41 protein-coding genes and 2 pseudogenes are annotated in these 45,586 nt (G+C 62.7%); 23 read left to right on the top strand and 20 right to left on the bottom strand.

Features of this window, described 5'->3' with window-relative positions:
* Positions 1 to 2,269 precede the first annotated feature (2,269 nt).
* Both XF30_RS14345 and XF30_RS14360 read right to left on the bottom strand, forming a co-directional pair.
* Positions 2,270 to 2,461 (bottom strand): hypothetical protein, encoded by a 192-nt coding sequence (locus tag XF30_RS14345; RefSeq protein WP_109143106.1) that lies wholly within the window; start codon positions 2,459 to 2,461, stop codon positions 2,270 to 2,272.
* A gap of 2,119 nt (positions 2,462 to 4,580) precedes the next feature.
* A complete protein-coding gene (locus tag XF30_RS14360) occupies positions 4,581 to 5,357 on the bottom strand; it encodes an outer membrane protein (RefSeq protein ID WP_109143108.1) in 777 nt (258 codons plus the stop codon).
* 1,198 nt (positions 5,358 to 6,555) lie between these two features.
* On the opposite strand from XF30_RS14360, the gene XF30_RS39825 reads away from it, so the two are divergent.
* The gene (locus tag XF30_RS39825; protein ID WP_275945413.1) at positions 6,556 to 6,687 is read left to right on the top strand and encodes a hypothetical protein; all 132 of its coding nucleotides are present in this window, start codon (positions 6,556 to 6,558) and stop codon (positions 6,685 to 6,687) included.
* A 319-nt stretch (positions 6,688 to 7,006) separates the two neighbouring features.
* On the top strand, positions 7,007 to 7,168 hold the full coding sequence (locus XF30_RS38130) for a hypothetical protein (RefSeq protein WP_158284381.1): 162 nt from the start codon (positions 7,007 to 7,009) through the stop codon (positions 7,166 to 7,168).
* Here XF30_RS38130 and XF30_RS39360 read toward each other — a convergent pair.
* The 6 genes and pseudogenes from XF30_RS39360 to XF30_RS14385 form a co-directional block, all read right to left on the bottom strand.
* Positions 7,164 to 7,343, bottom strand: a pseudogene (locus tag XF30_RS39360) (heme-binding protein); the annotation flags it as partial. The gene XF30_RS38130 and the pseudogene XF30_RS39360 overlap by 5 nt on opposite strands.
* Positions 7,333 to 7,565, bottom strand: a pseudogene (locus XF30_RS40145) (hypothetical protein); the annotation flags it as partial. The pseudogenes XF30_RS39360 and XF30_RS40145, both read right to left, overlap by 11 nt.
* Before the next feature lie 595 nt (positions 7,566 to 8,160).
* Positions 8,161 to 9,630, bottom strand: coding sequence for a phage terminase large subunit (terL, locus tag XF30_RS14370; RefSeq protein WP_109143110.1), 1,470 nt, complete (start codon positions 9,628 to 9,630; stop codon positions 8,161 to 8,163).
* Positions 9,631 to 9,633: 3 nt separating this feature from the next.
* Positions 9,634 to 10,008 carry a DUF5681 domain-containing protein gene (locus XF30_RS14375; RefSeq protein ID WP_146207709.1) on the bottom strand — a complete coding sequence of 125 codons (375 nt, stop codon included), beginning with the start codon at positions 10,006 to 10,008 and terminating at the stop codon, positions 9,634 to 9,636.
* A complete protein-coding gene (locus XF30_RS14380; RefSeq protein WP_109143112.1) occupies positions 10,001 to 11,368 on the bottom strand; it encodes a site-specific DNA-methyltransferase in 1,368 nt (455 codons plus the stop codon). The genes XF30_RS14375 and XF30_RS14380 overlap by 8 nt, the downstream gene beginning before the upstream one ends.
* 621 nt (positions 11,369 to 11,989) lie before the next feature.
* Positions 11,990 to 13,213, bottom strand: a complete 1,224-nt coding sequence (locus tag XF30_RS14385; protein WP_109143113.1) for a phenylacetate--CoA ligase family protein — start codon at positions 13,211 to 13,213, stop codon at positions 11,990 to 11,992.
* A gap of 86 nt (positions 13,214 to 13,299) precedes the next feature.
* Between XF30_RS14385 and XF30_RS14390 the strand changes: the two genes are divergently transcribed.
* Positions 13,300 to 14,451: an AGE family epimerase/isomerase gene (locus XF30_RS14390; RefSeq protein WP_109143114.1), complete on the top strand. Its 1,152-nt coding sequence runs from the start codon at positions 13,300 to 13,302 to the stop codon at positions 14,449 to 14,451.
* A gap of 12 nt (positions 14,452 to 14,463) precedes the next feature.
* Here the strand turns inward: XF30_RS14390 and XF30_RS14395 are convergent, their stop codons facing one another.
* From XF30_RS14395 to XF30_RS14425, 6 genes are all read right to left on the bottom strand, one after another.
* Positions 14,464 to 15,303, bottom strand: a complete 840-nt coding sequence (locus XF30_RS14395) for an ABC transporter ATP-binding protein (RefSeq protein ID WP_109143115.1) — start codon at positions 15,301 to 15,303, stop codon at positions 14,464 to 14,466.
* Between the two features lie 160 nt (positions 15,304 to 15,463).
* Positions 15,464 to 16,747, bottom strand: coding sequence for an ABC transporter substrate-binding protein (locus XF30_RS14400; protein ID WP_036015698.1), 1,284 nt, complete (start codon positions 16,745 to 16,747; stop codon positions 15,464 to 15,466).
* A gap of 42 nt (positions 16,748 to 16,789) precedes the next feature.
* Entirely contained in the window at positions 16,790 to 17,863 is a 1,074-nt protein-coding gene (locus tag XF30_RS14405) for a branched-chain amino acid ABC transporter permease (RefSeq protein ID WP_057028716.1), read from the bottom strand.
* A gap of 3 nt (positions 17,864 to 17,866) precedes the next feature.
* A complete protein-coding gene (locus tag XF30_RS14410) occupies positions 17,867 to 18,760 on the bottom strand; it encodes a branched-chain amino acid ABC transporter permease (RefSeq protein ID WP_036029874.1) in 894 nt (297 codons plus the stop codon).
* 118 nt (positions 18,761 to 18,878) lie between these two features.
* Positions 18,879 to 20,810 carry a long-chain fatty acid--CoA ligase gene (locus tag XF30_RS14420; RefSeq protein WP_109143116.1) on the bottom strand — a complete coding sequence of 644 codons (1,932 nt, stop codon included), beginning with the start codon at positions 20,808 to 20,810 and terminating at the stop codon, positions 18,879 to 18,881.
* Positions 20,807 to 21,628: an ABC transporter ATP-binding protein gene (locus tag XF30_RS14425; RefSeq protein WP_109145712.1), complete on the bottom strand. Its 822-nt coding sequence runs from the start codon at positions 21,626 to 21,628 to the stop codon at positions 20,807 to 20,809. Before XF30_RS14425 ends, XF30_RS14420 begins: the two co-directional genes overlap by 4 nt.
* Before the next feature lie 333 nt (positions 21,629 to 21,961).
* Between XF30_RS14425 and XF30_RS14430 the strand changes: the two genes are divergently transcribed.
* The 4 genes from XF30_RS14430 (at position 21,962) to XF30_RS14445 (ending at position 24,063) form a co-directional block, all read left to right on the top strand.
* Positions 21,962 to 22,642 (top strand): Crp/Fnr family transcriptional regulator, encoded by a 681-nt coding sequence (locus tag XF30_RS14430; RefSeq protein ID WP_036015705.1) that lies wholly within the window; start codon positions 21,962 to 21,964, stop codon positions 22,640 to 22,642.
* Between the two features lie 22 nt (positions 22,643 to 22,664).
* Complete coding sequence (locus XF30_RS14435) at positions 22,665 to 23,372, top strand: helix-turn-helix domain-containing protein (protein WP_158284382.1); 708 nt, start codon at positions 22,665 to 22,667, stop codon at positions 23,370 to 23,372.
* 61 nt (positions 23,373 to 23,433) lie between these two features.
* Complete coding sequence (locus tag XF30_RS14440) at positions 23,434 to 23,652, top strand: DUF4287 domain-containing protein (protein ID WP_036015710.1); 219 nt, start codon at positions 23,434 to 23,436, stop codon at positions 23,650 to 23,652.
* A gap of 9 nt (positions 23,653 to 23,661) precedes the next feature.
* Entirely contained in the window at positions 23,662 to 24,063 is a 402-nt protein-coding gene (locus XF30_RS14445; RefSeq protein WP_370058344.1) for a DoxX family protein, read from the top strand.
* A 19-nt stretch (positions 24,064 to 24,082) separates the two neighbouring features.
* On the opposite strand, the gene XF30_RS14450 is transcribed toward XF30_RS14445, so the two are convergent.
* Both XF30_RS14450 and XF30_RS14455 read right to left on the bottom strand, forming a co-directional pair.
* On the bottom strand, positions 24,083 to 25,345 hold the full coding sequence (locus tag XF30_RS14450; protein ID WP_109143118.1) for an MFS transporter: 1,263 nt from the start codon (positions 25,343 to 25,345) through the stop codon (positions 24,083 to 24,085).
* Between the two features lie 124 nt (positions 25,346 to 25,469).
* On the bottom strand, positions 25,470 to 26,312 hold the full coding sequence (locus XF30_RS14455) for a uroporphyrinogen-III synthase (protein WP_109143119.1): 843 nt from the start codon (positions 26,310 to 26,312) through the stop codon (positions 25,470 to 25,472).
* Between the two features lie 141 nt (positions 26,313 to 26,453).
* Here XF30_RS14455 and purU point away from each other — a divergent pair, with 141 nt between their 5' ends.
* Complete coding sequence (gene purU, locus XF30_RS14460; protein WP_109143120.1) at positions 26,454 to 27,317, top strand: formyltetrahydrofolate deformylase; 864 nt, start codon at positions 26,454 to 26,456, stop codon at positions 27,315 to 27,317.
* A gap of 72 nt (positions 27,318 to 27,389) precedes the next feature.
* On the opposite strand, the gene XF30_RS14465 is transcribed toward purU, so the two are convergent.
* Positions 27,390 to 27,671 carry a hypothetical protein gene (locus XF30_RS14465; RefSeq protein ID WP_036015722.1) on the bottom strand — a complete coding sequence of 94 codons (282 nt, stop codon included), beginning with the start codon at positions 27,669 to 27,671 and terminating at the stop codon, positions 27,390 to 27,392.
* Positions 27,672 to 28,247: 576 nt separating this feature from the next.
* On the opposite strand from XF30_RS14465, the gene XF30_RS14470 reads away from it, so the two are divergent.
* The 6 genes from XF30_RS14470 to XF30_RS14495 all read left to right on the top strand — a co-directional run bounded on the left by XF30_RS14470 (position 28,248) and on the right by XF30_RS14495 (position 34,135).
* On the top strand, positions 28,248 to 29,426 hold the full coding sequence (locus XF30_RS14470) for an ABC transporter substrate-binding protein (protein WP_036015725.1): 1,179 nt from the start codon (positions 28,248 to 28,250) through the stop codon (positions 29,424 to 29,426).
* Positions 29,427 to 29,629: 203 nt separating this feature from the next.
* The gene (locus tag XF30_RS14475) at positions 29,630 to 30,499 is read left to right on the top strand and encodes a branched-chain amino acid ABC transporter permease (RefSeq protein WP_036015727.1); all 870 of its coding nucleotides are present in this window, start codon (positions 29,630 to 29,632) and stop codon (positions 30,497 to 30,499) included.
* 8 nt (positions 30,500 to 30,507) lie between these two features.
* Positions 30,508 to 31,536 carry a branched-chain amino acid ABC transporter permease gene (locus tag XF30_RS14480; protein ID WP_057028721.1) on the top strand — a complete coding sequence of 343 codons (1,029 nt, stop codon included), beginning with the start codon at positions 30,508 to 30,510 and terminating at the stop codon, positions 31,534 to 31,536.
* Positions 31,533 to 32,288: an ABC transporter ATP-binding protein gene (locus tag XF30_RS14485; RefSeq protein ID WP_109143121.1), complete on the top strand. Its 756-nt coding sequence runs from the start codon at positions 31,533 to 31,535 to the stop codon at positions 32,286 to 32,288. Before XF30_RS14480 ends, XF30_RS14485 begins: the two co-directional genes overlap by 4 nt.
* Complete coding sequence (locus XF30_RS14490) at positions 32,281 to 32,997, top strand: ABC transporter ATP-binding protein (RefSeq protein ID WP_036029900.1); 717 nt, start codon at positions 32,281 to 32,283, stop codon at positions 32,995 to 32,997. Before XF30_RS14485 ends, XF30_RS14490 begins: the two co-directional genes overlap by 8 nt.
* A gap of 19 nt (positions 32,998 to 33,016) precedes the next feature.
* Complete coding sequence (locus XF30_RS14495) at positions 33,017 to 34,135, top strand: cobalamin-independent methionine synthase II family protein (RefSeq protein ID WP_036015736.1); 1,119 nt, start codon at positions 33,017 to 33,019, stop codon at positions 34,133 to 34,135.
* 160 nt (positions 34,136 to 34,295) lie between these two features.
* On the opposite strand, the gene XF30_RS38135 is transcribed toward XF30_RS14495, so the two are convergent.
* On the bottom strand, positions 34,296 to 34,442 hold the full coding sequence (locus XF30_RS38135; protein WP_157784118.1) for a hypothetical protein: 147 nt from the start codon (positions 34,440 to 34,442) through the stop codon (positions 34,296 to 34,298).
* 318 nt (positions 34,443 to 34,760) lie between these two features.
* On the opposite strand from XF30_RS38135, the gene XF30_RS14500 reads away from it, so the two are divergent.
* The 6 genes from XF30_RS14500 (at position 34,761) to XF30_RS14525 (ending at position 41,930) form a co-directional block, all read left to right on the top strand.
* Positions 34,761 to 36,116, top strand: a complete 1,356-nt coding sequence (locus tag XF30_RS14500) for a hypothetical protein (RefSeq protein WP_109143122.1) — start codon at positions 34,761 to 34,763, stop codon at positions 36,114 to 36,116.
* Between the two features lie 60 nt (positions 36,117 to 36,176).
* Positions 36,177 to 37,373, top strand: a complete 1,197-nt coding sequence (gene metK / locus XF30_RS14505) for a methionine adenosyltransferase (protein WP_036015759.1) — start codon at positions 36,177 to 36,179, stop codon at positions 37,371 to 37,373.
* 119 nt (positions 37,374 to 37,492) lie between these two features.
* Positions 37,493 to 38,914, top strand: a complete 1,422-nt coding sequence (gene ahcY / locus XF30_RS14510) for an adenosylhomocysteinase (protein ID WP_036015760.1) — start codon at positions 37,493 to 37,495, stop codon at positions 38,912 to 38,914.
* Positions 38,915 to 39,073: 159 nt separating this feature from the next.
* Positions 39,074 to 40,534 (top strand): flavin-containing monooxygenase, encoded by a 1,461-nt coding sequence (locus XF30_RS14515; RefSeq protein WP_109143123.1) that lies wholly within the window; start codon positions 39,074 to 39,076, stop codon positions 40,532 to 40,534.
* Between the two features lie 141 nt (positions 40,535 to 40,675).
* Entirely contained in the window at positions 40,676 to 41,338 is a 663-nt protein-coding gene (locus XF30_RS14520) for a nucleotide-binding protein (RefSeq protein WP_109143124.1), read from the top strand.
* A complete protein-coding gene (locus tag XF30_RS14525; RefSeq protein WP_192893138.1) occupies positions 41,307 to 41,930 on the top strand; it encodes a phasin family protein in 624 nt (207 codons plus the stop codon). The genes XF30_RS14520 and XF30_RS14525 overlap by 32 nt, the downstream gene beginning before the upstream one ends.
* A gap of 121 nt (positions 41,931 to 42,051) precedes the next feature.
* Here XF30_RS14525 and XF30_RS14530 read toward each other — a convergent pair whose 3' ends face one another.
* Together XF30_RS14530 and XF30_RS14535 are read right to left on the bottom strand one after the other, a co-directional pair.
* Positions 42,052 to 42,288 carry a tautomerase family protein gene (locus XF30_RS14530; RefSeq protein WP_192893139.1) on the bottom strand — a complete coding sequence of 79 codons (237 nt, stop codon included), beginning with the start codon at positions 42,286 to 42,288 and terminating at the stop codon, positions 42,052 to 42,054.
* Positions 42,289 to 42,304: 16 nt separating this feature from the next.
* Positions 42,305 to 43,015, bottom strand: coding sequence for an SDR family NAD(P)-dependent oxidoreductase (locus tag XF30_RS14535; RefSeq protein ID WP_036015767.1), 711 nt, complete (start codon positions 43,013 to 43,015; stop codon positions 42,305 to 42,307).
* 212 nt (positions 43,016 to 43,227) lie between these two features.
* Between XF30_RS14535 and XF30_RS14540 the strand changes: the two genes are divergently transcribed.
* From XF30_RS14540 to XF30_RS14545, 3 genes are all read left to right on the top strand, one after another.
* Positions 43,228 to 44,151, top strand: coding sequence for a LysR family transcriptional regulator (locus XF30_RS14540; protein ID WP_109143126.1), 924 nt, complete (start codon positions 43,228 to 43,230; stop codon positions 44,149 to 44,151).
* Between the two features lie 146 nt (positions 44,152 to 44,297).
* Positions 44,298 to 44,453, top strand: coding sequence for a hypothetical protein (locus XF30_RS38500; RefSeq protein WP_007612486.1), 156 nt, complete (start codon positions 44,298 to 44,300; stop codon positions 44,451 to 44,453).
* Positions 44,454 to 44,596: 143 nt separating this feature from the next.
* The gene (locus tag XF30_RS14545; protein WP_109143127.1) at positions 44,597 to 45,526 is read left to right on the top strand and encodes an aspartyl/asparaginyl beta-hydroxylase domain-containing protein; all 930 of its coding nucleotides are present in this window, start codon (positions 44,597 to 44,599) and stop codon (positions 45,524 to 45,526) included.
* Positions 45,527 to 45,586: the final 60 nt, after the last annotated feature.

A 45,586-nucleotide genomic window follows, 5' to 3' on the forward strand; every position in this document is an offset into this window, starting at 1 on the left:
TCCAGGATCAGAACCTGCCGGTGGCGCAGCTCGCGACGCCACTGCGGGGGCCTATCGTGACTGTTGTGGGCTGGCCATGCAATGGTCAGCACGACACCAGCTGATCCGAAGGCTCTCTCGTGGACCCTCTGCTCTACTGAAGAACTTCACCAGTCTTCCGCAGGAGGTGGTCGGCCGATCACTGGCGCTAGACCTGCTTCACACCGTGAGGATGTCCCTGACGAAGATCACCAAGTACGGGAAGGATAAATGAAGCGCCGGCGCAGGACACACAGAAGCGCGACTGGCAGGGGCCTATGACGCACCGCCGAAGGCTGAAATCCGCAACCAGGTATCAACCGGCACCGCTTTACGATCGGTCATCGCGGATTGGTGACGAGTACCGCGGTATGCATGGGAAAAGAGACCCGCCGGCTCCCAGGTCGGCGTTTTTTTTATTGGGTTAGCCGTCCTGGCAGCTAATGCCGAGTCTGTCGCAAGTGAGGGCGAATGAATCTTTCGACTTGGAATCTTCAAAGCAAAACCTAGTGCCGATCTCAGCTCGATCGGTCCACCAACTGACGTTAGCAGCTTTCGCGATGCGGGAAGCTTCGCCTCGTAGCAAGTCGAGCTGTTTCCCGGCTGCACGAACAATCAGGCAATTCTCTTCGGGCATAAAAGGGCCTCCAATAGCAATTTGGACACGGCAAAACTGTCGAGACAAAACCAAAACTTGCGGCGGGATACAAAGCTAGCTGGGGACGGAGCCCCGTCAGCAAAGGCCGCAGCAGGCCGCTTCCTCGATCCAGGGATAGTGCTTGGTTGTCGGTCAGATCCGACGTTTGAAAAGCTCGTTGCTCAAGTGTTGCTTAATATTTTTCCGGCCGACGCTCGCCCCGGGAAGCGAGCTTGAGAATGCGCTCAGCGACCTCTACTGCCGACCGCTTCTGCTGGAGCGCGAATGGCGGGCTCGAAAGAACCTCATCAAGAAACGTCGCAAAGCATTTGCAAGGTGGCGGCATCGTAGCCGAGCCTCCAAATTAAGAGAAACCAGAAAAACAGCGGTGCCGAGCTCGAATACGCGTCTCGGCAGCGCCTGTTTTCAAACTGAGCACTGAAATCCCGTTGGCGTTTATCAAGCAACGGCCATGCCACAATCATATGACAGGCTGGGCCGACCCCAACATCCGCTCTTCGACCCGCTGCAGTTGTCCAGCGAACTCAATTCAGGCGAGGCAGGCAACGATCGCAAGCACCACATCGGTGCCGAGCTCGGGTGAATAAATCCAGCAGAACAATCCGGCACCAAGGACGGCCGCAATTCCTTGAAGTGCAATCATCTGAAGTCTCCCCATGAAAAGGTCCAAATGGAAGACTGGCCCCCGTCTGTTTCCGGGATGCTTCGATCGGAGGGGCAAGGTGTTTCGTTCACCAACGTGTTATCGAGCACGGCGGTACCGCTCTGGTCCGCGCCCCCCAGCTCACGTTGGCGGGCTTCTCTCTTGCGGCTCTCCCCGTTTAAATGGGTTCGATAACTGGGAGGATCGCAATGCACAAAATGATCACCGTGGGAGTTATGACTGCCGCGCTCATCCTTGCGGCCTGTGGCAGAGAGCCTGGACCTAAAGGTGATCCAGGGCCGCAGGGGCCGGCCGGCCGGCAGGGTGCCCAAGGGATTCAGGGGGTACCGGGACCACAGGGCCCAGCGGGTGCGCAAGGACCACAAGGGCCGCAGGGGCCGAAAGGTGAGAAGGGAGACAAGGGCGATCCGGGGACGGTCAATATCCGCTCAGTGCAAGCTGATGGCGCCGTCAATTGCGACAACAGCGAAACGCTAGTGTCGGTGTTCTGTCCAAGCGGGGGCTCAGTCGACGGAGCGAAATGCGGGACGTCGCCGACAGTCGGGCTTTGTTTGAAGAAGTGAGTGCTCGGGCCCGCCGGTTCACGCTGGCGGGCCTGCTCCATTAAGCAAACATTAACCATAAGCGCTCACCTTGCCGGGCAACGGCTAAGGAGCGCTGACATGAAAGTACTCTTTGCCTGCTTTCAAACCGTGCTCGCAATCGTCGTCCTGGTAGACGCAGGAGTGTTGCACCTGCTTTGACTGCGGGGTGCCTTCGCAGGTTCATGCAGCCTCTGGCTGGGCGGAGCTTGCTTCTTCATGCTGGAAGCCATTCTCATCCTGCTGGTGATCGGAGCCGTGGCCCTTCTCCTTACGGCCTTTTGGGGCCTGCATAGGCACGTATGAGCGGCACGGCCCCGCCAGGGTGAAACCGGCGGGGCTCGAAGCTTAGGGAGGCCAGATTTGATAGCCCTGCTTATTGAAGGTCTCGGGATCGAAGCCGATCAAGCCTGGCACCGTGACATCCTTCACCTCCTTGATCCGCTCCCAAGAGCCGACCTTGGGCGGCGGCAGGTTGCTTCCGTCAGGTTCTTTTGTAATGGCCGTTTGAGCGCCAGCCTTAAACACATAACCCTTCACGCTTTACTCCTTAAGAAAATGCCCCCGAGGACCTCATATAGGGGCAAATTTCTGCGGACAAAGCTGATGGCGCCGCTGCCCGGTCAGAGCTCTCACGGCGCCGCGCTGATAGAGCGACGAATGCTCAGAGGCGCTTCGGACTCATAAATTGCGGTGGCTGCCGCTCTCGAGATCCCGCCTAACGTCAGATCCCCGACTGCCGCATTCGCCGCAGACGAAGCGCGGCTCGATATCAGACAGGCGAACATCGTCGCGCCAGCGATCTGCGCTCAGAGCGATGTGGTGGCCGCAATGGCAGTAGACCAGGACGCCGTGAAGGCCCATCTGCGCATCTGGCCGAAGGTGATCTTGAGCGGCCGGCCGGCGTGGTAGGCGTGTGGTGGCGTGCAGGGCGAGGAATGCCCCCCTCAAAGCGGCAATGTAAGTACCTCGCAAATTATCGATCCCTTGGAGCTCATCCGTCGCGCGATCTACCGCGCGTCGTGGGCGTGGAAAACGACCTGCCGTGGTCCGGCCGGTTTAGGCTGGCGGCTCTCTATTGCGGTACTTTCCCGCGACTGCGTGGTCCGCAGGTTTCGAGACGATTGTCGTACCAATGGCCAGCAGACATCACATGCCAAGCGACAGGACTGAGTAGCCTTTGAAGCAACCGGCGCCCAGAACGGTTCAGGAGGCTCGCGCGAACGCGCGGGCAGCCGAGCTAGCCCCTCTTATCGAAGCTCTCCAGAAGTCCGGTGCCACGTCCTTGGGGGCGCTTGCAAAGAAACTCAATGAGACCTGCGTTCCTACGCCAGCCGGGCAAGGCAGATGGTCCGCCACGCAAGTCTGGCGAATCCTCAAGCGCTTGCGTCAGATCTCACATGGCCCTTGAGGAATTGTTGAAATCCGGGCGGCGACGGGACATCAGCCGTGCCGGCCACAAATGCAATCCCCCTCAGGCATGCCTGTTAACGCTATGGCTGCATCGGTAATCGGCGCAATAGACCGCGACGCTTCGCACGGCCATCACGCGCATCTGGCCGAAAGTGATCTTGAGAGGTCGGCCGTCAGCATTTGTGGGTGTGTGGCGTCTGGCGGGGCACACAGAAATCAAAGCAGCACCGCTGCCACTGGCAAGTTACCGAGTCGTATTTCAAAGGGGCCAGGCCGCGCTACGTCTGAACGGCCACCTACCAACCAACGGAGGATTTTCCCGGCCCCCAACTCCACTTTCTAGGCAAGTAGAGATCAAGAGGACCATCCGCAGACGCCGCGGACACCGAGAGGTCAACACTAACTTCTGCACTTATCGTTTGAGCGTGGACTGGAGCAACCTTCGTGCGTTGTTCGCCCCCGTCAGTGCTCTGAGCGACTTCCGTTGACATGGCTAGGGCCTCCACTGAGCGTAGAAGCCTAGCAACGACGGTTGGCGAATGCTGTAGCGGAAATGCGACAACTTCTGCGGAAGCGCGCCGCCCGGTCCTTTGTTTCACACCCGTAGTATATCGTGAATTGCTGTCTTGATGCCCGCAGGAATTAATGGTCGGGCTATGGTGGCAGGCTTTTTGATTGCTGGCGGCGTTGCCGTGTTGGCTCTGGGCGTCACATTCGCCGCCGTGAAGTATATGGACGGTCGGACGGAGCGAAAGCGCCACTAGAAGCATCGGTACCTATGCGGCGCTACGGGGCTTGAACCACTTCGTTGGCAATCCAATGTGGTAACCGCGCAGGCGAAGCTCTTGCTCGGTTCGGTTCAGCGTTTCGGAAATGAACTCGACGGGCGCGCCGAGATGAACAAGCACTCACGCAGCATCTCGTCTTCTTGTCTGGTCCAGGAGGAGCGGGCCTGCTTCATATTGGAGATTGGATGTATGTTGGAAGTAAACGGCTATCGTACCTCTCGTTGCCGAACGCTCGATAAATGCTTTGTGCGCGGCAGCCCGGTCTTTTCGAGATCTCTGAAACGTTGAAATTTTGAGGGTCTGCCCGATCGCCCAGCAGATTGCATGAGGTTCTGGGAACACGAAAGCTTAGCTCATCTGCGAGCTTCGACGTGGGGACTTGTCGGTAAGGCTTCGCCTAAGCCTCAAAGCAGAAGGCCGGCTCAAAAAGCCGGCCTTTGTTTCTTTAGTGGAGATAATCAGTACCTGGCAGCGACCGGAGCGCCAAAACCACCAAAACGGTAGTTCACCCGAACCAGAGCCAGATCTACATCCTGTCCGATACGAGCGGTGCCGAAAGTAGCCCCAGCTGGCGTGGTGAAAACCGTGTCATGGTCGTCCAGGAAGATATGGTTATACTCGAAACCGACCGACCAGTTCGGAGCGAAGCCAAATTCGACGCCAGCGCCCACGGTGGCACCCCAGCGCGTGTCGCGTGCTGACGCCAGGAGCGTACCGGCACCAATGAAGCCAGGCGGAATATAGGTGTCGTAGCGATTGCCAACCACCGCTGCACCGCCCTTGACGTAGAGCAGGACGTTGTTCCAGGCGTAGCCCACTTGGCCGGTAATCAACCCAAACGCATCGATCCGGGTGTGATTGTCGAAACCCGTGGCAAGGCCAATGTTGCTGCCGCTGAAGTCCGCCCAGTTGCCCTGGCCTTCAACGCCGAAGACCCAGTTGGCTGATTGCCAGCGGTATCCGATCTGGCCACCAACCGTTCCGCCGCTGGCGTCATGGCAACCATCGGCCACAGCCGGCACGACCGGAACAACGCCAACCGCCACGATATCGGCGCAAGTACGCGAAGAGCCCCAACCGCCGTTGACGCCGATGTAGAAGCCGCTCCAGTCGTAGATAGTGGCCACCATTGGCGGAGCCTTGGTCATCGGACGAGCGGCCAAGTCCGCCGCACTGGCAGGAGCCGCTAGACCAAGTGCCAGAGCACCGGCCGCAGCCGCGAAAAGTTTTCTCATTCGAGTGTCTCCCCAATAATAACGAGTTCAATGAATCAGTGCATTCGCCCACCTGCCAAACTGAGCGTACTCACCTCAGGCAGAATTGCTGTAGCTCCGGCGCAACACCCGTGCTCTTAAAGAAGCCTAATTCTACAAGTACTTAGGGAACTAAATGCACTCTATCGTGCACACAACGGCAGGTTTGATACCGCAGCTCTTAAGGGCGGAACGAGAAAAACGTATCTCGGGCTGGAGTTCACCAGCGGCGCCGGCTTGGACAACGGGTGTTGCTTTCCCATCACATCGCGGCTCGTGATTTAGAAGTTGGAACCGCTGCAGGATCGCGGGAAGGGCGTCGGGTGAGTGCTACCTGCGCGAGGCTTTCTGGCGAGTATGACGTCGGCTGTCGAAGCCGCTGACCAAAGTGTACCGCTTTTCACCAAGGCGCCCACGGCTGCTAGGCATCAAACCTGGACAGGATTGCATGTAGGCGGGAACGTCGGCGGCGCTTGAGCAAATCGCACTGTGAATCTCGCAGGTGATCCGCTTCCGCTTTCCTCTTCAATCTGGAGTTCCGGTCTTAGCTCCCTTGCAGGGCAGGTTGCTTTCACAGCCTAAGACCTCTCAATGAGTAGTGTTAGCGGAGGCTGGCAAGCTAGCTGGCGTTGAAGGTGACTTGAGCGCGGCGAGCTTGCGCGGAAGAGCCGCTAAACGCTCGATCATTTGTTCGGGAGAGGCCGCGGCGAGCATCGTCTTCTTGATCTCAGGAGTGGTTCGTGAGGTACATCCGGTCGCGCCGGCGGATGCTAAGGCTGGTGGTCGGCGGCGGCCGACGGATGCGGCGGGAGTTGATGGTCGTCGGCGAACAGAGTTGCGGTGTCCAGGCCTTCCGTTTCGTCGCACATGGCTTGCTCTCCGTGAGCCCCAGCAAGCGCTTGGGACCCACCGAAAACTGAGCTCGGTCAACCGCGAGAGTTTGTTGGCTTTTTCGACAGTGCACGAAGTGTCTGAGATTTAGCGGTCCGTCGGCGTTCTCGATGGCATTGTCGAGCAACGAATCGATCCCGAGTGAATCAAGGCAAACTCCAGACAAAACCAACATCACGAGGACATCATTGCGATCGCTTCATTTTTCAAGTCGCGAGGACTCACAACTCCCACAATTTGACAGACAAACCTCGGACGTGGCCGGCTTCCCCTCTCGGAGGGAGCCACCATGGTCGAACCGCCGCTCTATTACGAACATCAGGTACTGAAACGCTTGAAGCTCAGGGCCTCCGAGCTCGAGGAGCTTCTGAATATCGGCATCGTCTCGCCGGTCGGGCGCAGGGGGAGCGACCCGCTTTAGTGCGTGGAAGCGATCGTCTCGCGACAGAATACCACAACACGAGGATGAGCGGCAAACACATAAATCATGTCCAGGGGCCGCGCGCGTATGTCCAAGGCGCACGCCCAAAGGTGCGCGGGGCCGTCTAACGTCGATCATTTCGCCCCTGGGCTTTAGCTCTTGCTCGAAAGGCAAAACGTTATGTGCTCATCTCTCGCCCCCCGTACAAACGTCATTCTTCTGAAAGTGAAATCGGCCGCGCTCTCGCGCGCACGAAAACCAACGTCATCCTGATCATTGAAGAGGGGGCGCCCTCGTTCAGTGCCAAGTGAGCTCGGGAGTGGCCGCCGCGATGTTGGCGCCGCTCAAGGGGAAAGCTGCCGGCCAGTTCCGCGCGCTCGCTGGCAACCTAGTTGAGATTGACGCCCTGGTGACGCTGCCGATGGCAATGCGGATGCTCAAGGCGAAAGACGGCGCGCAGGCTCGGTTGCAGCTCAACTGACGCCGACCGCGCCGAGCAAGGTCGCGCCGTCCATGATCAGCACGCCGCCGGGGACAGGCACCAGCGCGCCCTTGGCAATCGTGTTAACGGCATGCATTAAATGGGCCTGCTCCTGCGCGCGCTGGAACAAAGCGCGCGAGCCCATGCCCATGGCGAGCGCGCCGGGGGAGCGCCCGGCGTGCGCTGATGAAGGCAAAGTACTCGAACAGCTTCCGCAACAGCGGGCTGCCGTTGCGCAAATTGCCAGCGGCGCGAAACGCGACGCAAGGCCGGCATAGCGCGGCAGATATCCGACCAGCCGGTCGCAGCGTCAGGCTGTGCGAGGCGGCGCGCGCGGCCAGCACCTCGATCTCATCTTGGCCACGTCGACATCAACAGCACATTCATGCCGGTAGGCCAGGCGATGTTGGCCGATTTGTTGGAGCGTTTTGCGCCGGCAAAAGTGCGGCGGCTCAACGGGCTTGAGCGCTATGAGCGGGCCGCTCTGGTGAGCAGAGGCGGGCGCATCGCGTTCCCAAAGCAGAGGATAGTTGAGCAACGGCCACTCAGCTTCGTTCTGGAAATCTGCGTTTTGCCGCACGATGGTCTGCAAAGCTCAAGACCGCCCGGAAGCTCGGATTGTGCGGGCTCGACAATTTCAACTGGGATACGCCAGTGTGCTGATCTGCGTGCTGGACCTCGGGTTTCTTCAATTTAGGCCAGAGCGTCGAGGTTGCTCATTCAATAGTGCCACAGCATCGGCGTAGATGGTCCGAGACGGCAGCGTTCTTGGGGGCGATCTGCGAGAATCATCAGCTTGCGTTGGCTCGGCGGCTGGCCAGCGATCGAAAACGATCCATCTGATGCACGAAAAAGAGCCGATGAGTTCAGACAAGATTTGTTGATGCCGAGTAGGAAAGTTGGCCCAGGTCCTGGGCCGCATCTTGACAACCTCTAGGACAGCGCTGGCGAGTATGCCTGGCGCGCCGGTGATTTCGACGAGAGGATGTGCGTTATCTCAAAAGATGGAGCATTTCGCTTGCCGAAGGAGCCCCAAGCCTTGCCACCGATCCACTCAATCCATTCGACGCGCCCCAGTCTGCCTTGAAGGTGACCCGTCGCTCGGCTTCGGTGCGCCAGGTTAGAAACTGGGACAACGCATCCATCATGTCATCGGTCTTGCCGAACGGAAACGAGACGTACTCCAACATAAAATCGTCGAGCCAGGGTGCCGTTCGCGGCAAGATGAGCGAGCCGGCCTGCAGCTTTGCGGTCTCGCCGCTCATACGCGTCCGCTTGTCTTTGGTCGGTTTGATCGCAACAATGCCTTGCAGCCCAACCCGCATGAGCTCACCAGCCAGCGGAGAGCCCATAGCTGTATCTTCGATGAGCACGGCATTAGGCGCGTGTTTGGCTACTTGCGCCTGCATGAGTTGGCAAAGCTCGTGGAAGGCAACCTTTCCTCGCCAAACGTCAATAAGATGATACTGGTTCCGATTGCGGACAAGAAAGGCCAAACAAGTCGAGTAGTTGCTGTTCTCGCTAGCTTTCGCGGCCATATCGCAGGAGAGTACGACTTCGTCCCCCGACTGACGGGTCGGAACGACATCATACGACTGGAGCCATTCCCGCTTGAGGTCATTCCCCTGATCCGGAGCGGGATCTTGAAGATATTGTGTTTGAAATACCAGCGATCCCACTTGGCTCTTGAGGTCGTCCAATACTTGGAGGGGTTCTCTCGCTTGTAGAGGGTGTCCTTGTTTCCAAACAAAGGATCGATTCTGCAGCCGGATCTTCGTGTCCTGCGCCGCAATAGCCGGAAGCACCAGATGATCCCAGCCTCCTCTTTCGATGAGGTGGCCGGTTAGGTCTTGCTGGTGCAGGCGCTGCATCAGGACGATGATGCTGCCTTTGGACTTGTCATTGAGGCGCGACATGAGCGAACGATCAAACCACTCGTTGCAGTGCTTGCGCGTCACATCGGAAGCCGCCCCGGCTGCGTTGAGCGGGTCATCAACGATGATGGTGTCGGCGCCAAAGCCGGTTAAAGTGCCGCCGACGGACATTGCTAACCGACAGCCCCCATTCGTTGTCGCGAGCTGATTCTCAGTGCTCTTGTCCAGACGTGTTGAAAATAGCGCGCGGTACCAGGGCGATTCCATAATTCGTCGGCAATCGGCCGAATGCTTGTTTGCTAAGTCTTGGGAATAGCTGACGCATATGAACTTGTGAGTGGGATCTTGGCCCAGTCTGAATGCGGTCCACGCCACCGAAACGAGATAGGATTTGAGCGCGCGGGGCGGCGCGTTGATGATCTGTTTTGTTGCGCGTCCAATGCTGCCATTTAGTCTTTGGGCGACCGATTCATGAAACCATTCGTGCGAATACGTGTCGCTGGAAAAGACGTAGAAGGCCTTCATGGCGAAGGCAAGAAAGTCGCTGCGATAGATCGCATCGCGTTGGGCTGGGGTGGAGATCGGCACTGATCACTCCTCATGTTTGGAATGGCGGCGTAGAAAATCTGCAATAATCTCTTGATCATGCTCGGTGACGATTGTGGTCTCGCTGTGGGATTGCTCCCCGGGCTCGAACTTCATGATCATGTTGAACAGTTGCGTGCAGGCCTTGGTATCGCCCTTTGCGGCCCGCTCGAACAGTCTGAGGAGCACGAGCTCCTGCCGGCTCACCAAGCGTGGTTCGCCATCCTCGCGAATCTGGACGCGCCTTTTCATCATGCTGCTCAGGTCCGTCCTGAGATTGCGCGATCCCTTTGGCCGACCCTTGGGATTACCTGACTGCCCCTTCGTAAAGCGCCCTGAAATGGGCGGGCGGCCGTAGCCCGCCCCTTGATCGTCAGTCACGAGCGTCTCCCTTGCGAGAGGGGCCAGGCAGCAGAAGCGGCCGCGCGTAAGTCAGGGCGGCGGCCGCCGCTTCTCGGTCGGCAAAGCTACGGCCAGTCCTGACGCAGATTGCGGTCTGACCGGTGTGATTTTGCCAACGGCGTACGATGACGTCGCAATATAGCGGGTCGATTTCTAACAGAGCGGCGCGCCGGCCGGTCTTCTCTGCGGCGATCACGGTGGTTCCGGATCCTGCGAAAGGATCCAAAACAAGGTCGCCGCGCCGTGTGCAGTCCTTGATCACGTCGCTAATCAAGGCAACAGGCTTCACGGTGGGATGCAAAGCCAGCAGCTCGTCGCGCTGCCGGCCAAAGCTGTTGATGCCCTGGTAGGTCCACAGATTGGTTCGAGTGCGGCCGTGGACGCCGAGCTCAATGTTGTTGATGTGCGGCGCGGTGCCGTTCTTGAACACATGAACGAGTTCGTGCTGGGAGCGGTAGAACGAACCCATGCCGGCATTGGTCTTGGCCCAGACGCAGGTGTTCTTATGCTCGGCGTAAACACGTCGTGCCGCGGTCAACAGCTCGAACGAATGCCGCCAGTCCATAGATATGTAGTGCAGCGAGCCATCGACGCTGTATCTGGCGGAGAGCACGCAGGCCGTGGTCAAAAATTCGGTGAACTGTTGCGGCGTCATTTCGCCGGAGGCCATGGCGAACTCGCGGTGCTTGATGCTGCCGCGGCCGCTGACATGGCCGTCGACGGCAACGTTGTAGGGCGGATCGGCGATCACCGCGCGTGCCCGCTGATCGTGCAGGAGGGTCTTGTAGGCTTGCTCGTCCAAGGCATCGCCGCAGATCAGCCGGCTGCTGCCAAGCCGCCAGACGTCGTCTCGCCTGGTGACCGCCGGCACGGCAGGTCCAAGCTCGGGCAGGCGGTCATCGTCCCCGGAGGGCTGATCCAGGATCAAATCGATCTCTGGCGTGTCAAATCCGATCGCGTCGAAATCGAAGTTCAGATCGACAAGGACCTGCAGTTCCTCTCTGAGAAGTTGCAGATCCCAGGTGCCGTTGGCGGCGATTTTGTTGTCGGCGAGGGCGAAAGCCCGTTTCTCGGCCGGCGACAAGTGTCGAATAATGACGACCGGTAATTCCGATATCCCGAGTTGCTCGGCAGCGGTGACGACCGCGTTGCCGTAGATGATCTTGAGATTTTCGTCGGCGCCGATTGGTCTGTTCACTCCAAACGTATTGATGCTCTTGGCAATTTGATCGATCTGCTGCTGCGGATGGCGGCGCGGATTGCGGGCATTTTTCGTCAGAATCTGTACAGGAAGATAGTCGAGCCACAGTCTAGGGGAGTTCGACTTTTCGATGGGCATGACTGCTCCGGCGCAAATAAAGGCCCTCTAAGCACCGGAATATCGGCTCTGTAACAGAAGGACGGGCGCTCTCATCGATGAAATGAGCCGGAGGACGGCTCAAATCCGAAAGGCACGCGTGGTCGTGGCCCGTGATAGGCCAATCCAGCGGCAACGAGATCACCTCAAGGTTGGGGTGGGCGAGCCGGTTGGTTTTCCAACCGACCCAGCGCCGTCCCCTTGGCCCGCCTAAAGCGGAATTGGGTTGGGCCGGCTCGGGAATTTCAGGCTTGCACGCCATGCTCGCCGCTGAAGTTCCGGTCGCCCCACACCCGCGAAGACCAACCGGAACCAGCCGGGGGAAATGACTGACGATCGACCTAGATCGCTTCGCCGCTCCGATTTTGAAATCGGCGAAGTGATGAACTTGTCAGCCTGCCTTGAGCGCCTTGGCGGGTCCCTGTTTCGGACGGGTGCATTGCCTGTTCTACACCGGACATTTCCCTGTTCCAGTTTTGTCGCTCCGCGGCCGAGATGCCCAAGATTTCAAGGCACTTCCCACGTGTTCATGCGTCGCGGTCCGGCACGCTGGAATGATTTTCCCTGCAGAATTCCCTGTTCGCAGGGAATGAGTTTGGGGCGTCAACGCTCGTCCACGATGACCTTGCCGTCATTCGGCAGCGTGCCGGGACCGACCAGCTCGACGGCTCCGCCGAGCTTCGTGACGGCGCGCAAGCTCGCCGCGATCTCGTCGCGGAGCGAGTCGCCAGCAGTCGTGGCTTCCGCTCTCAACGTCATGGCGTCGGTCTCGCCTTGGCGCGTGACGATGAGGCGAAGTCTTCCGAGCCCCGCGTGGCGCTTGCCGATCTCGGCGATCTGCTCGGGACGGACGAACATGCCCTTGATCTTGGTGGTCTGGTCGGCGCGGCCCATCCAGCCCTTGATGCGCATGTTGGTGCGCCCGCACGGGCTCGTGCCGGGCAGGGCCGCGGTGAGGTCGCCGAGCGCGAGCCGGATCCAGGGATGGTGCGGGTCGAGCGAAGTCACGACAATCTCGCCGACGTCACCTGGTGCGACCGGATCGCCAGTGCCGGGCTTGACGATCTCCAGGATCAGGTCCTCGTTCACGACCATGCCTTCGCGGGCCTCGGTCTCGAAGGCGATGAGGCCGAGATCGGCGGTGCCGAAGGCCTGGTAGGCATCGATGCCGCGCCCCTTGATCTCGGCCTGGAGCGAGGGCGGAAACGCAGCGCCCGAGACCAGCGCGCGCTTGATCGAGGAAACGTCACGCCCCGAGCTTGCGGCGGCATCGAGCAGGATCTTCAAGAAGTCCGGCGTGCCGCTGTAGCCGACCGGCCGGTAGGCCTCGATCAGCTCGAACTGCTGCTCTGTGTTGCCGGGGCCGGCGGGGATCACCGCGCACCCTAGCGCCCGCGCCGACGCATCGAAGATGAATCCCCCGGGGGTGAGATGGTAGCTGAAGGTATTGAGGACGATGTCGTCGGGGCGGAACCCGGCTGCGAACAGCGCCCTTGCGCCGCGCCAGGGATCGGCTTGTCGCCCTTCCGGCTCGAAGATTGGACCGGGGGAGGTGAACAGGCGGGCGAACGAGCCAGGCGCCGCCGCCACGAAGCCTCCGAAGGGCGCGGAGGCCTTGTGCAGGGCGGGCAGTTCCGACTTACGCAACACCGGCAAATCCGCCAGAGCCGCCCTGGAGGTCACGGCGGCGGGATCGAAGCCTTTCAGCCGCTCGGCATAGGCCGGGGCGGCCATCGCGGCTCGCAGCACCTCCGGGAGGCGGGCGAACAGGTCGGCCTCGCGCGCGGCTTGCTCACGCGTCTCGCGGGCGTCGTAATGGGCGGTCATGGCTGTTCTTTCCGTGTTGGCATCCGTTGCGCGCCGCCACCGGCATGGCTATCAGACCGCCAGTGGCGAGGCTTGAAAGGGACCCGATGGCGGACGAAGGAATCATTGCGGCGGACGAGGCGTCGAACGTCGTTGCGCGCCTGAAGCGCCGTATGATCGACGAGGCGCTGCCGCTGTGGTCGACGGTCGGCTGGGATCACGCCGCAGGCGGCTTCATCGACCGGCTGCACCGCGACGGTGCGGCGGATGCCGCCGCGCCCCGGCGCGTGTTCGTGCAGGCCCGCCAGATCTGGTGCTACGCCAAGGCGGCACAGATGGGCTGGTATCCCGAGGGGCGCGCGATTGCGCTGAAGGGGCTGGAGCACCTGCTGGCCAAAGCGAAGGCGCCCGATGGCCGGCCCGGCTATGTGCACCGGCTGACGCCGGACGGATCGGTGCTGGATGACCGGCGTGATGCTTATGACCACGCCTTCATCCTGTTTGCGCTCGCCAGCGTCTATGCGCTCGACCAGGATGCGCAGGTCCGCGCCGAGATCGATGCGCTGCTCGCCTTCCTCGACGGCCACCTGCGCTCGCCGCATGGCGGCGTTCACGAAGGCCTTCCGGTCTCGCTGCCGCGCCGGCAGAACCCGCATATGCATCTGTTCGAGGCGATGATCGCGTGCTTCGAGGCGACCCACGATCTGTCGTTCCAGAACCGTGCCGGAGAATTCTTCGCATTGTTCCTCGCCAACCTCTACGACAAGCAGAGGCACGTATTGTCGGAATATTTCGAGGAGGACTGGTCGAAGATCGAGCCGGTCAGCGTCGAGCCGGGTCACCAGGCGGAATGGGTCTGGCTGCTGAAGAGTTTTGAACGCATCACGGGATGCCCGACCAGCCAGCGGCGTGCGGAATTGCTGGAGACCTCGCTGCGCTATCGTGACGAGGCGACGGGCTGCCTCGTCGACGAGGGCGATGCAAGCGGCAGCATCCGCCGCAGCACGCGCCGGCTGTGGCCGCAAACCGAGATCGCGAAGGCGTGGATCGCGCAGGCCGAATCCGGCGAGGCGGGTGCGGCGGACGAGGCGCGCGCGGCGCTGGTGCGGCTCGAACGGCATTATCTCAGCCATCCCGTCAAGGGCGGCTGGTACGACCAGTTCGATCGCGACGGCAAATCGCTGATCGACACCATTCCTGCGTCGTCGTTCTATCATGTTCTCTGCGCGGTCACGGAAGCCGAGCAGGTGCTCGGCTAGGCTCCTTGTGGATCACAGCCAGCGCTTGCGCCGCTTGAAGCTCTTGAGGTTCTTGAAGCTCTTGCGCTGGTCGCCGGCGCCGCCGAGGTAGAATTCCTTGACGTCCTCGTTGTCGCGCAATGCGTCGGCGCTGCCGTCGAGCACGACCTTGCCCTGCTCCATGATGTAGCCGTGGCTCGCCACGGAGAGCGCCGCGCGCGCATTCTGCTCGACCAGGAGGATGGTGACGCCGAGATCGCGGTTGATCTTCTGGATGATCGAGAACACCTCTTTCACCAGCAGCGGCGAGAGGCCCATCGAAGGCTCGTCCATCAGGATCATTTTCGGGCGCGCCATCAGCGCGCGGCCGATTGCGAGCATCTGCTGCTCTCCGCCGGAGAGATAACCGGCAAGGCCGGTGCGTTCCTTCAAGCGCGGGAAATAGCTGAAGACCATGTCGAGGTCGGCGTCGACCTCGCGGTCCCGGCGCGTGAAGGCGCCGAGCTTGAGATTCTCGAGCGAGGTCATGTCGGCGACGATGCGCCGGCCCTCCATCACCTGGAAGATGCCGCGGCGGACGATCTTGTCGGGATCGATGCCGTTGATCCGCTCGCCCCCGAACAGGATCTCGCCGCGCGTCACCTCGCCGTCCTCGGTCTTGAGCAGCCCCGAGATCGCCTTGAGCGTCGTGGACTTGCCGGCGCCGTTGGCCCCGAGCAGCGCCACGATCGCGCCCTTGGGCACGTCGAGGCTGAGGCCGCGCAGCACCAGGATCACATCGTCATAGACGACCTCGATGTTGCGCACGGCGAGGAGGGGAGCGGACTCCACGGCGGTTGGCTTGGCGCGGGATGCTTCGAGGGTGTCGGTCATGCTTCAAAACTCCGCCGTCGTCGCCCGGCTTGACCGGGCGACCAGTAGTCCAGAGGCGCCTGAGTTTCACCGAGAAGCCGCAGCGTACTGGATCCCCCGCTCGGGTGCGCAATTGCGCACAACGCGAGGGATGACAGTGTTCGCGTGGTGAAAGCCGGGCTCACCACCCCAGCCATTCCGGCTTGCGCGGCAGCTCGACGGTCTTGACCTTCTCGAGCTTGATCGTGCCGTTGGCCATCAGGTCGTTCAGGTCGGCATTGGTCGAACCGGAGACCTTGGTGCGATAGAGATCGACCTTGAGGGTGCCGCGATGGTCCTTGTTGGTCCAGGTCGAGGGATTGCAGACGCCGTCCATGCCGGCCGGCACCCAGTCCTTCTTCTGGTAGAAGCCCTTGGCGACGTTCTCACCGGTGGCACCTCCGTTCTTGGCGGCCCAGTCGAGCGCTTCCCTGGCGTAGAGAGCGCTACAGACGCCTGCGATATAGTGCACCGGTCGATAGGCCTTGCCGCTTGCATCCGATATTTTCGAGATTTCCATCACCGTCTTCATGCCTGGCGCGTTGCCGCCCCAGGTTACGGCCGTGCGTAGCGGGAAGACGACGCCGTCGGCGGCGTCAGCCGCGGTCTTGGCGGCGTTCTCGTCCATGCCCCAGACATTGCCGAGGAACTGCACGTCCACGCCGGCGGTCTTGCAGGCCTTGAGCACGGAGATGTTCGAGGCTGCGGTGTTGCCGAGATAGGCGTAGTTGGCGCCGGAGCTCTTCAGGCTGAGGCATTGCGCGGAGTAATCGCCGGGCGTCAGCGCGAACACGATCGGCGGCAGCACTTCGAAGCCGAGTTCATTGGCGATCGCCTCGCCGGCGGCCTTCGGCGCGTTCGGGTACGGATGATTGCCGCCCATATGGACGAATTTCGGCTTACCGCTCTTGCCCTTGGCCTTCCAGTCTTCCGCCGCCCAGGTCACCAATGCCCGCATCGCGTCCGAATAGCTCGGGCCGTAGAAGAAGTTGTAGGGCGCGGGTTTGGCCTTGCCGCTCACGCCTTCCGGATCGGTCAGCGCCGCCGCGTAGGAGGCTGAGATATAGGGAATCTTGTCCTGCGCAACAAAGCCGGTCAGCGCTTCGGTATCTGCGGTACCCCAGCCCATGATCGTTGCAACCTTGCCATCCGGCGCCGACCACTTCTTGTAGAGCGCGATCGCGCGCGGCACCTGATAGCCGTAGTCGTTGGTATCGAGGTTGACCTGCTTGCCGCCGATACCGCCGTTCTTGTTGATCCAGGCAAAGGTGTCGGCGACGGCCTGGCCGTAGGGCGTGCCAACGTCCGACGTCGCACCGGAGTAGTCGGCGAGATGGCCGACGGCGATCTGGGCCTGCGCACTGGCCGCAAAACCAGCGATCGCAAACGCGAGCGACGCGGTGCTTAAAAGCGATTTGGTCTTCATGGGTTGGTTCCTCCTGTTATCGTTTAAGTGAAGTAGCCGTGCTCAATGCGAGAACGGGTAGAGTTTCCAATACGCCTTGATCTGTCGCCAGCGATGCGCGAGCCCATCGGGCTCGAACATCAGGAATGCGATGATGATCACCCCGATCGCGATCTCGCGCAGAAAGGTGATGTTGGTGTTGAGCGAGAGCGCCTTGTCGATCGCGCCGCCCTTCAAATGATGGCTGATGAACTCCATCGCCTCGGGCAGCAGCACCACGAAGGCGGTGCCCATCAGCGTGCCCATGATCGAGCCGGTGCCGCCGATGATGATCATGGCCAGGAACAGTATTGAGCGCTCGATGCCGAAGCCTTCCTGGGAGACCACGAGCTGATAGTGCGCGTAGAGCGCGCCCGCGATGCCGGCGAAGAAGGCGGCGAGACCGAACGACAGCGTGCGGTACCTGGTGAGGTTGATGCCCATGATCTCGGCGGAGAGATAATGGTCGCGGATCGCCACCAGCGCACGGCCATCGCGCGTGCGCATCAGGTTGGTGACGAGGATGTAGCTCAAGAGCACATAGGCCAGCACGACGTAGAAATATTGCCGGTCGCCCCGCAGCGTGTAGCCGAAGATCGAGAACGGCTCGGCGCTCGCCGGCACCGAGCCGCCGGAGAACCACTCGGCGCGCGAGAAGAAGTCGAGCAGGATGTATTGAGCGGCCAGCGTTGCGATGACGAGGTAGAGTCCTTTCAGCCGCGCCGCGGGAATGCCGAAGACCAGTCCGACCAGCGCCGTCACGAGCCCCGCGAGCGGGATCGCGAAGAACACCGGGATCGGCGCATTGTTGGAGATGTAGGCCGAGGTGAAGGCGCCGAGCAGGAAGAAGGCCGCGTGTCCGATCGAGATCTGGCCGGTGAAGCCGACCAGGATGTTGAGGCCGAGCGCCGCGATCGAGAAGATGCCGATCTGGATCAAGATGCTGAGCCAGTAGCCGCTGAAGAGTTGCGGCGCGAGGCAGAGCAGCGCGACGCCCAGAATCGCGAAGTTGCGGCTGGTGGTGGTCGGGAAGATCGTGGTGTCCGCGGCGTAAGTGGTGCGGAAATCACCAGCGGGAATGAGGGCAGGGCCGGCCATGGATCAGATCCGCTCGATGTCGTGGGTGCCGAACAGGCCGTAGGGCTTGATCATCAGCACGATGATGAGAACGTAGAACGGCGCGATCTCGTAGAGATTGCCCCAGTGCAGATACTCGCTGTCGACATATTGGGCGACGTTCTCCAAAAGCCCGATGATGATGCCGCCGAGCACCGCGCCGCCGACGGAATCGAGCCCGCCGAGGATCGCCGCCGGAAACACCTTGATGCCGTAGGCAGCAAGGCCCGAGGACACGCCATTGACGACGGCGACGACGACGCCGGCGACCGCCGAGACGGTCGCCGAGATCGCCCAGGCCATCGCGAACACGCTCTTGACGGAAATGCCGAGCGACTGCGCCACCTGCTGGTTGAACGCGGTGGCGCGCATCGCAAGGCCGTACTTCGACGCGCGGAAGAACCAGGCCATGCCGATCATCATCGCGACCGACACCACGAGGCTCATGACGTAGACGGTCTGGATCTGCAGTCCGAACAGGTCGACCGACTGGCTCTCGAACACGCGCGGGAACGGCTGCGGATTGACGCCGAACATCCATTTCAGCGTCGCCTGCAGCACGGTGGAGAGGCCGATCGTCACCATGATCACCGAGATGATGGGCTCGCCGATCATCGGCCGCAGGATCAGCACCTGCACCGCGATGCCGAACACGAACATGAACACCAGCGTGATCGGCATGCCGATCCAGAACGGCACCTGGTATTTCGCCAGCAAGGCCCAGCACACCCAGGCGCCGACCAGCAGCAATTCACCTTGCGCGAAGTTGACGACCTGCGTCGCCTTGTAGATCAGCACGAACGACATCGCGACTACGCCATAGAGCGTGCCGACCACGAGGCCGTTGACCAGGAGCTGGATGAGGAAGGCGGTGTTCATGTTGAGTGACTCAGCCCGTCATTGCCGGGCTTGACCCGGCAATCCATCGATGAGGAAGGAAGACTGTTCGGAAGAGGATGGATGTGCGGGTCAAGCCCGCGCATGACGAGGATCTGTATCACTCCGCAGCCTCCGCCATGTGCCCGTGCCCGCCGAGGTCCACCACGCGCAGCGTCGTTCGCACCCGCTGCGTGGTGCCGTCCTGGAAGCGGATCACGGTGTCGACGGGGATGTCGGAATCGCCGCGGTAGATGGCGTCGATGATGCCGGCGTATTTCTCGTTGATGACGCCGCGGCGCACCTTTCGCGTCCGGGTGAGCTCGCCGTCGTCGGCGTCGAGCTCCTTGTAGAGCAGCAGGAAGCGCGAGATGCGCTGGGCCGGCGGCAGCGTGGCGTTGACGGTCTCGACCTCCTTCTGCAGCAGCGCGTAGACCTCCGGCCGTGAGGCGAGGTCGCTGTAGGTCGTGAAGGAGAGGCGGTTCTTTTCCGCCCATTTCGAGATGATGGAGTAGCGGATGCAGATCATTGCCGCGAGCGCGTCACGGCCGGCCCCAAGCACCACGGCTTCGGCGATATAGGGCGAGAATTTCAGCTTGTTCTCGATGAATTGCGGCGAGAAGCGCTCGCCGCGGGAGGTCTCGGCGAGATCCTTGATGCGGTCGATCACGACGAGCTGGTGGTTGGCGTTGAAATAGCCGGCGTCGCCCGAGCACATCCAGCCGTCCTTGATATCGGCGACGCTGGCCTCGGGGTTCTTGTAGTAGCCGAGGAACATGTTGGGGTGCCGCACCACGATCTCGCCGACGCCGTGGACGTCGGCATTGTCGATACGGATCTCGACATTATCGGCCATCGGTACGCCGGTGGTATCAGGATCGACCTTGCCCTCGGGATGCAGCGTGTAGGCCCCGAGCAGCTCGGTCTGACCGTAGAGCGTGCGCAGCGGCACGCCCATGGCCTGGAAGAACTTGAAGGTGTCAGGCCCGAGCGCCGCACCGCCGGTCGCGGCCGAGCGCAACCGGGTGAAGCCGAGGCGATCGCGCAGTGCGCGGAACAGGATCGTGTCGGCAAAGCCCGAGCGCTTGCCCTGTTCGAGCGCGGCAAGGCCCGACTTCATGCCGATGTCGAACAGGCGCTGCTTGAAGGGCGTTGCGTCCATCACCTTGGCACGGACGTCGGCGGCAATCGATTCCCAGACGCGGGGCGCGAACAGCACGAAGGTCGGTGCGATCTCGCGCAGATCGTTCATCATCGTGTCCGGCTCTTCGACGAAGTTGATCTTCATCCGGCAGAGCAGACCTTTGCCGAGCACGTAGACCTGTTCCATGATCCAGGGCAGCGGCAGCACCGAGACATATTCATCGTCGGGACCCTTGGGGTCGAAGGCGAGATAGGTGGCGCAATGGCCGAGCACGCGGCCGGCGGCGAGCATCGCGAGCTTCGGATGCGAGGTGGTGCCCGACGTCGTGCACAGGATCGCGACGTCCTCGCCCCTGGTGGCATCGACCAGTCTGTCGTAGAGCTCCGGCTCGCGTGCGGCCCGCGCGCGGCCGAGCTCGGCAATCTTCTCCGCCGGCATCAGGCGCGGGTCGTCGTATTTCCGCATCCCACGCGGATCGGAATAGATGATGTGCTTCAGCTTCGGCACGCGCTCTGCAAGGATGAGCAGCTTATCGACCTGCTCCTCGTCCTCGGCGAAGACCAGCTGCGCCTCGCCATAGTTGAGAAGATAGGAAGCCTCCTCGTCCAGCACGTCGCGATAGAGCCCGAGACTGAGGCCGCCGATGGCATGGGTCGCCACTTCTGCCGCGACCCAGTCCGGCCGGTTGTCGCCGATGATGCCGATGACATCACCGCGGCCCAGGCCGAGCTCGACGAGGCCGAGCGCGAAATCACGCACGCGGGCCTGATAGTCGTTCCAGGTGAAGATGCGCCAGAGCCCGAGATCCTTCTCGCGCATTGCGATCTCGTTGCCGTGCTCCCTGGCATTGAGCCGGAGCATCTTCGGATAGGTGTCGGCCTGCGCGACGCGGCCCGCATAATCCATCATGCCGCGCTCTCCTGCGCCGGAGAGGCATCATCGGGATCGACAAGCACCTCGTCCTCTTCGCCGAGATAGGCACGCCTGACGTGCGGATCGGCGAGCACTTTCGCCGGATCGCCCTCGGCGATCTTCTTGCCGAAATCCAGCACCATGACGCGATGCGAGATATCCATCACAACGCCCATGTCGTGCTCGATCATCACCACCGTCATCCCGAACTCCTCGTTGAGATCGACGATGTAGCGGGCCATGTCTTCCTTCTCCTCGAAATTCATGCCGGCCATCGGTTCGTCGAGGAGGATCAGGCGCGGCTCCAGCGCCATGGCGCGGGCGAGCTCCACGCGCTTGCGCAGGCCGTAGGGGAGGGTGCCGGCGGTGGCCTTGCGCACCGGCTGCAGATCGAGGAAGTCGATGATCTCTTCCACCTTGCGACGGTGCTCGAGCTCCTCCTTGCGCGCGCCGGTGAGCCAGTACAGCGAGCCCGTGAGGAAATTGTTCCTCAGCAGGTGATGGCGGCCGACCATGATGTTGTCGAGCACGCTCATGTGGTGGAATAGCGCGAGATTCTGGAAGGTACGGCCGATGCCGAGTGAGGCGCGGGCATTCGGCGTCAAGCCGGTGATGTCGCGGTCCCGATAGAACAGCTGGCCTTCGGTCGGCTTGTAGCGACCGGAAATACAGTTCACGATCGAGGTCTTGCCGGCGCCGTTGGGGCCGATGATCGAGAACAGCTCGCCTTCCCTGATGGCGAAGCTGACGTCGGTCAGCGCGCGGACGCCGCCGAATCGTAAGGACACGCCGCACACTTCGAGACTGGTAGCCACCAAACGAATCCCTCCCGGTGATGGCGCTTGATTGGCGCTCTTCCGTTCCTGTCAGGCGATCCTAGTACGGTCGTGCCGGCCAGACCATGCAGCTATTGGTCTCGACCGCACCGGCGCCACCTTCGTTCCCGTGAGGGATCAAAAGCCGCATCGCCCGAGGTGGTCCTCAATAGGGGAAAGCGCTATTTTGAAATGTCTCCGGCCTGACAATTCTGCGACAAAGTTGTCGGGCCGAGCGGGTCTTCATCTTTCGTCGGATGGATGGCCGAAGCGATTCTGTTGCAGTGCAACAGGAGCATGGGGTGACTGAACGGTGCGGCTGGCTTCGAGATCATGATTTCAGAGGATCATCTGAAGCGCATTGCCGCCTGGTCGCGTGAGCTCACACCAGCCGAGATCGAGGTCGCGCGCGCCGGAATCACGGAACGGTCCTACGGCACCGGCGAGAGCGTGTTCATGCGCGGTGATATTTTTGCCTATTGGGCCGGCATGGTGGGCGGCCTTGCCCGTATGGGCGGGGTCTCGCGCGACGGCAAGGAGACCAGCCTTGCCGGGCTGACGGCAGGGGCCTGGTTCGGCGAGGGCAGCGTGCTCAAGAACGAGCCGCGCCGCTACGACGTGGTCGCGCTGCGCGACAGCCGCATCGCGCTGATGGAACGCAGCGCCTTCATGTGGCTGTTCGAGAACAGCGTCGGCTTCAACCGCTTCCTGGTGCGCCAGCTCAACGAGCGGCTGGGCCAGTTCATCGGCATGCTCGAGGTCAACCGCACGCTCGATGCCACCGCGCGCCTCGCCCGCAGCATCGCCTCGCTGTTCAACCCGATCCTCTATCCGGAATCGACCGCGCATCTGGAGATCACCCAGGAGGAGATCGGCGCGCTCTCCGGCATGTCCCGCCAGAACGCCAACCGCGCGCTGAACCGGCTGGAGAAGGAGGGGCTGCTGCGGCTGGAATATGGCGGGGTCACGATCCTCGATATCGCGCGGCTCGGGAGCTACGGGGAGGAGCGATGATCTGCGCATTCCCGGTGCTTCCGTGCTCATAGAGTTCGACCATCGCGCGTCGGACTCGCCTTACGTCGAGCGGGTATGGCGCAGCCGGAGCCGGCGTGGCGGCTCGTTCCTGTCGATGGCCGAGGGAAATATCGAGCTTGTGGTCACCAGGCTCCCGGAGCTTCTGGCGGTGACGCTCCGAGGGCCGGTCACCCGCGGGACAGTCGTCGAATGTCCCGCGAGCGGCGAATGGCTCGCGATCCGGTTTCGGCCGGGAACCTACCTGCCGGAGATACCGACGAGCGCACTGATCGACCATCAAAACATGCAGTTGCCGGTGCTGCCCAACGGCCGTTTTCTGTTTTCGGGTCTGAGCTGGGACATTCCAGGCTATGACGATGCGGAAAGTCTCGTCGCTCGCATGGCGCGCGCGGGTGTCATCGCACGCAGCCACGCGACCGATGCTGCGATCGACGGCGACGTCGACTGGATGAGCCGGCGTTCTGTTCAGCGCCACTTTCGCCGCGTTACGGGCATGACGTTCAGCAGCCATCAGCAGATCGAGCGGGCGCGTCGCGCCGCGGCCTTGCTGGTGAGCGGCAGCTCCGTTCTCGACGCGACATCGGGCGCTGGCTATTTCGATCAGGCCCATCTTACCCGCTCGGTCAGGCAACTGATCGGCATGACGCCTGCGCGCCTCTCGCGCGAGCGGCCGCAATTGTCGTTTTCATACAAGACGACTACGTCCTGATCGCAATATGCCTGGATCGCTCCGGCCGCGCTGGTGGAGCAAACATCGGAGGAGCGCTGCGGTGAGTTTTAAGGCCTATCTCGACAATATCCAGGCCAAGACCGGCAAGAGCCCGGACCAGTTTCGCAAATGGGGCAAGGACCGGGGTTTTTCGACCGGGGCGGGATTGGCCGCCGGCGTGAAAGCGGGTGCCATCGTGGCCGCGCTCAAGGACGAGTTCGGCCTTGGCCATGGCCATGCGATGGCCATCGTCGCGCTTCTCAAGGGGAAGGCGTCGTAGGTGATGACGATGTCCAAGTCGAGACATGTGGCCGGCTCCGTCATGAGCGGGCTCGTGATTGCCTTCATGCTGTTTGATGCCGGGATGAAGCTCGTCCCGCTGGACGTCGTGATCAACGCGACCGCCGAGCTCGGCTATCCCCCGTCGGCCGATCTGGCCCGCGCGCTGGGCGTGGTGGCGCTGGCCTGCACCGCGCTCTACGGCCTCCCGCGAACGGCCGTGCTCGGTGCGATCCTGCTGACCGCCTATATGGGCGGCACGGTGGCTGTTCACTTGCGGGTCGGCAACCCGCTCTTCAGCCATATGCTGTTCGGCGTCTATCTTGCTGGTCTTGCCTGGGGCGGTCTCTATTTGCGCGATTCGCGGGTGGCGGCGTTGCTTCCTCTGAGATCGCCGCCGGTGGAGGTCTGACGTCGTTACGGGGACGCCGTCATCGCGCATTGGCCGGCGCGTGCGCCGGCCACAGATCGGCGCGCCAGCGGATCGCGATTGCCACCATCGCGACGAATCCTGCGCCGGCATAAAGCGAGCCCGTCGCGGAATAGCCGATGACGTCGATCAGGCTGCCGGCCGCGAGCAGTCCGATCGGCAAGCCATAGATCACCATCATGCGCACGCCCATGACACGGCCGCGCAGATGTGCGCTCGCGGTGCGCATCAGGATGACGGCAGCCGAGATCATCGACATGCTCTGGGCGATACCGGCGAGGACGAGGCAGGCCATCGCCACCGGCATCGTCCTGACCTCGACGAACACCAGCAGCATTGCGTACCAGGCCAGCGTTGCGCCGATCAGGAGCCGGGCAATGCGTACGCCACTGACCAGGCTGAGCGTGATGGAGCCGATTAGCGAGCCGACGGCGAAGCTCGCCGAAAGATATCCGAGGCCGGTCTGATCAGTGTGAAAGATCTCCCGCGCGATGTAGGGCAACAATCCGCCCGTGAAAGGAAATGCGGTGAGATTCGCCAGAAAAGCGACGCACAGCGCCGCGCGCATTGCCGGCCCGTTCCAGGCATAGACGATCCCCTCTTTGAGGTCGCCAAGCAGCCGCGAAACGGTGTGGCTGCTTGCGGGAAGATCGCTCGTGGTGACGGTCCTTTTCGGCTGGGTCAGGCAGAGCATGAGAAGCGCTGCCGTGAAGTAAAGGCAGGCGATCGCCACATAAACGAGGCCGATACCGAGCACGGCGAACAGCCCGGCCCCCGTCAACGCTCCGGCAATGCGCGCGCTGTCCTGGGTCGTGCGCGCAACACTGATGGCGCCCACCAGCTGCTCGGCCGGCATGATATCGGCGAGCAGCGCGCCGCGAACGCCGAGATCGGAGGGGCGGATCAAGCCCATGATCGTGACGATGATCATGACGCTCAGCGGCGACAGATGACCGCTCAGCGCGAGGACCATGATGGTCGACGACAGCGCCGCATAGGCAAGGCGCATGACAACCAGGAGATCGCGATGGCCGATCCGGTCGCCGATCATGCCGAACACGGGCGCGACCAATGTTCCGACGAACTGGAGTGAAGCCAGCAGCGTGAGCAGCAGCACCGAGCCGGTCTCGACGATGACGTACCAGCCGAGCACCAGCGTCTCGACCTCGAAGGCCCAGGAGGTGAGCAGATCGGACGGCCACTGGAAGCGGTAGTTGCGGATGCGGAATGGCGCGAGCGCCGAAGGTCGTGCAGTGGCGCTCACGACGCGATGACGCGTGTCACGGCGATTTCCTTAACCTTGTTGTTTCTTCTTGCTGTGGCGCAACCTAACGCTGGCGATGCCGGTGTCAATCGCAGTCGCCGCAGGCCGCCCCCGCGCTCGGCTCTTACCTCGCGGCGCTGGCCGCTTTCCTGTCGGCTAACGCACTTGCCATGGCCGAGATCAGAGGACGCATGAAATAGGCTTCGTCGGCGGGCGAGACGTCCGTGCGCAAGCCATGCGCTGCGAGCTCGCCGGAAACGGCCGGGCCGACCGATGCGATCAGCGTGCGTTCGAGACCTGCGCGCAGCTTCGTCTCGCTGCCGCGCGCCTTGGCAACCTCGATCAGCCGGCGGACCTGGCCGAGATTGGTCAGGGCGATCGAGTCGATGCGTCCCTCTGCCATGTCGTCAATGGCGGCGACGATGTTGGCATCGGCAGCCTTGGAATCGTAGACGTAGGGCAGCACCGTATCGACGTCGGCGCCTTGCGCGGCCAGCGCGCCGGTCAGCGCGCTATGATCCTTGTCGGGATAGAGCTGCAGACCGAGGCGCCGCCCCTTCAGGTCGAGTCTGGCCAGCATCTCGATCACGCCTTCGGTGGTCGGCTTCTCCGTGGTCTGCTGCGTCTCGAGGCCGATCTCGCGCAACGCCTTGCCCGGCTTCGGGCCTCGGGTGAACTTGCGCGCCTGGGCGAGCGCCGCGACAAGGGCAGCGTCGAGCCCGCGGGCGCGGGCGAGCTTCATGATGCGGCGCAGGCCTTCGCCGGTCATCAGCACGAGATCGTCAAAGGGCTTGTCGATGGCACGGCGAATCCAGGCCTCGACTGGAGCCGGATCCGGCGCATCATGGATGGTGAACATCGGGCATTGCACGACCACGGCGCCTTGCTCGGCCAGAAGCTTGGAAAACTGCGCCTCCTCGCGCGTTTCCAGGATCAGGATGCGGTAGCCGTTCAAGCGGTCGGCCATGGGTATGCTCCGTTGAGAATTCGCAATTGTCCGTTCATCCTGACTCCGCGGTTGGGATTGGCGCAAGGGCGGGTCGGTGCTAGAGCAGGGCGCAATCCGCTGGATCGTTCCGCTGCACAAACCTTCATCAAGAGCCGAGCCTTGCCCGACCATCAATACGTCCTGACCCTGTCCTGTCCGGATCGCCCAGGCATCGTCTCGGCGGTCTCGACGTTTCTCGCTCATAACGGACAGAACATCCTCGACGCCCAGCAGTTCGACGACGTCGAGACCAAGAAGTTCTTCATGCGGGTGGTGTTCACAGCGGCCGATCTTGCCGTGGAACTCGCGGCACTGCAGACCGGCTTCGCCGCGATCGCCGAGCGTTTCGGCATGGAATGGCAGATGCGCGACCGCGCTGCGCATCGCAAGGTGATGCTGCTGGTCTCGAAGTCCGATCACTGCCTGGTCGACATCCTCTATCGCTGGCGAACCGGCGAATTGCCGATGATTCCGACCGCGATCGTCTCCAATCACCCGCGCGAGGTCTATGCCGGGCTCGATTTCGGCGGCATCCCCTTCCACCATTTGCCCGTCACCAAGGAGACCAAGCGCGAGCAGGAGACACAGATTATGCACCTCGTCGGCAAGACGAAGACCGATCTGGTGGTGCTCGCCCGTTACATGCAGATCCTGTCCGACGATCTCTCGGCAAAGCTGTCGGGGCGCTGCATCAACATCCACCACTCGTTCCTGCCGGGCTTCAAGGGTGCCAAGCCCTATCACCAGGCCCATGAGCGCGGCGTCAAACTGATCGGCGCCACCGCGCATTACGTCACGCGCGACCTCGACGAGGGCCCGATCATCGACCAGGACGTCGAGCGCATCAGCCATCGCGACACGCCGGAAGATCTGGTCCGCAAAGGCCGTGACATCGAGCGCCGCGTGTTGGCCCGGGCCATCCGCTACCATCTCGACGACCGCGTCATCCTCAACGGCCGCAAGACCGTTGTGTTCGTGGATTAGCGAATGGGGGACGAATGGTGAGTGGAGGGGGAGCGCGCCCTATACGCTACTCCCTGTTCGCCATTCGCTTCCTCAGCGCCCCGCGCCGGCCGACGTCGTCCCCGTCGCGCCCTTCTGGGCCTGTTCTTCCTTCTCGCGATCGGTCGCCGGCATCAGCCGCTTGCGCTCGCGCTCCTTCATGTAGGCATCGTATTGCGGCGTGCCGGGCCGCGGCGGCGCATCAGCGGGCAGGCCGCCGGCCCATTGCGGGACGTAGTCGCCCATCCCGGCGGAGAGCTTCTCGTTGACCGTCCCGCAGCCTGCGAGATTGAGCAGGGCGAGTGCGGCGGCGATCGAAAGCGAGCGAGAACGCATGAATATCTCTGGTCGTGCCCCCGACGGGGCGCGGATGGTGGAGCGCCATAGGCGTTAGCGGCAACCATATCTCTCAATAGGTAAAATTGGCCTATTCGAGGGAGGGCAAAGCTGTATACAGAGAAGGTATTATAATAGGCATATTTTGTACTTGATGAGGTCGCCGCCGTTGGTACGGTATACACCGGGTATTTGTCATTGGACGGATCGTAGGACGGGGCATGCCACGGCCGCACTTAAGATGTCCGGATTCTGCAAATGAGAGACTGAATCCTCCATCCCCGGTGTGGTGCGGCCCTCGTAGGGTGGCAAAGCCATCGCCCTCCGGCCCAGTGTCACAGGGCTTTTTCGTTGACAGGACCATTTCATTTGTACAATCGTACAAATAGCTCTCCGCCGTTGTTGAGGCAGATTGCGCGGCTTGCGCCGAATGGTCGCCCAACGTTCGATTGACAACGGGGTTACAGAGGACGCCATGTGGCCGCACGGCATGGCTTGTCCGTGAGTGAAGCGCGGCAAGGACCGGGTACTCGGTCCGCCGCACAAGAGGTGAGGAATGAAGGGGAGGGACATCTGATGTTCGAACGCAGGATTTTTTTACGCACCGCAGCGGTCGTTGCGATCGCGGGCCTCGCGGCCGTCGCGCCTGCCAAGGCGCAAGACACGGTCAAGATCGGGCTGATCCTGCCGATGACCGGCGGCCAGGCCTCGACCGGCAAGCAGATCGAGAACGCGATCAAGCTCTACATGCAGCAGAAGGGCGACACCGTCGCCGGCAAGAAGATCGAAATCATCGTCAAGGACGACGCGGCGATCCCGGATAAGACCAAGACTGCCGCGCAGGAGCTGATCGTCAACGACAAGGTCAACTTCATCGCCGGCTTCGGCGTGACGCCGGCCGCGCTCGCCGCCGCGCCGCTGGCTACCCAGGCCAAGATTCCTGAAGTCGTGATGGCGGCCGGCACCTCCATTATCACCGAACGTTCGCCCTATATCGTGCGCACCAGCTTCACGCTGGCGCAGTCCTCGACCATCATCGGCGATTGGGCGGTGAAGAACGGCATCAAGAAGGTCGCGACGCTGACCTCGGACTACGCGCCGGGCAATGACGCCCTCAACTTCTTCAAGCAGCATTTCACGGCCGGCGGCGGTGAGGTGGTCGAAGAAGTCAAGGTGCCGCTGCAGAACCCCGACTTCGCTCCGTTCCTGCAGCGCATGAAGGACGCAAAGCCGGACGCGATCTTCGTGTTCGTGCCGGCGGGCCAGGGCGGCAACTTCATGAAGCAATATGCCGAGCGTGGCCTCGACAAGGCCGGCATCAAGGTGATCGGGCCGGGCGACGTCACCGACGACGATCTGCTCAACAACATGGGCGACGCCGTGCTCGGCACGGTCACCGCGCATCTCTATTCCGCGGCGCACCCCTCGCAGATGAACAAGGATTTCGTCGCGGCCTACAAGAAGGCCTTCGGCAACCGTCCGGGCTTCATGGCCGTGGGCGGCTACGACGGCATCCACCTGATCTACGAGGCGCTGAAGAAGACAGGTGGCGACACCAACGGCGACAAGCTGATCGAGGCCATGAAGGGCCAGAAGTGGGAGAGCCCGCGCGGTCCGATCTCGATCGACCCCGAGACCCGCGACATCGTGCAGAACATCTACATCCGCAAGGTCGAGAAAGTGGATGGCGAACTCTACAATGTCGAGTTCGCGACCTTCGAGGCTGTCAAAGATCTCGGCAAGACCAAGAAGTGACGCGCGAAAGCGCGTCATCCCGGGGCTCTCCTCACCTCTCCCGCCTGCCCTGCGGGAGAGGTCGACGCGGAGCGCCGGGTGAGGGTTCTCTCGTCGTCGGGAATCCTCCAAGTGGAAAGACCCTCTCCCCAACCCCCTCCCGCAAGCGGGAGAGGGAGTGCAGCACGGCCCTTGGCCACACTTGAGATGACCCTCGACTGCTGATGACCGCAATCCTCACCAACCTGTTCGATGGCGTCGCTTACGGCATGCTGCTGTTCGTGCTCGCCTGCGGGCTCGCGGTCACGCTGGGCCTGATGAACTTCGTCAATCTCGCCCACGGCGCCTTCGCGATGGCGGGGGGCTATATCTGCATGGTGCTGGTCAACCGGATGGGTTGGCCGTTCTTCGCCGCTTTGCCGCTCGCTTTCGTCTCCTCGGCTGCAATCGGCATCGCGCTCGAACGGACGCTGTACCGTCATCTCTACGCCCGCAGCCATCTCGACCAGGTGCTGTTCACGATCGGCCTGACCTTCATGTCGGTGGCAGCCGTCGATTACATCCAGGGATCCTCGCGGGTCTTCATCAATTTGCCCGCCGCGCTCCAAGGCCAGTTCGATCTGTTCGGCGTCGGCATCGGCCGCTACCGGCTGATGATCATCGTGATCTGCGGCCTGCTGACCATCGCGCTTCAAATGGTGCTGGCGAAGACGCGTTTCGGCAGCCGCCTGCGGGCGGCGGTCGATGACCCCCGCGCCGCGAGCGGTCTCGGCATCAACGTGCCGCAGGTATTCGCCTTCACTTTTGCCTTCGGTTGCGGGCTCGCCGGCCTCGGCGGCGCGCTCAGCGCCGAGATCCTCGGCCTCGATCCGTATTTCCCGCTGAAGTTCATGATCTACTTCCTGATCGTGGTCACCGTCGGCGGCTCCTCCTCGATAACGGGCCCGTTCCTCGCCTCGCTGCTGCTCGGCATCGGCGACGTCGCCGGCAAATATTACGTGCCGAAGATGGGCCCCTTCGTGATCTACACCATCATGATCGTGATCCTGATCTGGCGTCCGAACGGCCTGTTCGGCCGCACGGCCGCGCGTTGAGTTCACCGATGAGCGCTGCTTCCGACGTCGGCTACCATGCCCAGCGCCAGGCGCGCTGGCACTACGGCGAAATCGCCTTCTGGCTGATCGTGCTGGCCTGCGGCTTCGCATTTCCGTCGCGCTATCTGATCATGACCGACATCCTGCGCCTCGCGCTGTTCGCGATGTCGCTCGATCTCATCCTCGGCTATGCCGGCATCGTTTCGCTGGGCCATGCCGCCTTCTTCGGCGTCGGCGCCTATGCCGCGGGGCTGCTGGCGCTGCACGGCATCGTCAAGGAGCCCGTGCTGGCGCTGATCGTCGCCGGCCTTGCCGCCATGGTGCTCGGCTTTGCCACCAGCTTTCTGGTGATCCGCGGCGTCGACCTGACGCGCCTGATGGTGACGCTCGGCATTGCGTTGCTGCTGGAAGCGCTCGCCGAGCGCTTCTCCAATATCACCGGTGGGACCGACGGCCTGCAGGGCATCGAGATGCAGCCGATCTTCGGCGAGATCCCGTTCGACATGTTCGGCAAGGCCGGCTTCTTCTATTCGCTCGCCGTGTTGTTCCTGCTGTTCCTGTTGGCCCGCCGCGTCGTGAATTCCCCGTTCGGCCTGTCGCTGCGCGCCATCAAGAACAATCCGCTCCGCGCCGCCGCCATTGGCATTCCGGTCAACCGCCGCCTGGTCGCGATCTATACGCTGGCTGCGTTCTATGCCGGCATTGCGGGAGCGCTGTTCACCCAGACGACCGCGATCGCCTCGCTCGACGTGTTCGCCTTCGAGCGCTCCGCGGACCTGATGCTGGTGCTCGTGATCGGCGGCACCGGCTATCTCTACGGCGGGCTGATCGGCGCGGTGATCTTCCGCATGCTCCAGGAATTGTTCTCGACCATCACGCCGCAATATTGGCAGTTCTGGATCGGGCTCGTGCTGGTCGTGATCGTGCTGGTCGGCCGCCAGCGCCTGCATCGCTGGGTGCTGTATGTGCCGAACCTGATCATCAGGCGGATTGCGGGGCGCAAGGCGATCGTTGCCGTGCCGGAGAGCGATTCATGACCATCGCGCTCGAAACCCAGAATCTCGAAAAGCAGTTCGGCGGCCTGCGCGTCACCCGCGATCTGTCCTTGAAGGTCGAGCAGGGCGCCCGCCACGCGCTGATCGGTCCGAACGGTGCCGGCAAGACCACGGTCATCAACCAGCTCACGGGCGTGCTGAAGCCGAACTCGGGCCGCATCCTGCTCGAAGGCCAGGACATCACCGATCTGCCGGTGCACAAGCGCGTGCTGCGCGGGTTGTCGCGCACGTTCCAGATCAACCAGCTCTACCCGGACCTGACTCCCCTGGAGACCATCGGGCTCGCGGTCTCCGAGCGCCTCGGCCATGGCGGCGACTGGTGGCGACGGATGGGCACGCGCAGTGACGTCAATGGCGAGACCGCCGATCTGCTCTCCCGCTTCCATCTGCTCGACGTCATGAACGAAGAGACCGTGACGCTGCCCTACGGTAAGCAGCGCCTGCTCGAGATCGCGGTGGCCATTGCGGCCAAGCCGCGCGTGCTGCTGCTCGACGAGCCCGCCGCCGGCGTGCCCGAGAGCGAGCGCCACGACATTCTCGACGTCGTGGGCAGCCTGCCGCGGGACGTCACCGTGCTCCTGATCGAGCACGACATGGACCTCGTGTTCTCCTTTGCTGATCGCATCTCGGTGCTGGTCTCGGGCGCGCTGCTGACCGAAGGCCCGCCCGAAGAGGTCGCGCGCGATCCGCAGGTGAAGGCGGTCTATCTCGGCGAGGAGGCGGTCGATGTCTGACCTGCTCGCGATCGATTCGCTTCGCGCCGGCTACGGCGAGGCGGTGGTGCTGCCGAAGATGACGCTCCGCCTCGCCGAAGGACAGGTGCTGGCGCTGCTCGGGCGCAACGGCACCGGCAAGACCACGCTGATCAACTCCATCGTCGGCGTCACGCGCCGCTTCGCAGGCTCCATTGCGCTGGCCGGCACCGATGTGACGGCGATGCGGCCCGACCAGCGGGCGCGCGCCGGCATCGGCTGGGTGCCGCAGGAGCGCAACATCTTCCGCTCGCTGACGGTGGAAGAGAACATGACCGCCGTAGCGCAGCCCGGTCCCTGGACGGTCGAGAAGGTGTACGAGATGTTCCCGCGGCTGAAGGAGCGGCGGAGCAATTTCGGCAACCAGCTCTCCGGCGGCGAGCAGCAGATGCTGGCGATCGGTCGCGCACTTACCCTCAATCCGAAAGTCCTGCTGCTGGACGAGCCGATGGAGGGCCTTGCGCCCATCATCGTCGAGGAACTCTTGAAGGCGATCGGGACCATCACCCGGTCCGGAGGTATCTGCTCGATCATCGTAGAGCAGAATGCCCAAAAGATTCTGGGGCTCGCCGATCGCGTTGTGATATTGGAGCGCGGAACGATCGTCCACGACGCTCCGAGCGCCGCGCTGAAGACCGACCCCTCTGTCCTGGAGCGCCATCTCGGCGTCGCCGGGGCGGCGGCCCACTAAGATGTCCAGGGAGTAACACATGCAGCGAACCACAGCCCCCTTCCGCGCCGACGAGGTCGGCAGCCTCCTGCGTCCGCTCAAGATCAAGGAAGCCCGTAGCCGGCTGGAGAAGGGCGAGATCTCGGCCGACGATCTGCGCAAGATCGAGGACATGGAGATCGAGAAGGTCGTGCACAAGCAGGCCTCGATCGGGCTGAAGCTCGCGACCGACGGCGAATTCCGCCGCTCCTGGTGGCATTTCGACTTCCTGGCCAAGCTCACCGGCTGCGAGCTGTTTCACCCCGACACCGGCATCCAGTTCACGGGCGTGCAGACCCGTCACGATGCGGTCCGCGTCATCGGCAAGCTCGACTTTCCAGACAGCCACCCGATGCTGGACCACTTCCGCTTCCTGAAGAAGGTCGCCGACCAGGCTCACGTCACCGCCAAGATGACGATCCCTTCGCCGGCAGTGCTCCACTTCCGCGGCGGACGCAAGTCGATCTCCAAGGACGTCTATCCCGATCTCGACGCCTTCTACGAAGATCTCGGCAAGACCTACCGCAAGGCCGTGAAGGCGTTCTACGACGCCGGCTGCCGCTATCTCCAGTTCGACGACACCGTCTGGGCCTATCTCTGCTCGCAGGACGAATTGCAGAAGGCACGCGAGCGCGGCGATAATCCGGATGGGCTGCAACAGATCTATGCGCGCATCATCAACTACGCGCTGGCGGAGAAGCCGGCCGACATGGTGGTGACGACCCACGTCTGCCGCGGTAATTTCCGCTCGACCTGGATTTCCTCGGGTGGCTACGAGCCGGTGGCCGAGACCATGCTCGCCGGCACCAATTACGACGGCTACTTCCTGGAGTACGACAGCGACCGCGCCGGCGGTTTCGAGCCGCTGCGCTTCCTGCCCAAGGGCAACAAGGTCGTCGTGGTCGGCGTCATCACCTCGAAGTTCGGCGAGCTCGAGAAGAAGGACGACATCAAGCGCCGCCTGGAAGAAGCCGCCAAGTTCGCGCCCTTGGAGCAGCTCGCGCTGTCGCCGCAATGTGGCTTTGCCTCGACGGAAGAGGGCAACATCCTCTCCGAGGAGGAGCAGTGGGCCAAGCTCAGCCTCGCGGTCGAGATCGCGAAGGAAGTGTGGGGGCAGTAAGGCTCCGCCGTTAAGGCTCACCCGTGTCCCGGACGCGCAGCAACGCTCCAGCGTTGCTGCGCAGAGCCGGGACCCATGCTGCTCGACTTGCTGCGCGGAGCTATAGGCCTCAGCTCTGCAGAGCACCGCTGAGAAGCGCTGCGCTGCGTCCGGGCACGAGTCACTTCTCCGCCAGATAGACCCCCACAGAGAGGAGTTCGACCATGGGCACATGCTTGTTCTTCGGGGTCGAGATCACCTTGCCGCGCCTGGCCTTGCCGCGATTGAGCTCGTGCCGCTCGGCGGGCCGTGCCCCTGCACCTCCCACGCGATGATTCCTTCGCAGGCATTGATCATCTTGTCTGCGGCGTCGTGTCCGCCGTGCAGCTCGGCTCGAGCTGATTGCGCGTGCCTGCGCGACCGCGGGCGGACCACAGGAGCGCGGCGAGCAGGGCGACCGGGCAGGCGCGCACGGTCAGGAGGCGATCAGAGGAGAAGCGCCAGTTGTTGCTCGGCGGGGCCAGAGTGGGGCGCGGCTCGCGGCCGGAGCAAACTGTGAAGGAGGCGCTTGGATCCGCTATTCCCTCAGTGGGCAGATTTTGCTAGGAGATTGGTCCCAATCCGTCTGCCCACCGATTTCCCACTCATGAAGAACGACGAAATCCTGAGCCAGATCACCGACTTCTGCCGCAAGGCGGACATGGCGGAATCGACGTTCGGCCGGCGCGCAGTGAACGATGGGAAGCTGGTGCATCGCCTGCGCGAGGGAAAGCGCATCACCATCGACACGCTGGAGCGGATCCAGGCCTATATGGCGGCGTCGATGGCCGGCGGCGTGCCGCCGCCGCGGGGACTTCAGGTACCGCCCGAGAAGCGCGATCCACGAGGCAATTTCCGCTTCTTCGAGAACCGCCAGAAATATCTGCTGTTCGTCCACACCTGCAGCGAAAAGCGGGTGATCGCAGACAGGGTTGCCTTGGAGCTGAGCTCCATCCATCCGCGCCCGCCGGCGCTGCGTCTGTTCGACGCCGGCGTCGGCGACGGAACGGTGCTGGCGCGGGTGCTGCGCGCCACGCACCAGCGCTTTCCGCACATGCCGTTCTACGTCGCGGGCAAGGAGCTCAGCCTGGAGGATTTGCGCCTGACGCTGGAGAAGGTGCCGGACCGCATTTTCGAGCACCCGGCATCGGTGTTTGTGTTCACCAACATGTTCTACGCGGAGGCGCCCTGGCTGACGCCAGCGTCGCCCGCCGCGGCGGCCGCCACCGTCTGGCACGAGGTGCCGCTCCGCGGCGCTTCGTCGGGCGAGTTCGAGCAGCAGATCGCGGAGCTGAGGCCCTTTCTGGAGCAGAACTGGCGCGCTGCGATCAGCCCACGCACGGCCATGCCGCTCTACGAGCGGCCGGTCGTCCTCGTGCTCTATCGCGAGGACCACAGGTTCCTGCTGGATTCGACCATTCCGCGGCCAGGCCAGACTGAGGCCAATTTCGACCTCGTCATCGCATCCCAGCCGTACCGGGCCCTGTCATCGGTCAATTTCCGGGCCAAGCGGATCATTGCACCTCTGGCGCGGTCGCTGCGGCCGGGCGGCAGGCTGATCGGTATCCACTCCCATGGGCAGGATCCGGGCATGGAAATGATCCAGGCGATCTGGCCGGGAGAAAATCCTTTCTCAGTCAGCCGTCATGAGCTACTGCGTGCCGTTAAGTATGAACTTGGATCGGTGGGCCGCGACTTAAATTTTAATGCATACGCGGACAATCGTTCGATCTTCAGGTATGATATGGAAGCTCTGCCCAACGAGGTCACCGGCACCATCGGAACCTCGACGGCCTTTGCAGCGTGGAATGCGGCGGTGTATGTGGCTCAGATTGAGGACGACCGATTGACAGAAATGACTCAAAACGGCCGCACTCTGGATGCCGCCAGGGATGTGCTGCGGAAGTACAACGGGCTCTGGTTTCTCGACGAATCCTACGTCATCTCGCGCCGGCGTGATTGACATCATCAAAAGTAAACATCGCAAACGCCCGCCAGCTAGCGGCGGAACAAGGGGTTACTGATGCGCGCGTCCTATCTCTTCACCAGCGAGTCCGTGTCCGAGGGCCATCCGGATAAGGTCTGTGACCGGATCTCCGATGAGATCGTCGACCTGTTCTACCGTGAAGGGCCTAAGGCGGGCATCGACCCCTGGCAAATCCGCGCCGCCTGCGAAACGCTCGCGACCACCAACAAGGTGGTGATCGCCGGCGAGACCCGCGGCCCGAAGTCGGTGACCAACGAGCAGATCGAGGGCGTCGTGCGCGGCGCGATCAAGGACATCGGCTACGAGCAGGAAGGCTTCCACTGGAAGACCTGCGACATCGAGATCCTCCTGCATCCGCAATCGGCCGACATCGCCCAGGGCGTCGATGCGCTGCAGCCGGGCGAGGTCAAGGAAGAAGGCGCGGGCGACCAGGGCATCATGTTCGGCTACGCCACCAACGAGACGCCCGATCTGATGCCGGCGCCGATCTTCTACGCCCACAAGATCCTGCGCCTGATCTCGGAAGCCCGGCACTCCGGCAAGGAGAAGGTGCTGGGTCCGGACTCCAAGAGCCAGGTCACCGTGCAGTACGAGAACGGCAAGCCGGTCGGCGTGCGCGAGATCGTCGTGTCGCACCAGCATCTGGTTCCCGACCTCAGCTCGAACCAGGTTCGCGAGATCGTCGAGCCCTATGTGCGCGAGGCGCTGCCGAAGGACTGGATCACCGCGAAGACGATCTGGCACATCAACCCCACCGGCAAGTTCTACATCGGCGGTCCCGACGGCGATTCCGGCCTGACCGGCCGCAAGATCATCGTCGACACCTATGGCGGTGCGGCCCCGCACGGCGGCGGCGCGTTCTCCGGCAAGGATCCGACCAAGGTCGACCGCTCCGCGGCCTATGCTGCGCGCTACGTCGCCAAGAACATCGTCGCCGCCGGTCTTGCCGACCGCTGCACCCTGCAGCTCGCCTACGCCATCGGCGTGGCGCGCCCGCTGTCGATCTACATTGACACCCACGGCACCGGTAAGGTTTCGGAAGACCAGCTCGAGAAGGCCGCCGCCAAGGCGATGGACCTCACCCCGCGCGGCATCCGCACTCATCTCGATCTCAACCGGCCGATCTACGCGCGCACCTCGGCCTACGGCCATTTCGGCCGCACGCCCGACAACGAGGGCGGCTTCTCCTGGGAGAAGACCGACCTCGTCGAGCAGCTCAAGCGCGCGCTCTAATAAACGCGACATCCCGGGGCGCGTACGCGACCCCGGGATCCTCATCTATCACGTCGAGATTCCGGGTTCGCCTCTTGGAAGTGCCCCGGAATGACGAGTTCAACAACAGGACACTCGCCATGAACGCGAAGCCCGGCTTCACCGATTACATCGTCAAGGACATTTCGCTCGCCGATTTCGGCCGCAAGGAGCTCTCGCTGGCCGAGACCGAGATGCCTGGCCTGATGGCCACCCGCGAGGAGTACGGCCCGAAGCAGCCGCTGAAGGGCGCGCGCATCGCCGGCTCGCTGCACATGACGATCCAGACCGGCGTGTTGATCGAGACGCTCGCCGCGCTCGGCGCCGACATCCGCTGGGTCTCCTGCAACATCTATTCGACGCAGGATCACGCTGCCGCTGCGATCGCCGCCGCCGGCATTCCCGTCTTCGCCGTCAAGGGCGAGACGCTGACCGAGTACTGGGACTACACCGCCAAGCTGTTCGACTGGCACGGCGGCGGTCACCCGAACATGATCCTCGATGACGGCGGTGACGCCACCATGTATGTCCATCTCGGTCTGCGCGCGGAGAACGGCGACACCGCCTTCCTCGACAAGCCCGGCTCCGAGGAAGAGGAAGTATTCTTCGCGCTTCTGAAGAAGCAGCTCAAGGAAAAGCCGAAGGGCTACTTCGCGGGGATCGCCAACAGCATCAAGGGCGTCTCCGAAGAGACCACCACCGGCGTGCATCGTCTCTATGACATGCAGAAAGCGGGCACGCTGCTGTGGCCGGCCATCAACGTCAACGACAGCGTCACCAAGTCGAAGTTCGACAACCTCTATGGCTGCCGTGAATCGCTGGTCGACGGCATCCGCCGCGGCACCGACGTGATGCTGTCAGGCAAGGTCGCGATGGTCGCCGGCTTCGGCGACGTCGGCAAGGGCTCTGCCGCCTCGCTGCGCCAGGCCGGCTGCCGCGTCATGGTCTCCGAGGTCGATCCGATCTGCGCGCTGCAGGCGGCGATGGAAGGCTACGAGGTGGTGACCATGGAAGACGCCGCGCCGCGGGCCGACATCTTCGTCACCGCCACCGGCAACAAGGACATCATCACCATCGAGCACATGCGCGCGATGAAGGATCGCGCCATCGTCTGCAACATCGGCCACTTCGACAACGAGATCCAGATCGCGTCTCTGCGCAATCTGAAGTGGACCAACATCAAGCCGCAGGTCGACGAGATCGAGTTCCCCGACAAGCACCGCATCATCCTGCTGTCGGAGGGCCGCCTCGTGAACCTCGGCAATGCGATGGGCCATCCGTCCTTCGTGATGTCGGCGTCCTTCACCAACCAGACGCTGGCGCAGATCGAGCTGTTCGCCAACAACAAGGACGGCAAGTACGAGAAGAAGGTCTACGTGCTGCCCAAGACGCTCGACGAGAAGGTCGCCCGCCTGCACCTCTCCAAGATCGGCGTCAAGCTCACCGAGCTCCGCAAGGACCAGGCCGACTATATCGGCGTGAAGCAGGAAGGCCCGTACAAATCGGACCACTACCGCTACTGAGCCACCGGTTCGACCAACCATCGACGCAAAGCCCCGGAGCGATCCGGGGCTTTGTTGTTTCGGGGCATGGAATTCAACTCGCTTTGCAGTTGCGGCCCGTTGATTGCCGATTGACGGCCAGCAGCGGCAGGCGGACACTCCGCCCCGGCGGAGGAAACTATGCAACAAGAACATTTCGACGTGCTGATCGTCGGCGCCGGGCTATCAGGCATCGGCGCCGGCTATCATCTGCAGACCAAGTGTCCGGCCAAGAGCTACGTCATCCTCGAAGGCCGCGATTGCATCGGCGGCACCTGGGACCTCTTCCGCTATCCCGGCATCCGCTCCGACAGCGACATGTTCACGCTCGGCTATTCGTTCAAGCCGTGGACCGATCCGAAGGCGATCGCCGACGGGCCGCAGATCCTGAACTATGTGCGCGAGACTGCTAGCGAGAACGGCATCGATAAGCACATCCGCTTCCACCATCGCGTCAAGCGCGCGGCGTGGTCGACGCCGGATGCGCGCTGGACCGTCGAGGCCGAGCGCATCACGGGCGAGGGCGCGACCGAGCTGGTGCGCTTCACCTGCAACTTTCTATTCATGTGCTCAGGCTATTACAAATACGAAGCGGGCTATACGCCGGAGTTCAAGGGCGCCGCTGATTTCGCCGGCCGCATCGTGCATCCGCAGAAATGGACCGAGGACATCGACTACGCGGGCAAGCGTGTCGTCGTGATCGGCTCGGGCGCGACAGCAGTAACGCTGGTGCCGGAGCTCGCCAAGCAGGCGGAGCAGGTCACCATGCTGCAGCGCTCGCCGACCTATGTGGTGTCGCGGCCGGCGCAGGATATCCTCGCCAACAAGCTGCGCCGCAACCTGCCGGCGAAGTTCGCCTATCACCTGATCCGCTGGCGCAACGTGATGTGGGGGATGTTCTTCTTCCAGCTCAGCCGGCGCAGGCCGGCGAAGGTGAAGGATCTGATCCTCAAGGGCGTGAGAATCGCGCTCGGCCCGGACTACGACGTCGCGACCCACTTCACGCCGCGCTACAATCCCTGGGACCAGCGGCTGTGCCTCGTGCCCGACGGCGACCTCTTCAATGCGATCCGCGAGCAGCGCGCCAGCGTCGTCACCAGCGAGATCGACACCTTCACGCATGACGGCATCCGCCTGAAGGACGGCCGCGAGCTGGCGGCCGACATCATCGTGACGGCGACCGGGCTGGTGCTCCAGGTCGCCGGTGGCCTCGAGGTCAGCGTCGACGGCCGCTCCGTCGATTTCGCCAACACGCTGACCTACAAGGGCATGATGTATGCCGACGTGCCGAACATGGCCTCGGCCTTCGGCTACACCAACGCGTCCTGGACGCTGAAATGCGACCTCACATGCGAATATGTCTGCCGCCTCATCAATTACATGGACCGGCACAATTTCCGCCAGTGCATGCCGCACAACGATGATCCCACCATCACCGCACAGCCTTCGCTCGATTTCACCTCGGGCTACGTGCAGCGCTCGATCGCCAAAATGCCGAAGCAGGGCTCGAAGCGGCCCTGGCGGCTCCACCAGAACTACGCGCTCGACATCGTCTCGTTGCGCTTCGGTCGGATCGACGATGGCGTGATGCAGTATTCCTGATCTTGCTACGTAGGATACGGGATAGCCTCGCGTTCGCTTGAGACGAATCGCGACTTGCGGTAGTATTTTTTGCGCTGCAAGAAGTTTATTTCCGGCAACGTCTGAGTTCCGCGTCGTTGCCATCTAAGGGGAGCGCAGGACATGCATGTCCTTGCCCTGGTCACGCAAAAAGGCGGAAGCGGCAAGAGTACGCTGTCCGTTGGACTGGCGGTGGCAGCAATGCAGCGCGCTGAGCGCGTCGCTCTCATTGAGGCGGACGCGCAAGGTACGATCTCGAAATGGAAAGAGCGCCGCGATCATCCCTATCCCCGCGTCGAGCGCGTTGCCGATCCTGCCGAGATCGAACCGTTGATCGCACGCCTGAAGGCCGAAGGCGTCTCGCTTGCCATCATCGACACAGCTGCCACGACCAACAGCCTGGCGATGCGCGTCATCGCCTGCGCCGATCTCTGTCTCATCCCGGCGCGCCCGAGCCCGGCCGATATCGAAGCCGCAATTCCTACACTGATCGCCATTCGCAGACTCAACCGCCGATTTGCCTTTATCCTCAATCAGACACCGACGCGAGGGTGCCGGCTGAGCGAAGCTGCCACATCGCTAAGCTCGCTCGGCGTGCTTGCACTCCCGTTTATTGCGCAGCGTAACGATCACCAGGATGCACTCGGAGCAGGGTTGGGCGTGACGGAGTTCGCACCGGCGGGCAAAGCTTCGGACGAAATTGTAAGTTTGTGGGGTTGGATCGCGGCGCACTTGGCCGAGGAGTCGGATGATTATGGGAAAGGCGCGCTCAAAGCTGCCTGCTGACGTTGCACGCACCGGGCGTCGCTCGCTGCTGGAACTGGCGGAGGAAGTGAGCCGTGCGGTCGACGAGGGCTTGGCCATGCCGCAGGGCTCAGTCGCCGTCTTCCCCCAAGATGCGCCGCAGATTGCGCAAGAAGCGCCTGCTCCGATGACTGTTCCGGTACAAGAAGCGGCCAGCGTCATCGTTGCAAGACCTGAACCTTCGAGCGGCACTGATCTCATCGTGGACATGGCTAAGGGATATCAAGCCTGCGCTTTGGACGGCATGAGCGCTACGCTTAACTTCGCCAACGACCTCGCAAAATCACGGCTGGCCAGTGTGACATCAGAGGCCAATGAAACCGTCGTCGTGGAAAGCGATCTCATCGACGCGATTGGGACGGCAGCCGAGTGTCGCACCGTCGTGCTCGAACTGATGAAGGTCAATGCGGGCGCGACCTTGGAGTATGCGCGGGAGCTAGGGCGTGCAAAGACTCTGGCAGAGTTGGTTGAGCTGTCGGGCACGCATGCGCGAAAGCAATGTGAGTTGGTCCTGAAGCAAACCGAGTTGCTGAGGTCGCTTGCTCAAAGCATGACAAAGCCCAGTGCCAGGTGATGCAGCTCGCCTGCGCGAAGGGCGGGACCAAAACCCGAGCGGTCGCCGAGATGGTCGGCGACGAGCGGGCCGACGATCGTGCCGAGGTCATGTCATCCTCTTGCGCGCGACGGCGTGCAGATCATCCTGTCTGCGTGGCGCGGCGGCGGCGGAATTCCTGCACGGGCACGCCGCCCCAGCCCCAATTGTCGGTGTCGACCTCCTCGATCACGACGAAGGTGGACTCGAGCGGCTTGCCGAGCACGTCGCGCAGCAGCTCGCTCGAGCCCTTGATCAGTGCGGCCTTCTCCTCCGCCGTGAGCGACGCTGCACCCGGCGCCGTTCCCTCGCGGGTCACTTGAATGGTGACGATGGGCATTGTCGTTCTCCTCCGCTCAGTGGCCGGCGCTCTGGCCGCCGTCGACATGCAGGATCTCGCCGGTGACAAAGGAGGCGCCCTCGAGATAGAGCACAGCATCGACGATGTCAGACATCTCGCCCATGTGGCCGACCGGGTGCAGCGCGTCGAGCTGCGCGTGCGTCGCGACCGGATGCATCGGCGACTTGATGATGCCGGGCGACACCGCATTCACGCGGATGCCGCGCCTGGCGTATTCGATCGCGAGCGACTTGGTCGCGGCGTTCAGCCCGCCCTTGCTCAGCGAGGCCAGCACCGAGGGCACATTCGAATTGGCCTGATCGACCAGCGTCGTCGTGATCTGGACGACGTGGCCAGACCCCTGCTTCTCCATTTCGGCGATGGCGAGCTGCGTGATGTTGAAGAAGCCCGCGACATTGGTGCCCATAACTGCGGCATAGTCCTCGGCCGTGTACTGGGTAAACGGTTTTGCGACGAAGATGCCCGCGTTGTTGACCAGCGTGTCGACTCGGCCGAAGCGGGCGATCGCTTGCGACACCACGCGCTCTGCGGTGGACCGCTCGGCGATGTCGCCTGCAACGGCGAGGACGTCGTCGTCACCCGACGGCTTGATGGAGCGCGCCGTTGCGACGACGCGATAGTTGCGATCGCGAAAACCCTGGACCAGGGCGGCGCCGATACCCTGCGATGCACCGGTGATGATGGCGACCTTCTGCTCGATACCCATGACGGGCTCCTGTTGTTGGCTTGAAAACCTGCGCCAGCGGCGGCTGGCTTGGGCGTTGAGGTACGCTGCGGCAGCTTGCTTGCGAATATCCGCTGCCCGGCAGACACTCTTTCGCGACGCGAACGAATGCCGGATCGATCCTTGCGGAGGTTGTCGCAGCCGGCGCAAACGCCTAGCTTTCAGCCGAAATCTCAGGGGGCTGCGGCGAGCGCATGGATCGTCTGGACGCGATGAAGGTGTTTGTCCTTGCGGTGGACGAGGGCAGCTTGGCTGCCGCAGGACGCAAGCTCGGCCGATCGCCGGCTGCGGTGAGCCGCGCCATCGCCTTTCTGGAGCAGCGGGTCGGCGCCGAGCTGCTGCACCGGACGACACGCTCGATCAAGCTGAGCGAGGAAGGCGAGCGTTATGTCGCGATCTGCCGCCGCGTGCTCACCGATCTGGAGGAGGCCGAGGACATCGCGGCCGGACCGCGCACGGCTCCGCGTGGTCTGCTCACGATCACCGCTCCGGTGGTCTCCGGCGAGATGGTACTGCGGCCGATCCTCGACGCGTTTCTCGACGCCTATCCGACCGTATCGGCAAAACTCCTGCTGTTCGACCGTGCGGTCAATCTGATCGAGGAAGGCGTCGATATCGCGCTTCGCATCGGTCCGCTGGCGGATTCGGCGATGGTGGCGATGCGGGTCGGCGGGATCAGCCGCGTCGTGGTGGCAGCTCCCCGCTACCTGAAACAACATCCGCGCATCACCGAGCCGGGCGATCTCGCCAAACACCAGATCGTCGCGATGGCGCATCTGCCCAATTCCTGGACCTTTGCGCCGCAGCCGGGCTCATCGGCGCCGCGCACCGTGCAGTTCACCCCGCGGCTCGTCGTCAACAGCACCTATGCGGCAGTGGCCTCCACTGTGGCCGGGCGCGGCGTGGCGCGGATGTATTCGTACCAAGTGGCCGAGCAGGTCTCGCGCCGCGAGCTCGAGATCGTGCTGGCGGACGACGAGGATCCGGAGATGCCGGCGCATCTGATCTGCCCGCAGGGCCGGCTTTCGGTGCCCAAGGTGCGCGCCTTCACCGACTTCGCCGTGCCCCGGCTGAAGAAGCAGTTTGCGCTGCTGAAGCAGAGCACCAAGGCGCGTTGAGCCGCTTCATGCCCCCGCAATGCGCGTTTTCGCGTATACGGCGGGGCGGCTGAATCGGCGATGGTTCCTGAACGGTTAACGCCGATTTAACGGATGAGTCCTACCCTGTCTCGGCCGGGGTTACTCGCAAGGCCGAGGTGAGCCCAATGGAAGCCCAGAGAATAGCGGTCGACGCCGTCGTCGCGCTGACCGATTGCGACCGCGACGCCGTCATCGCCTTCATCCGCCGCCTCTATCTCGCCGGCGTCACCGACCCCAAGCGCCTGACCTTCAAGGGCCTGCAGGCGCTGTCGCGGGCTTGATTCGGCTCGTTTCGGCCGGTTTAGACCCCCAGTCCATCCCCTTGCTCTCCCCGGCGTGATTGCAACCCAGCGGTGAATATCTTGCCGCTCCGGCCGGGTCGGGCTACACGACACCCCGGCTGGGTCACTTGGGGATTGGGGAAATGTTGAAACAGCTTTTTGCGCCGCAGCTCGTCATTTTGTACGTGCTTGCGGCTTCGACGATTTATGTCCACTTCCGCGGCAAGCAGCGGCTGCGCTTCGCGCGCCAGCTCGGCGATCATTCGACCTATCTCGCACCTTACAATGTGCTGATGTATGCGGGCTCGGCGGTGCCGAACAAGCCGGTGATCTCGGTCGATCAGTTTCCGGAGCTGAAGCCCCTCCGCGAGAACTGGGAGACCATCCGCGACGAAGCCGTGCGCCTGTTCGATGAAGGTTTTATCCGCGCGGCGGCGAAGAACAACGATTGGGGCTTCTACTCGTTCTTCAAGAGCGGCTGGAAGCGGTTCTACCTGAAATGGTACGACGACTTCCTGCCGTCGGCGAACACGCTGTGCCCGAAGACGGTGGAGCTGCTCAAATCGATCCCGAGCGTGCATGGCGCGATGTTCGCGATGCTGCCGCCCGGCGGCAAGCTCGGCGCTCACCGTGATCCCTTCGCCGGCTCTCTGCGCTATCACCTCGGCCTGGTCACGCCGAACTCGAACAAGTGCCGGATCCTCGTCGATGGCGTCGAATGCGTCTGGCGTGATGGCGAGGCCTTCATGTTCGACGAGACCTTCATCCACAGCGCCGAGAATGCGACCGACGTCAACCGCATCATCCTGTTCTGCGACGTCGAGCGCCCGATGAAGTACGGCTTCATGACCGCGATCAACCGCTGGGTCAGCCATCACATCGTCAAGGCGTCGGCGACCCAGAATGTCGACGGTGAGCACGTCGGCGTGCTCAACAATGTGTTCGGCAAGCTCTACGAGATCCACCTCGCCAGCCGCAAGGTGAAGGAATGGAACCGCAACGTCTACTACACGCTGAAATACGCGCTGGCGGCGCTGATCCTCGGCCTCATCGTGTATTCGGCACTGAACTGAGGCAAATGCGCGGGGCGGATCAGCGAAGCTTGGTCGGCCGTTGCCTCATCTCGATCCGCC

The organism is Bradyrhizobium sp. SUTN9-2 (genome assembly GCF_003122645.1).
Taxonomy (GTDB): Bacteria; Pseudomonadota; Alphaproteobacteria; order Rhizobiales; family Xanthobacteraceae; genus Bradyrhizobium; species Bradyrhizobium yuanmingense.

Coding starts and splice junctions, on each gene's coding strand:
- XF30_RS14360 (WP_109143108.1), bottom strand. CDS start 5,357: ATGAGAAAACTTTTCGCGGCTGCGGCCGGTGCTCTGGCACTTGGTCTA.
- XF30_RS39825 (WP_275945413.1), top strand. CDS start 6,556: ATGGTCGAACCGCCGCTCTATTACGAACATCAGGTACTGAAACGCTTG.
- XF30_RS14380 (WP_109143112.1), bottom strand. CDS start 11,368: ATGCCCATCGAAAAGTCGAACTCCCCTAGACTGTGGCTCGACTATCTT.
- XF30_RS14385 (WP_109143113.1), bottom strand. CDS start 13,213: ATGACCGCCCATTACGACGCCCGCGAGACGCGTGAGCAAGCCGCGCGC.
- XF30_RS14390 (WP_109143114.1), top strand. CDS start 13,300: ATGGCGGACGAAGGAATCATTGCGGCGGACGAGGCGTCGAACGTCGTT.
- XF30_RS14395 (WP_109143115.1), bottom strand. CDS start 15,303: ATGACCGACACCCTCGAAGCATCCCGCGCCAAGCCAACCGCCGTGGAG.
- XF30_RS14400 (WP_036015698.1), bottom strand. CDS start 16,747: ATGAAGACCAAATCGCTTTTAAGCACCGCGTCGCTCGCGTTTGCGATC.
- XF30_RS14405 (WP_057028716.1), bottom strand. CDS start 17,863: ATGGCCGGCCCTGCCCTCATTCCCGCTGGTGATTTCCGCACCACTTAC.
- XF30_RS14410 (WP_036029874.1), bottom strand. CDS start 18,760: ATGAACACCGCCTTCCTCATCCAGCTCCTGGTCAACGGCCTCGTGGTC.
- XF30_RS14420 (WP_109143116.1), bottom strand. CDS start 20,810: ATGATGGATTATGCGGGCCGCGTCGCGCAGGCCGACACCTATCCGAAG.
- XF30_RS14430 (WP_036015705.1), top strand. CDS start 21,962: ATGATTTCAGAGGATCATCTGAAGCGCATTGCCGCCTGGTCGCGTGAG.
- XF30_RS14445 (WP_370058344.1), top strand. CDS start 23,662: ATGTCCAAGTCGAGACATGTGGCCGGCTCCGTCATGAGCGGGCTCGTG.
- XF30_RS14455 (WP_109143119.1), bottom strand. CDS start 26,312: ATGGCCGACCGCTTGAACGGCTACCGCATCCTGATCCTGGAAACGCGC.
- XF30_RS14465 (WP_036015722.1), bottom strand. CDS start 27,671: ATGCGTTCTCGCTCGCTTTCGATCGCCGCCGCACTCGCCCTGCTCAAT.
- XF30_RS14470 (WP_036015725.1), top strand. CDS start 28,248: ATGTTCGAACGCAGGATTTTTTTACGCACCGCAGCGGTCGTTGCGATC.
- XF30_RS14475 (WP_036015727.1), top strand. CDS start 29,630: ATGACCGCAATCCTCACCAACCTGTTCGATGGCGTCGCTTACGGCATG.
- XF30_RS14480 (WP_057028721.1), top strand. CDS start 30,508: ATGAGCGCTGCTTCCGACGTCGGCTACCATGCCCAGCGCCAGGCGCGC.
- XF30_RS14485 (WP_109143121.1), top strand. CDS start 31,533: ATGACCATCGCGCTCGAAACCCAGAATCTCGAAAAGCAGTTCGGCGGC.
- XF30_RS14490 (WP_036029900.1), top strand. CDS start 32,281: ATGTCTGACCTGCTCGCGATCGATTCGCTTCGCGCCGGCTACGGCGAG.
- XF30_RS14495 (WP_036015736.1), top strand. CDS start 33,017: ATGCAGCGAACCACAGCCCCCTTCCGCGCCGACGAGGTCGGCAGCCTC.
- XF30_RS14500 (WP_109143122.1), top strand. CDS start 34,761: ATGAAGAACGACGAAATCCTGAGCCAGATCACCGACTTCTGCCGCAAG.
- metK (WP_036015759.1), top strand. CDS start 36,177: ATGCGCGCGTCCTATCTCTTCACCAGCGAGTCCGTGTCCGAGGGCCAT.
- ahcY (WP_036015760.1), top strand. CDS start 37,493: ATGAACGCGAAGCCCGGCTTCACCGATTACATCGTCAAGGACATTTCG.
- XF30_RS14515 (WP_109143123.1), top strand. CDS start 39,074: ATGCAACAAGAACATTTCGACGTGCTGATCGTCGGCGCCGGGCTATCA.
- XF30_RS14520 (WP_109143124.1), top strand. CDS start 40,676: ATGCATGTCCTTGCCCTGGTCACGCAAAAAGGCGGAAGCGGCAAGAGT.
- XF30_RS14525 (WP_192893138.1), top strand. CDS start 41,307: ATGGGAAAGGCGCGCTCAAAGCTGCCTGCTGACGTTGCACGCACCGGG.
- XF30_RS14530 (WP_192893139.1), bottom strand. CDS start 42,288: ATGCCCATCGTCACCATTCAAGTGACCCGCGAGGGAACGGCGCCGGGT.
- XF30_RS14535 (WP_036015767.1), bottom strand. CDS start 43,015: ATGGGTATCGAGCAGAAGGTCGCCATCATCACCGGTGCATCGCAGGGT.
- XF30_RS14540 (WP_109143126.1), top strand. CDS start 43,228: ATGGATCGTCTGGACGCGATGAAGGTGTTTGTCCTTGCGGTGGACGAG.
- XF30_RS38500 (WP_007612486.1), top strand. CDS start 44,298: ATGGAAGCCCAGAGAATAGCGGTCGACGCCGTCGTCGCGCTGACCGAT.
- XF30_RS14545 (WP_109143127.1), top strand. CDS start 44,597: ATGTTGAAACAGCTTTTTGCGCCGCAGCTCGTCATTTTGTACGTGCTT.